Raw genomic sequence first — 55,988 nt, 5'->3', positions numbered from 1 at the left:
AGGCATCTCGCCCATTCCTCACTCGGCAGACGGCTGCCCGTCGGCATCGGCGGGCGACAACCAGCGTAGAACCTGCCGCCGACGGTGAACCTGTGAGGTCCGGATCCCTGTGGACAGCCAGGTACTCGGCACGCCCGTCATCCACAGCCCCTAGTCGCGATCTATCGCGTTTCGGTACCCTGCTGCCGTGGACCTTCAGAAGCAGACCGAACCGCGTACGGCCGCCGCCCCTGTCGCCGGACTGCGCGCCTCGGACGCCGACCGTGACCGTATCGCCGACATCCTGCGCGAGGCCCTCGCCGAGGGCCGCCTGAACGCCGACGAGCACGCCGAGCGCGTCGAGGGGGTGCTGAACGCCAAGACGGTCGGCGAGCTGGAGGTCTTCATCCAGGACCTGCCCGCCGCCCACCAGGGCCCGGCGGCCGCCGCGTACACCCCGGCGCCGAACCGGCCGGCGGCCGGCGCGATACCCCCCGTCGCCGACGAGAACGTGGTGGCGGTGTTCAGCCAGGCCAGCCGCCGCGGCCGTTGGCGCCCCGGGCGCCGGGTGCACGCGTACGCGGTCTTCGGCAGCGTGGAGATCGACCTCAGCGAGGCGGTCTTCGAGTACCAGCAGGTCGTGATCAAGGCCGTCTCGGTCTTCGGCGACGTGCAGGTCCGCGTCCCGGAGAACGTGTCGCTGCGCGGCACCGGCGGAGGCGTCCTCGGCAACTTCGAGGTGGTCACGCTGGACTCGGCCGAGTCGGAGGCGCCCGTCGTCTACGTCGACGGCTGGGCCGTGCTGGGCAACGTCGAGGCGCGGCCGAGGCGGGGCAAGCTCGTCGCGGACATCCTCGACCGGGTCCACCGCAAGGTGGACAAGCATCTGCGCAAGCACATGTGACAACAGCGGTCGTTCGCGGACGCCGGCGGTCGCGGTCGGGCGGTTGGGAACTCAGTGCATAGGCGCGCGTACAGCGGGTAGGCCTTGCTGCATCGTCTCTTGGACCCTCCCGCTCGCGAAGCCGTCGTCAGGAGAAGACCGTGCTGCAACCGCCGCATTCGTCGCTGCAGGTAGCTGCCGTTCCGGCCCAGCGGGCGCCGGCGCGTGACAGGGATCAGGACGCGCCCTGGCACACCGAGGCGGTGTGCCGGCGCGACGAGGCGGGCCTGTTCTTCGCACCCTCGAAGGAACCCACCGCCGCGCGGCTGTCCCGCGAGGAGGCGGCCAAGCGCGTCTGCGCCCGCTGCCCCGTCATGGTCGAGTGCCGCGAGCACGCGCTGCTGCAGCCCGAGCCCTACGGCGTCTGGGGCGGCCTCACCGCCGCCGAGCGCCGCGTCGTCCTGGCCCGGCGCCGCCGCCGCGACCTGGAACTGAAGAAGGCGGCCCGCGCCACCGGCCGCATAGCGGCCGCGGGGTAGGCCGTACGCCCGCAGGCCCTTTGGGGCGGTACGCGAATGGGGCGCCCCCTCCGCACGAGGAGCGCCCCATCGCCGTGATCGCCGCGAGGGATCCGCGGCCGGCTACTTCGCGCGGTCGAAGTCGATCGCGCTGTACGCCCGCAGCTTGCTCAGCCGGTGCTCGGAGTCGATGCGGCGGACCGTGCCGGACTTGGACCGCATCACGATCGAGTCGGTCGTCGCCGTCTCGGCGCGGTAGCGCACGCCGCGCATCAGCTCGCCGTCGGTGATGCCGGTGGCGACGAAGAAGACGTTCTCGCCGGAGACCAGGTCGTCCGTGGTCAGCACGCGGTCCAGGTCGTGCCCCGCGTCGAGCGCCCGCTGCCGCTCCTCGTCGTCCTTCGGCCACAGCTTGCCCTGGATCGTGCCGCCCAGGCACTTCACGGCGCAGGCCGAGATGATGCCCTCGGGCGTGCCGCCGATGCCGAGCAGCAGGTCGATGCCGGTGCCGTCGCGCAGCGCCAGGATCGAGCCGGCCACGTCGCCGTCGGAGATCAGCTTGATGCGGGCGCCCGTCTCCCGGATCTCCCTGATCATGCTCTCGTGCCGCGGCCGGTCCAGGATGACGACCGTGACGTCCTCCGGCGTGGACCGCTTGGCCTTGGCCACGCGCTTGATGTTCACGGACACCGGAGCGTTGATGTCGACGAAGTCGGCCGCCTCCGGCCCGGTGACCAGCTTGTCCATGTAGAACACGGCGGACGGGTCGAACATCGCGCCGCGCTCGGCGGCGGCGAGGACCGCGATGGCGTTCGGCATGCCCTTGGCGGTCAGGGTGGTGCCGTCGATCGGGTCGACGGCGATGTCGACCTCGGGCCCGGTGCCGTCGCCGACGTGCTCTCCGTTGAAGAGCATCGGGGCCTCGTCCTTCTCGCCCTCGCCGATGACGACGACGCCGTTCATCGACACGGTGGAGACGAGGGAGCGCATGGCGCGCACGGCGGCGCCGTCGGCGCCGTTCTTGTCACCGCGCCCGACCCAGCGGCCCGCGGCCATCGCCGCGGCCTCGGTCACCCGGACGAGTTCAAGGGCGATGTTGCGGTCGGGCGCCTCGGAGGGCACCTCGAGCTCTGAGGGCAGATGATGATGCTCGGTCATCGGAGCGCACCTTTCTGATACGACGACGGCCGGATGAGGGTGTTGGCCCCGACTCTATCTCCGGACGGACAGAATGAGCAGGGGGCCCCACGGATGAGCGGGCTGAGCACCTGCGACGATAGGGGGCGTGGCAGGTTCGAACGGCAAGCAGAAGACGGTCCGGGACATGATCCTCTCCCTGGGCCTGATCGGGATCGCGGCGGCGGTGATCTACCTCTTCGTCCCGCACGACACCAAGGCTCCCGACATCCCGCGGGTCGACTACAGCATCGAGTTGACCACCGCGCGCCGGGCGGCGTCGTACCCGGTGGCGGCCCCCGAGGGCCTGCCCGACACCTGGAAGGCCACCTCGGTGCGTTTCCGGGCCCACGAGAAGGAGCACTGGCACGTGGGTTTCCAGGATCCCGACGGTCAGTACGTGGCGGTCGAGCAGTCCGCGGAGAACCGCAAGGACTTCATCGACGCGGCCAGCGTGGGCGGGCACGCCACGAAGGTGACCGAGGAGATCGACGGCCGTACGTGGACGCGTTACACCGGCGGCCGCTACGACGCGCTCGTCCTGGAGGGCACCAAGGGCTCCACGACGGTGGTGGCGGGCACGGCGTCCTTCGACCGCCTGACGGCGATGGCCCGAGCCCTGAAGACTTCCTGACGGCCCGCCGCGGCCGCAGGGGCCCGCGAGCGGGCCCCTGGCCCGGACGTGGCTTCGGCGCCCTGACCAGCGGGTTCCGTTCCCTGCCTTGACGGCGGGTTCTGTGGGCCACCTGGACCCGAGCGCGGGCCCGGTCCGTGGGCTTCCCGGACCCGACCGCGAACCCTGCCCTATCGGGGGGAGCCTTCCTTGGGCCCCTCCCCGTCCGTCTCCTCCGCGAGGGCCGCGTCCAGCCGGGCCCGTGCGCCCTCCAGCCAGTGGCGGCACACCTTGGCCAGTTCCTCGCCGCGCTCCCACAGCGCGAGGGACTCCTCCAGACTCGTACCGCCCGCCTCCAGGCGCCGGACGACCTCGATCAGCTCGTCCCGTGCCTGCTCGTAGCCGAGCGCCTCATCCGTCTTGCTGGTCATCCGCCCACCCTATGTGTCGACACGAACCGTGAACTCGCCCTCGGCGACCCGGGCCCGCAGGGCCTCGTCCGCCGTCACCTCTCCCGGGTCGCGGACCACGTGCCCGTCCGCCTTCTGGAGCACCGCGTACCCGCGCCGGAGGGTCGCGGCGGGGGAGAGGGCCACCACGCGCGCGTGCGTGTGCGTCAGCTCCGAGTCCGCGCGGTCCAGCAGATGCCGCAGGGTGCGCCGGCCGCGGTCGAGCACCGACGCGATGTGGTCCTCACGCTCGTCGATCATGCGGTGCGGGTCCTCCATGCAGGGCCGGGCGAGCGCGTGGGCGAGCCCCCGCTCCTCCCGCTCGACGAGCGCCCGCACGCACCTGCGGGCCCGGTCCCGCAGCTGCCGTACCCGCTCGTACTCCTCGCCGACGTCCGGTACGACCTTCTTCGCGGCGTCGGTCGGGGTGGAGGCGCGCAGGTCGGCGACGTAGTCGAGCAGCGGCGTGTCCGGCTCGTGCCCGATCGCCGACACCACGGGCGTACGGCAGGAGGCGACCGCCCGTACGAGCTGCTCGTCGGAGAACGGCAGCAGATCCTCCACGCTGCCGCCGCCGCGCGCCACGATGATCACGTCCACGTCGTCGATCGAGTCCAGCTCCTTGACGGCCTGCACGACCTGCGGGACGGCGTGCACGCCCTGCACGGGGACGTTGCGCACCTCGAAACGGACCGCGGGCCAGCGGTGCCGGGCGTTCTCCAGCACGTCCCGCTCCGCGGCGGACGCCCGGCCGCAGACCAGCCCGACGAGCTGCGGCAGGAAGGGCAGGGGCTTCTTCCGCTCGGCCGCGAACAGTCCCTCGGCCGCCAGGGTCTTCTTGAGCAGCTCGAGCCGGGCCAGCAGCTCACCGACGCCCACCGGCCTTATCTCGGCGGCCCGCAGCGAGAGCTGCCCGCGCGGCGCGTACCACTCCGGTCTGGCGTGCACCACCACCCGCGCGCCCTCGCCGACCACGTCCGCGATCGCGTCGAACACCTGGCGGTAGCAGGTCACGCTGACGGAGATGTCGTGCGACGGATCGCGCAGCGTCAGGAACACCACGCCCGCACCCGGGCGCCGCGACAACTGCGTGATCTGCCCCTCGACCCACACCGCGCCGAGCCGCTCGATCCACCCCCCGATCAGCCGTGACACCTCACCGACGGGCAGGGGAGCTTCGGGGGACGTGGAAAGGGCCATGACCGCGAGAGTAACCGCCCCCACCGACAACCCCCACCCCCTCGCCCCCCGCCCATGGGCCGATCTTCGAGCCGCGGCGGCGGCCTTACGATGGGGGCATGACTGCTTCGTCTGGCCGCCGTGTCCTGCTCGCCGCCCCCCGGGGCTACTGCGCGGGTGTGGACCGCGCCGTGATCGCCGTCGAGAAAGCCCTGGAGCAGTACGGGGCTCCGATCTATGTCCGGCACGAGATCGTCCACAACAAGTACGTCGTGCAGACCCTGGAGAAGAAGGGCGCCGTCTTCGTCGAGCAGACGGAGGAGGTGCCGCCGGGGAACATCGTGATGTTCTCGGCGCACGGCGTGGCTCCGACCGTCCACGAGGAGGCCGAGCGGGGCCGCTTGGCCACCATCGACGCCACCTGCCCCCTGGTGACCAAGGTCCACAAGGAGGCGGTCCGGTTCGCCAAGGAGGACTACGACATCCTCCTGATCGGGCACGAGGGCCACGAGGAGGTCATCGGCACCACCGGCGAGGCCCCCGAGCACATCCAGCTCGTCGACGGCCCCGAGGACGTCGCGAACGTCGAGGTCCGCGACCCCTCCCGGGTCGTGTGGCTGTCGCAGACCACGCTGTCGGTCGACGAGACCATGGAGACCGTCGACGCGCTCCAGGACAAGTTCCCGCAGCTGCTCTCGCCGCCCAGCGACGACATCTGCTACGCCACGCAGAACCGTCAGCTCGCCGTGAAGCAGATGGGCGCCGACGCCGACCTGGTGATCGTCGTCGGCTCCCGCAACTCGTCCAACTCCAAGCGGCTGGTGGAGGTCGCCAAGCTCGCGGGCGCGCGCCAGGCGTACCTCGTCGACTTCGCCGACGAGATCGACGAGAGCTGGCTGGAGGGCGTCTCCACGGTCGGCCTGACCTCGGGCGCCTCCGTGCCGGAGGTCCTGGTCGAGCAGGTGCTCGAATGGCTGGGGCAGCGCGGCTTCGAGGACGTGGAGATCGTCAAGGCGGCCGAGGAGTCCATCACCTTCTCCCTGCCCAAGGAACTCCGCCGGGACCTGCGCGAGGAGGCGGCCGCGCTGGTCGCCGAGCGCCAGGGGACCGGTACGACCCGGCAGTGACGGTCCGTCGTACGCCGTAACGTGGGGCCATGCAGATCTTCGGCGTGGACATCGGCGGCTCCGGCATCAAGGGCGCCCCTGTGGACCTGGACAGGGGGGCCCTGGCCCAGGAGCGGCACAAGGTGCTGACTCCGCACCCGGCGACCCCCGGCACCGTCGCCGACGGGGTCAAGGAGGTGGTCGACCACTTCGGCTGGACCGGACCGGTCGGGCTGACGTTCCCGGGCGTCGTCACCGGCGGCGCCACGGTCCGTACGGCGGCCAACGTCGACAAGAGCTGGGTCGACACCGACGCGCGCGCGTTGTTCGGCGGCCGGCTGGGCGGTCTGCCGGTGACGGTGGTCAACGACGCGGACGCGGCGGGCGTCGCCGAGATGCACTTCGGCGCCGGCCGCGGCCGCGGGGGCACGGTGGTGCTGCTGACCTTCGGCACGGGCATCGGCAGCGCCGTCTTCGTCGACGGCGCCCTCGTCCCCAACACCGAGCTCGGGCATCTGGAGCTGAACGGCCACGAGGCGGAGAAGCGGGCGTCCAGCAAGGCCAAGGAGGACTACGACCTGAGCTGGGAGCGCTGGGCGCGCCGGGTCCGCAAGTACCTCGCGCATGTCGAGATGCTCTTCAGCCCCGAGTTGTTCATCATCGGCGGCGGCGTCAGCCGGAAGTCCGAGAAGTTCCTGCCCCTCATCGAGGGCATCAAGGCGGAGATCGTCCCCGCCCAGCTGCAGAACGACGCGGGAATCGTCGGCGCGGCGATGCACGCGGCGGAGCACGGCTGAGACGACTGGGGCCGCCGCGTCCGCCCGAGCCGCCGGGGGTGTGCCCCCGGCGGCAACCCGGCGTATCAGGGCCGAGTGCGGACGGCGGCTCCCGATGGCGACGCAGCCTCGGTGCGGGCCGACGCAGGGTCGCGCGTCCGCGCGGGGTGCCCGCGACCCCTGCCGCCGGCTGCGCCACTCCGGAGCGCGCCGGCGTCGGGTCGCGCGTCCGGGCGCAGGCCGGCGGGCGCGCCCCCGAAGGGCACCCGCCGTGCCCGTGCGGGGTACCGATACCTGCCCCGTACGGACGGCGCACCCGCCGCCTCAGCCCGCCATGCGCTTGCGCATCGCCCGTCTCCGCGCCGCCCGGACCACCCGCCGCGCCAGTGCCGTCACGCCCGCGATCAGCGTGCCCGTGTACAGCCAGGGGGCCTGGGTGGCGAGCGCGGCCACCAGGCTCATCAGCCTGCCGAGGAGCCCCGTGTCCCCGTCGATCACCGGCAGCAGGCCCACGGCGAACCCGATCGGCACCACGACGGGCGCGGTCAGCAGGTCTCCCTTGCGGACCCACAGCGCGGTCAGCACGCACACCGGCAGGAACAGCACCCCGTAGACGGTGGAGCCGCCGCCGAGGAGCAGGTCGAGACCGCCCAGCAGGAACATGACGGCCCCGCAGAACAGTCCGGCGCCCAGACCGGTCAGCCGCGGACCGGACGGGCGCCGCGGCTCGGGCGCCGGGGCCGCCGCGGGAACGGTCGGACGCCGTGCCGCGGGAGGCCGCCGTGCCGGGGGCACCGGCGGCCTGTCTCGTCGCGGTCCGTGCTGCTGGTGTCGCGTCCTGTGCTGCTCCACTGGACCAACCTAGGTCTGCTTATGTGGTGAATAGCCCGCCAGACACGCCGGGTGTCGCAGCCTGGCCAAGCGTTCGAACCGTCGCGGGGGACCGGGTACGACACGCCGTAGACTGGTGGATCGGCCGCCTGGCCGCCAGTCTCCTCACGTACGGGAAGTCGCAACGTGTCGCTCACGATCGGAATCGTCGGTCTGCCGAACGTCGGCAAGTCGACCCTGTTCAACGCCCTGACCAAGAACGACGTGCTCGCGGCCAACTACCCGTTCGCCACGATCGAGCCGAACGTCGGTGTCGTGGGCGTGCCGGACGGTCGCCTCGCCCAGCTCGCCTCGATCTTCAAGTCGGAGCGGATCCTCCCGGCCACCGTCGACTTCGTCGACATCGCCGGCATCGTGCGCGGCGCCAGCGAGGGCGAGGGGCTCGGCAACAAGTTCCTCGCGAACATCCGCGAGTCGGACGCGATCTGCCAGGTCATCCGCGCCTTCAAGGACGAGAACGTCGTCCATGTCGACGGCAAGGTGTCGCCGAAGGACGACATCGAGACGATCAACACCGAGCTGATCCTCGCCGACCTCCAGACCATCGAGAAGGTCCTGCCCCGGCTCCAGAAGGAGTCGCGGATCAAGAAGGACATCGGTCCCAAGGTCAAGGCGGTCGAGGAGGCCCAGGAGATCCTGGAGAAGGGCGACACGCTCTTCGCGCACGGCATCGTCCAGGGCAGCGAGCGCGCCGAGCTCCTGCACGACCTGCACCTGCTCACCACCAAGCCCTTCCTGTACGTCTTCAACGTCGACGAGGACGAACTGATCGACGAGGACTTCAAGAACGAGCAGCGCGCGCTGGTCGCCCCCGCCGAGGCGATCTTCCTCAACGCCAAGCTGGAGGCCGACCTCGCCGAGCTGGACGAGGACGAGGCGCTGGAACTCCTGCAGTCCGTCGGCCAGGACGAGCCCGGCCTCGCCACCCTCGCCCACGTCGGCTTCCGCACCCTCGGCCTCCAGACCTACCTGACGGCCGGTCCCAAGGAGTCCCGCGCCTGGACCATCAAGAAGGGCGCCACCGCCCCCGAGGCCGCCGGTGTCATCCACACCGACTTCCAGAAGGGCTTCATCAAGGCGGAGGTCATCTCCTTCGAGGACCTCCTGGAGTCCGGCTCGGTCACCGAGGCCCGCGCCAAGGGCAAGGCCCGCATGGAGGGCAAGGACTACGTGATGCGCGACGGGGACGTGGTGGAGTTCCGCTTCAACGTCTAGTGCCTGATTCCTTGACCTGTTGAACTGCGGGTCAGAGGCAAGAAACCCCAGGTCAGGGGCCGGATCGCAAGGTCTGGCCCCTTCCTTTTCCTCCACCTGATTCCGGCCTTTTCCGGGGAGCGTGCTGACTTGGTGCTGACCCGCTGACGGTGTCCGTATCAGCCCTGACCTGGTGTTCCGCTGGCGCTTGAGGGCGGCTGGGGGGAGGGGTGCCACCCAGGACAGCAGGACGTACCGGCACGGCTTCCCGCGGGCCGTCTTTATGCAAGAACGCGCATAGTCGTGAGAGCGCATGGACGGTTGTGCATGGCGCCCGTACGGTCGTCCTGGGTGGCTCAGCAGGGAGCCGGAGACCAGGGGGTTACGCATGTCCGAACGTGCTGGGCTGATCCGACTGACAGGCAATGAGCGTTTTCCCACCTCAGTGCCTGTGCCAGGACCTTCGGTTCCAAGGCGCCTCCGACTGGCTGTATAAGTGAGCATCGCTCACTTATACAGCCACTCTGACTACATCTGGGTCAGGGCCAGGACCCCAGCGTGTGGACTGCCAGGAAAACGCAGAGCGTCAGCTGCACCGCCCCGATAACTCGGTGCCCGATCCGCAGCAGCACGAAGGCCGTTACGCCGACCGCCAGGGCCAGAGCGCCGAAGCCCAGAACTGGCGCCCAGTCCAGGGGCGGCACGCTGGTCGCTGTCTGTCTGGAGCTGGCGTCCATCCGGCCCAGCCCTCGGACGGCAAGCGCGATGACGACCAACAGCCCGGCCGCCACGTCCGCCACCAGTACGAGAAGCAGGAGACAACCTGCGGTGAGGGCGCCCTCTCCGCTGAAGGGCTGCTTGTCGGCTAGTTCGGGCATGGCTCAACGATCGCGCGGAATCCACCCTTCCGAACGATCCGTCGCCGACTCGCAACCCAGGCGTACTCCGCTCTTCATGGGCCTACCCGGGCCCGGAGATCACTCAAATTTCGGTAACACACGATCAATGCCCGCTGTCAAAGGACGCCGTTCCATAGGGCGAGCTCACGCTCACGGGGACCGGCTGCATTCGGCAACAGCATCGGGTGAGCGCGGCCGGGCTCGCGCCGCGCGGCGGCGCCTTGTTTTCGAAGGCTCAGCGCCCACCAGGACCCATGTCAGGGGAGGTTCTGACACAGGCACTCAGCTTGTCATTTAACGTTCAGAGTCATCGTCAGATCCTTGGACGTCTCTGTGCCCATACCGCTCTGGTCCCTGCCTGCTGTTAGCCGAACAAGTGGCTGATGCCGCCTTGGCCGTCCGCTCCGTTCCACACCACAGCCCCCAACCAGAACGGGAACCAGAACACCTGCTCCGGTAGTAAGGGGGCGGCGATGAACCAGCCGACGGGCAGGACAGCGAACAGCAGGCAGCAGCACCAGCCACTCCTGCCAGAAGCGGACGATCGCCGTGTTGGATTTGTAGACACCACGCGAAGGTAGGCGGTACTCACAATGCGCGTATGAGTAACCGTACTTACGGCGTCAACTACGGTGCTGCTGGGATGCCCGCCGTAGCTGGATGGCGTCCCGCCGGACGGTGCAGCCGGTCACGTTCACGGAATGCGCGGGCCGGCGCCGCATCGGCGCCGCGGTCCGGGGCCACCGACGGGTCGTGCGGGTCGTCCACCACCGGCCCACCCAGGGGCGACCAGCGGCGGCACCGGCCGCGGACACGTACAGGCCGAATCGGGGTCCGGTCTCGTCCCGCGTGAGCCACGGCACCGCCCGGGCTCTCCCGGGAGCCCCGGTCCCGCAGGGCGCTGTGGTGTTGGCTGTGGGGCAGGTCGGCGTGACTGGGGCCGGTATTTCAGACCTTGACGACCTCTACGGAAGGGCCGGACAGGAGCGTCAGGTCCTCGGGGTCGGAAGTGAGGACGGTGACCGGCGGGGGCGCGTTGCGGGCGATGACGGCGAAGGCGGCGTCGATGGCGTACTTGTGGCCGTGGAGATGATGGGTGCGCAGGAGGGCGGCGGCCTCGTCGGTGACCTTCTTGGTGACGTCGTGAACGTCGATGCGGGAGAGGACCCACTTGATGCGGGCCGGGTGGATCCGCTCGTAATCGGCCTCAAGGGTGGTCATGGCGCTGGTGGCCACGCGGATGCCCTCCTCCGATGCCGCCTGGACCAGGGCCACGACGGTGCGGTCCTTGCGGTAGAGCTTGGAGAGTCCTTCGCTGTCGAGCAGCAGGGTGCCAGGCATCAGGCGGCGGCACCGCCGACCTGTCGGTGGTCATGGCGCAGCAGCGCGCGGGCGGCCTCGACCTCCTCGCGGGTGAGCTCGTCGTTGTCGGTCTCGAAGTCGGCGACGATCTCCCGAAGCTTGTCCATGGCGACCCGTTGTTCCAGGGCTTCGGCGACGTAGGCGGAGAAGCCGCCGGGCCCGACGTGGGCGCGTACGGCCTCGGCAAGGTCCTCGGGCAGGCTGATGGAATACTTTTTGCTACTGCTCATGGTGCCGATCCTACCGGTGGTCGTAACTCTGTGGGTGCGAATGGCCAGGGCGGCACGGGGGAGGCTGCCCGGTCCGCAGGCAGTCCGCAGTACGGTCGTAAACACTCATCGGAGGCCAACGCAACCAAGCGGTGAAAGCGCCGGTCAGCGCCCTGGGCCGGGCTCCGCCGCAGGTCAGGATCAGGTCGCAGGCATTCCGCTTCAACGTTTAGTCGCCGCCGTAGCGTGGTTCGCCGCGCGCTGGCAAACGTGCAGGTCAGTGGGGTCGGTCCAGGGCACGGAAGCGCAGCGGGTCCAGCGAGCCGGGCTCCACCTCCAGGTGGTAGCCGCCCGCTCCCCGGACCAGCCATCGCGAGGGGCTCCGGGCCGGCAGCTCAGGTTCGAGCAGGCGGCGGAGTGCTCCGATGTGCCGCTGCGCCACATTCACGGCGCCGTGCGAGATGCGGCTCATCCATGACCGCGCCTTGATATGCGAGGTCCGCGACTGCAGCAGTACCTCACCGCGTCTGCGGCGTGCCGCCAGCACCGACGAAGGGGGACGAGGGCTGTTCCTCGTCGCCCAGCTCGCCCAGCGCTGGGGGACCCGCTACACATCGACCGGAAAGGTCATCTGGACGGAACAGTCACTTCGCTGAGGGCGCCCTCCTGCCGCACATGGTCACCAACGTGCCTACGGGGACTTCAGCGCACGCCGTCCCACAGCAGGCGTTCCTGCCCGCGCGGGTCGTCCTCGCACACGGGGGCGTTCGCGAAGACCATCGTGGTGCGGGAGGTCGTGTCGTAGGCGGGCCATCCGGGGTTGCCGGTCTTCGCGAAGGAGAGCCAGGCCTCGTGCATCGCGTCCGCGAGGGGCTGGGGTGGGTGGGGGCCCACCAGGGGGGTGTACGAGGGGTCCTGGAGACGGTTGAAGACGAAGGGGAGTTCCAGGGCGTGGCAGGCGCCCAGATGGCCCCCGAACCGCGGGGAACGCCAGGCGAATTCGTAGACGTGGGAGCCCGGGACCGACTCGGCCAGCCGGACGGCGGGGATGCGGTAGAACCAGTCCGTCGCCACCGCGGAGAGGAGTTCGCCCGCGGTGGCTGCGGGGCGGGTCGCCCGGTAGACGGGGAGGGCCTTGGCCGGGTCGAGGCCGTAGGCCGTCGCCGCGGTGTGGAGACCGGCTTCGGAGATCCTCTCCAGGAGGCCCGTGGGGACCAGGAACAGGCGGTTCTCCTCGCGGTTGCTGCCGATCAGGAGGTCGACTCCGCAGTCGGGGCCGGGCAGGGTCAGGCCGTCCGTGATCGGTTCGAACGGCATCAAGTTGAGCACCGCCTCCCCCCACAGGGCCGGGTCCGGGCGGGCGCTCACCTCCGCGCGGAGCTGCGCCTGGGCGGGGAGGAGGTCGGCCAGGGGGACCCCGGCGAAGGCCTCCGGAGTCGCCTCGATGCCGAGCTTCGCGGCCAGCCGGGACGCGATCAGGGCCGCCGAGGACGGACGCAGGAAGTGGTGGCAGGCGCCGCTCTGCAGGATCGCCCGGTGGAACAGCCCGCGGGCCAGGCCGGTCGACAGCAGGACGCCGATGCCCATCGCGCCCGCCGACTCGCCGAAGACCGTCACCCGGTCGGGGTCGCCGCCGAAGGAGGCGATGTTGGCCCGGATCCAGCGCAGGGCGGCCACCTGGTCCAGCAGCCCGCGGTTGTCCGGCACGCCGGGAAGGTGGAGGAAACCGTCCGAGCCCAGGCGGTAGTTGAGGGTGACGCAGACGACACCGCCGCGGGCGAAGGCGCTGCCGTCGTACCCCGGCGCCGAGCCGGAGCCGTTGGAGAACGCCCCGCCGTGCAGCCACACCATCACCGGCAGACCGGCCCCGCGCTCCGGGGCGGGCGTCCAGATGTTGAGGTTCAGACAGTCCTCGCCGGGGATGTCGTTCTCCGGGATGAGGGCGTCGAAGGGCGGCGCGTAGGGCGCGTGCGGCGCGGTCGGGCCGTAGGCCGTGGCGTCGCGCACGCCCGCCCAGGGCTCGGGCGGGCCCGGCGCCAGGAAGCGGCGGGGGCCGAACGGCGGGGCGGCGTAAGGGATGCCCAGGAAGGACGCCACGCCGCCGTCCGCGGAAGTGGAAACACTGCCGCGGACGGCGCCCTGTTCGGTGGTGCGTACCGTGGTGCATGGTGTCATGCCGTGAGGATCCCCAGCAGGGCCGCGCCGAACTCCTCCGGGCGTTCCAGGTGCACCGCGTGCCCGGCGTCGGGGACGGCGACCTCGCGGACCGTGCCGCCGTGCGCCGCGTAGCGGTCCAGGACGTGGCGGGTCTGCGCCACCATCGGCTGGGCGGGCGTTCCGTCCCAGCCGGGCACCGCGCCGATCGCGCCCAGGTGCGCCAGGTCGAACATCGAGGTGTCCGAGACGATCACGTCGTCCTCGCCGCGGATCCACAGCACCGGCGGCCTGGGCTCGATCAGATGCAGCTCGTCGAGGCGGAAGTACAGCGGGGAAAGGCAGTTGAGGACACCCCGGGTGCCGGGGGCCACACCCGGCCAGGCCGTCGACGGCACGCTGTCGCCCGGGTAGTGGTCGTCGCCGGTGCGGGTGGTGAGCATGGAGTCGACGTAGGCGTCCTCCTGCTCGCCCTCGGGGCGCCACGGCGGCTTGACGTAGCAGTTCGCCAGGACGGAGCGGGGCGCCACCGGGGAGTCCTCGCCGCGCTCGCCCTTGGCCAGCAGAGCGACGAACTCCGGGTTGGCCGTGCCGCCGCCCGAGCCCGACCCGTCCTCGGAGTTGAGGGTTCCGTCCACCCCGTGCGTGCCGCCGAAGCCGTACGGGGAGACCGGGTTGACCAGGGTCAGGGAGCGCACCGCGGCCGGGTGGTCGCTCAGGTACTGCATGATCACGCCGCCGCCCATGGACCAGCCCACCAGGTGCGCCCGGTCGATCCCGAGGGCCGCCAGCAGCGCGGCGAGGTCGTCGGCGTGGTCGCGCAGGCCGCGCGTGGCGTCGATGGGCAGCGGGTCGGTGCCGCCGAAACCGCGCAGGTCCGGCGCGATGGGCCGGTAGCGCTCCGGCAGCAGGGCCATGGTGGGGTGCCAGAAGGCGGCGGAGGAGACGTTGCCGTGGACGAAGACGACCGGTTCGCCCTCGTCCCGGAGGTCGGTGATCCGGACGGTGAGGCGGTCGGTGGGTACCCGGCGGGTGCGGATGCTGCTGGTCATCGTCATCTGGTCCTTTGATCCTTTACGAGAGCCAAGTGGCGATCCGGTCGGCGGCCGAGCCGTTCCAGCCCAGCTCCAGGTGGTTGGCCCCGGCGACGGTGGCGGTGCCGCCGACCGTGGGGATGCCCGTGGTGTCGAGCGCGCTGGCGGTGAAGACGACACCGTCGCTCGGCCCGCGGTTCTCGTTGAAGATGCCGACGACGGTGGGGGATCCGCCGGCCAGCAGGTAGGTGGTGACGGAGGCGGGTACGCCGGCGTCGTGCAGCGGCTTGATCAGCGAGCCGGCGTCGATGGCGGCCTGGATGCCGCTGCCGGCGGTGTAGAAGCCCTGGCCGCCGTAGTACGTCGTGTACCAGTCCTGCGCGGCGCCGTCGACTCCGTACCTGCCGTCCCAGCGGGCCAGCATCTGCCGCTGGCCCGGGTAGTTGTCGTAGCCGCCGGAGGGCGTCATCGAGAACTCGGGGTGCGCGGTGTACAGGCCGTAGCAGGTCATCCGCGAGTGCGGGGAGGGCGCGTTGACCGTGCCGCCGCACTCGGGCCAGATGGAGAAGTCGTGCGCCCAGCCGTGAGCGTACGGGTAGTCGTAGCCGCCGTTGGGGCCGCCCACGGTGATCAGCCTGCGCACGTCACCGGCGTACGCCCGCCCCCAGCTCGGCTTCAGCGACGACACGTACGCGCGGGTCGACATCTCGCCCTTGCTCCAGCCGACGAGGTCGACCTTGGTGACGCCGAGCTTCGCCTTGATGGCGGCGATGGCGTCGCCGACGATCTGCGCCTGCATCAGGTTGTCGCCCTGCTTGTGCGCGAAGCCGACGGCGAAGACGCGGTGGCCGCGTGCGGACAGGTACTGCATCAGCCCGGTGGACGGGCAGGACAGGGCGCCGCAGCCGTAGCCGCCCGCCTCGCCCGGGTTGGCCCAGGCGCGGTCCGCGGTGTCGTTGGCGCCGTGCACGAGCAGGACCGGTGTGGTGCGGCTGCCGGTGTTCCAGCCGGGGGCCGAGTAGAGCAGGAAGCGGCTGGAGGACGGGCGGGAGACCCCGCCGAAGTACGTGACCCGCTTTCCGTCCTGGTCGCCGCGGCCGTCGGCCGGGTAGCCCTCGGTGCGGAATCCCGGGGTGGTGTCGAGGTAGCGCTCCACGCGCTCCCAGCCGTTGGTGACGGTGCCGGCTCCGTAGCTCGCCTCGAGGGTGAGGTACGACGGCGGCGCTTCGGCGGCCGACGCGGTGCCGGCGCCGGCCACCGGTCCGGCCGCCACGGCCATCAGCAGGGCGAGCAGCATCCGCCACCGGCCCGCACGGCTTCGTCCGTTCGGCATGTTCCCGCCCTCTCCTTCGCGCATCCACGGCTCCGTCCCGCTGCGGCGGCCCACATTAGGCACGGGAGACATTAGGCACGGGAGACAGAGGGAGGGCATGTGTGCGAGACCCATAAGGAGGGCGGTCTGTATGGGGCTTCAACCCGCGGGTCGGGGGATGCGCGGTCTCCGGCCGGGTCGGGCCACCGGCTGGAGACCACGGACTCAGGCGGCCCGCGCCACCCGCCGCCGGCCACGCACCCGGTACCCGTACGCGGCCGGCACCACCGCCAGGCTGAGGAAGCTCAGCCCCACCTGCGGCCGGGTCTCCGGCATGACGACCATGACCGCGAGAACCCCGGCCATCCACGCGATGGTCACGTAGGACAGGTCCGGGAAGAGCCACAACTTCAGCCTGATCGGCTCGCCGCCCTCGCGCTCGATCGCAGCCCGGCCGGGGCTCCGGGGTGGGGCGGGTGGGTGTCAGGGGTGGGCCAGGCCCGACTTCAGGCCTGCGCCGCAGAGGGGGACCACCGCCGACTTTCCGGCGAGGGCGCCCCCGCGGATCGCCGCCCAGCAGGCCGCGCCCGTCGACTCGACGTACAGGCCGCGGGAGGCGAGGTCCAGTTGGGCGTGGCGGATGCCGTCCTCCGTCACGGTCAGGAACGTGCCGCCCGAGTCCCGTACCGCACGCAGGATCTGGCGGGCCCGGGGCGGACGCGGGATCGCGATGCCCTCGGCGTGGGTGGGGGCCACGGGGGTCGTGCCGGTGAGTTCCTCCGCGCCCTCCGCCCAGGCGTGGGCGAGCGGGGCGACCGCCGCCGCCTGCACCGCCCACAGCGCCGGGCGCCGGTCCAGCAGGCCGGCACCGAACAGCTCGGCGATCGCCAGCGCGGCGCCCAGCAGCAGCGTGCCGTTGCCCACCGGCAGGACCAGGACCTCCGGCAGGCGCCCGCCGAGGTCCTCCCACAGCTCGTGCACGTAGGTCTTGGTGCCGTGCAGGAAGTACGGGTTGTAGACGTGCGAGGCGTAGAAGGTGTCCGGCTCGTCCGCCGCGCGCTGCGCGGCCCCGCCCGCCGCCGCGCGGTTGCCGTCGACCAGTTCCACGCGGGCCCCGTGCGCCTCGATCTGCTCCAGCTTCTTCGCGGACGTGCCGAGCGGCACGTACACCGTGCACGGCAGCCGCGCGCGGGCGCAGTACGCGGCGATCGACGTACCCGCGTTGCCGCTGCTGTCGGCGACCACCCGGCGCGGGCCGGAGAGCAGCGCCAGCTCGGCCAGCAGCACCGCGCCCCGGTCCTTGAACGACAGCGTCGGCATCAGGAAGTCCAGCTTCGCCGAGACCTCGTCCGTCAGCGGCACGAGGGGGGTACGGCCCTCGCCGAGGGACAGCGTGGGCGCCGGCATCGGCAGCGTCTCCGCGTACCGCCACAGGGAGTTCACCCGCCCGGTGAGGGACTTCAGGGGCGCCGGAGTGGGGAAGAAGTCGAGGTCGAGCGGGCCGCGGCAGGTCGGGCAGCACCAGGCGAGGGAGTCGCCGGGGACGCGGACGCCGTCGGTGGGGCAGTAGCGGTCCGGCAGAGGTGTCATGGACGCAGGTTAAGGGGCGGCGTTCGCCGACGCCCCGTCATCTCTCCCGTACGGCACGTCCGTACGACACGTCCGTTTCTCGGCCCGGCCCCACGCGCCCATCGCCTCCGCTTTCCGTCCCGCGAAGGTGTGAGGGAGGCCGCTGGGGGCAGAAAGCGCCTGGGCATGCCTTCGCGCTCCGCAAGTCATCACTTCGAGTGATTCTCTGGCCCTCGCTTGCAAGTACAACCCGCGGTTGCCACGCTGTTGCCGTCTGTACAACTCGATGGGAGCGGCCAGTGACTTTCGGTGAGCAGCCGGCGTACCTGCGCGTCGCGGATGATCTCCGCAAGAAGATCGTCGACGGTCTGCTGCCCCCGCACACACGGCTTCCCTCACAGGCCAGGATCCGCGAGGAGTACGGCGTCTCGGACACGGTCGCGCTGGAGGCCCGCAAGGTGCTGATGGCCGAGGGGCTGGTCGAGGGCCGCTCCGGTTCGGGGACGTACGTGCGCGAGCGGCCCGTGCCGCGCCGGGTCGCCCGTTCCGGCTTCCGCCTGGCCGGCGGCGCCACGCCGTTCCGGCAGGAGCAGGCCGACGCCGAGGCGCGCGGCACCTGGGAGTCCGGCAGCACGCAGGCCGAGGCGAGCGGCGCCATCGCCGAACGGCTAGGCATCAAGCCCGGCGACCGCGTGATGCGCACCAAGTACGTGTTCCGGGACGCGGGCGAGGCGATGATGCTCTCCACCTCCTGGGAGCCGCTCGCGCTCACCGGCCGCACCCCGGTCATGCTCCCCGAGGAGGGCCCGCTCGGCGGCATGGGCGTGGTCGAACGCATGCGCGCCATCGACCTCATCGTCGACAACGTCACGGAGGAGGTCGGCGCCCGCCCCGGTCTCGCCGAGGAACTGCACGCCCTCGGCGGTGTCCCCGGCCATGTCGTGGTCGTGGTCCAGCGCACCTTCTACGCCTCCGGCCGCCCCGTCGAGACGGCGGACGTCGTGATCCCCGCCGACCGGTACCGGGTGGCGTACCACCTGCCGGTGAAGTAGGAGACGCGGCACAGGGGACGGGGGCAGGGGACCACCGCGGGGCGGAGGGTTGTGCGGAAACGGTGATTCCGCGGGGGTGGTGTGCGCCCCTTGGCGCCCGGACCGTCCGCCCGTCCGCCGCGCCGCCCCGCCCGGGCGCCGCATTCCGGCCGTTCTCGCAGGTCGCCATTGCGCCTGCCGCATGCCCACGAACGGATGTCCAGGGCACCTCGCACGGCGCGTTCGCCTCCGTGCGCCCCCGGGCGGCCGATTCCCGTACTGGCCGGTTGCCTACCTCTTTGTGAAAAGCCGTATTCGCTGCGTGAAGGTTGGGCGTAGGCTCAGGCATATGCGGAGTGCGGTTTCCTCAACGGGCGGGATGCGGCGGGGGCCGGGAGCCGGACGCACAGGGGCGGGAAGGAGCACTGGGGGCGCGATGAACGACGGCACGATCACCCTTCCCTGGCTCGTCGTCCGGCAGGACGACAACGGCAACCGGTACAGCGTGGGCAGGTACGCCACCCGCGCCGAGGCGCAGAAGATCGCGGAAAGCCTCGACGGTCCGGACACCCAGCTGTACTGGGTCGAACGGATCGGGCAGAGCGCCGGCGGCGACGGCTGACGACTTCGCCGTACGCCGGCCCGCTCCCGTAGGCTCCGGCGCATGAGCGAACGGATCGTGGTGGTCGGTGCCGCCCTGCTCGACGGCGGCCGCCTGCTCGCCGCGCGCCGCAGCGCGCCGCCCGAGCTGGCCGGCCGCTGGGAGCTGCCCGGCGGCAAGGTCGAGCCCGGTGAGCGCCCCGAGGCCGCCCTCGTGCGCGAGTTGCGCGAGGAACTCGGCGTCGAGACCGAGGCCGTCGAGCGCGTGCCGGGCAGCTGGCCGCTGCGGCCGCCGTACGAACTCCAGGTGTGGGCCGCGCGGCTGCGCCCCGGCTCCGCCGGCCCCAAGCCCCTCCAGGACCACGACGACCTGCGCTGGCTCACTCCGGCGGAGATCTGGAGCGTCCCCTGGCTCGACCAGGACGTGCCCGCCGTGCGGCAGACCCTCGCCCACCTCGGCGCCGGCCCGGCGGACGGTGCCCCGGAGGAGTGAGCGCCACCGTGTGCTCCGTTGCATTCCCGGAGCGTGCGAGACGTGGGACGCGCTCCGCGTACGCCGTTCGTGCCACACCACGCCGTCGTCTGCGCTACGGCCCCGCGGATCGCGGTACTCACGCCGGATACCGGGTATGCCTCCTTCAGTCCCATGAAACCGGACATGGGCAGGCTCGCGGGCCTGCGAAATGATCGGCGTGCCCGGGAAGTGAACGGCGTGATCGACACCGATGGCGACATCGCCGAGTGGACCTTTCCCGCGGACCCCGGCGCGGTGCGCTCGGCACGCGCCGCCGTCCGCGGCAAGCTGCGCAACTGGGACCTCGACGCGCTCGGCGACACCGCGGCCCTGCTGGTGAGCGAACTGGTCACCAACTCCCTGCGGTACGCGACCGGTCCCATCGGCGTTCGGCTGCGGCGCCCCGCGGACGTGCCCGAGGTGCTCCTGGTCGAGGTCTCCGACCCGCTGCCCGAGCCGCCCCACGAGCGCCCGGCCCGCGCGGACGACGAGTCGGGCCGCGGACTGCAACTGGTCGCCTCCGCCTCCCGCCGCTGGGGCACCCGGCCGGACGACACCGGCAAGACGGTCTGGTTCGAACTCGCCGTGCCGGGGTGAGCGGAGCGGGGTTCGACCCGGTCCTGCCTGGTTAGAAGACTGTTGGTGTTGTCGCAGGCCGGACCGGAAAGCATCGGGATGGTCCTGTGATCGTGAACACCGTGTCGTGCGGCGCCGTAGTGCTGGATACTGCGGGCAGCCGCCCCCGGTGACCGGTGCCGGGCGCGGTGAGCTGGAGGGGACGGTTCGCGTGAGCGAGATACCAGCGAAGGCCACGGAGTCCGAGGACCCGTCGGACGGCGCGAGGGCGGGATCCGCGGGCGGCGGTGCCGCCGACGGGGCGCCGTACGCCGACGCGATGTGGCAGAGCAGCCCGCCCGGCTCGATGTACGACTACATCAAGGTGGCCTCCTTCTCCATCGGCCCCGACGGACACGTCGACCAGTGGAGTCTGCGCGCCGAGCGCCTCTTCGGCATCTCCGCCGAACGCGCCGTCGGGATGGACCCCATCGAGGCGTTCGTCGACCCCGACCTGCGCGAGCACGGCCAGCGCAAGATGGCCGAGATCCTCGACGGGCGGGAGTGGACCGGCGTGGTCCCCTTCCGGATCCCGGACGACGAGGACGGCCGGCGCGGTGAGGAGGGACTCGCCGAGGTCTATGTGATGCCGACGACCACGGTGGAGGGCGACAGGGCCGCCGTGTGCACCGTCGTCGACGTCCGCACCCTGCGGCGGATCGAGACCGATCTCGCCGCCTCGCAGGCGATTTTCGGTCAATCCCCGTTCGGCTTCCTCCTGATCGACGCCGACCTCAAGGTCCGCCGCGCCAACGAGCGGTTCGCCTCCGTCTTCGGCGGCACGCCGGACGACCACCGGGGCAAGGGCGTGCGCGACTACCTGCCGCGCGGCGAGGCCGAGCGGGTCACCGCCACCCTGCGCCGGGTGCTGGAGGACGGCCAGTCCATCACGGACATGCACGTCTCCGGCTTCGTGCCGGGAACCGACGGGCGTCGCCACTGGTCCATCAACCTCTACCGCGTGCACAGCGGCAGCGGCCGGCCCATCGGCATCGCCTGGCTCGGGACCGACATCACCGGCCGCCGCGACGCCGCCCGCGAGGCCGCCGCCGCGCGCCGGAACCTCGCCCTCCTCAACGAGGCCGGCGCCCGCATCGGCAACTCCCTCGACCTGGAGACCACCGCGCGCGAACTCCTCGACGTCGTGGTCCCCGGCTTCTGCGACCTGGCGACCGTCGACCTCTACCAGGGCCTGCTGGCCGGCGACGAGACCCCGCCCGGACTCGCCGACGGCAGCGCCGGACTGCGCCGCGTCGCCTTCGCCAGCGCGGTCTCCGGCGCGCCGTTCGGCGGCACCGTCGCACACGTCGAGCTCGGCGCCGTCCACCACTATCCGTTCAACTCGCCCCGCGCGGACGCCCTGCGCACCGCCCGCCCGACGACCGTGCCCGGCGAGGACGGCGGCCTCGTGCAGACCACGCTGGCCGTGCCGATGGTCGCCCACGACACGGTGGTCGGACTCGCGCAGTTCGCCCGCACCAAGGGCAGCGAGCCGTTCGGCCAGCGCGACCGCGAACTCGCCGTCGAACTCGCCGCGCGCGCCGCCGTCTGCATCGACAACGCCCGCCTGTACCGGCGCGAGCACGAACGCGCGCTGATACTGCAGCGGTCCCTGCTGCCGCCCGGCGACCCGGAGGCCTCCGGCCTCGACATCGCCTGCCGCTACCTGCCCGGCAGTGCCGCCACCGGCCGGCCGAGCGAGGTCGGCGGCGACTGGTTCGACGTCATCGAACTGCCCGGCCACCGCACGGCGTTGGTCGTCGGCGACGTCATGGGCCGCGGTCTGCGCGCCGCCGTCGCCATGGGCGAACTGCGCACAGCCGTCCGCACGCTCGCCCTTCTCGACCTGGAACCGGCGGAGGTGCTGGCCCAGTTGGACGAGATCGCCCGCGGGCTAGGCGCGCCCGGCGGTGTCCAGCAGGCCACCCGGGCCGCCCGCCGCCCCCGCGAGGCCGACCTCTCCGAGGTGTACCTGGCGACGTGCATCTACGCCGTCTACGACGCGGTCACCCGACGGTGCACCTTCGCCAACGCCGGCCACCTGCCCCCGGTGCTCGTCGAACCCGGCGAGTCCGCGCTGATGCTGGACGTGCCGCCCGGCATGCCGCTCGGCGTGGGCGGCGAGCCCTTCGAGGAGGTGGAGGTCGAACTCCCCGAGGGCGCCCTGCTGGCGCTCTACACGGACGGCCTGGTCGAATCGCGCGACCACCCCCTGGACGAGGGCCTCCAGGCCTTCGTCGGAGCCCTCACGGACCCCTCCCGCCCCCTGGAGGACGTCTGCGACCACATCCTCAACACGCTGGGCTCCCACCACGGCGAGGACGACATCGCGCTGCTGATGGCCCGCGTCCAGGGCCTGCCCGCCGAGTCCGTCGGCGACTGGGCCCTGCCACGCGAACCCCGCAGCGTCGGGCGGGCCCGTGAGTACGCCCGCGCCCAGCTGACCGCCTGGGACCTCGAACCGCTGATCGACACCACCGAACTCCTCGTCAGCGAACTGGTCACCAACGCGCTGCGCTACGGCGAGGGCGAGATCAGGCTCCGCCTGCTGCTGGACCGCACCCTGGTCTGCGAGGTGTGGGACTCCGGCCTCGTCCAGCCGCGCCGCCGCCGCGCCCGCGACACCGACGAGGGCGGCCGCGGCCTCCAGCTCGTCGGCCTGCTCAGCGCCGCCTGGGGCTCGCGCCGCACCCCCCGCGGCAAGACGGTCTGGTTCGAACTCCCGCTGCCCGACGGGGAGAACGTCCTGACCGACCCGGCGGAGGCACTGCTGAGCCTGTTCTGACCGCCCGCCCGGCCAGGCCTACGCCGGTTTCGGGCGGCGGCGCGCCCGGGTGCCCGGGCCGCCGTAGCAGGCGGGCGGACCGCCGTCGGGGTCCTCGCCCAGGAGGATGCCGCCGAGCACCGCCGCGGTGGCGCCGGCGGACGGGTCGCCGGCGATGCTCGGGTTGCCGTGCAGGCGCACGTCCTGTTCGGCGAGTTCGCGGGCCTGGCGGGCCAAGGCGTCGGCGGTCCGCGGGTCGGCCGGCAGGAGGCGCCAGGCCTCCGCCAGCCGGATGCGGGCCGTGGCGCCGACCACGCCCCGGTGCGTGCCGACGAAGTCGTCGGCGGCGGCGAGGGCGCTGCGCGCGACGAGTTCCTCGGCGGCCGACAGGACACCGGAGCGCCGGGTGCCGACCGGCGCGGTCGCCCGTACGATCCGCCGCAGCGCGTCCAGCGGGTCGTACGGCCCCGCGGCCGGCTGGGCGCGAACGCGTACGTGGGCCAGCTCCAGGTCGGCGTGCGTGACGCGGGCGCGCAGCTCACCGGCGGCGGCGTCGACGGGGACGGCGACCGAGGACGCGCCGGGCACGGGGGCGGGCGCCGCGCCGGAGGCGCCGGGCGTGTCCGCGCCCGCGCCGGGCGAGGGCCGCGACGCCGCTCCGGGGCCCGGGGTGCCGGGGGAACCGGCGGTCAGCTGTGCGGTGGCGGACTCGGCCGCGCGCCGGATCGCCTCCACGTCCGCCTCCGCGCCGCTGAGCGCCGCCGGTACGAGGCGCCCGGCGGTCGACAGCTCCTCGGCCAGCCGTTCGACGCCGTGCACGAACACCCCGATCTGGGCGACCGCGCCCTCGGCCACGCGCAGGTGACGGGCGGCCGCCGCGGCGTCTCCCGCGTCCGCCGACTGGTGCGCCCGGTTCAGCCGGGAGGTGGCCAGCAGCAGCCGGTCCTTGGCCAGCTCCACGTGTCCCGTGACGGGTGCGACGGCCGCCGGCCCGTACCGTTCGCGCAGTCCGGCGACGGTCGAAGCGGCGGCTCCCGTGCGCCCCGCCAGCTCACGGAACCGTGCCTCCGCGACCTCCAGCGCCTCGCGCGACCCCCGGTCCAGGCCACGCAGTTCGTCGAACGGGGCGGCCTCCGCGTCCAGCAGCCGTCCCGCCTCCTCGCAGCGTCCGACCACGCCGGCCAGCGCCTGCGTCCGGGCCGCCGCGTCCTCGGGGACACCGTGGTCGTAGCGCTCCCGCATCCGGCAGGCGGCGGCGAGCTCGGCGTCCGCCTCCCGCACCGCCCGCGCGAACGGCTCGACGGCCGCCGCGCCGAACCGCGCCTCGGCGAAGCCGAGTTCCTCCCGGCTGGTGCGCACCCAGTCGTCCGCGAGGGCGATCAACTCCGTTGAATGCCGGTCGAGTTCGCCGGACGGCGGCGGTGACCGCCACGGCACGGACGGCGGGGCGGGGCCGCCGCCCGGGGTCGTACGGGTCCTGGCCCGCCGGGTCCGCCGGACGTACGCGTACCCGGCGAGCACACCCGCCGTGCCCACCGCCACGAGCGGCAGGGCGAGATAGCCCGGCGACGTCTCGTCGTGCCGAGGTGCGGCGGTGGCGGTCACCGGACGGGTCTCGGGGAGCGCAACCGCGGTGCCGCTGTTGATCGTCATCCCCGGAAGCAGCAGCCACACGATGCCCGCCGCGCCGGCCAGCACGATGTGCGCCACCCGCCCCGACAGCCGGCGGGCCGCGCACCGCGGCCGGGCCGCCCGGAACACCGATGCCGTCACATTCGGGAGCGTATGACCCCCCGAGCGGGCACGCGACCGGGCCGCGGCACTGGTGGGGCAGACGGGACACGGCAACACGGGAGGGGCCCCGACATGAAGAACACCACCGGCGAGCAGGAGAGCGCCGAACCGAGGCCCACGCCCGGCGGGGGGCCCGCGTCCGACCCGGAGAACGCCGCCGGCCGGGAGAACGCCGCCGGCCGGGAGACTGCCGCCGCGGCGGACGCGTCCGGTGCGGCGGGCGGGCCCATCGGTGGAGCCGATGGCACCGGCGCGGAGAACCTGACCGTCACGGGCGGCGAAGCCGACGGTACGCGCGGCACCGCCGGCGCGGAGGGCGGGACGGGCGGGGAGGACGTCACCGCCGCGGCGAACGCGCCCGGTGCGGGCGACGTGGCCGTCCCGCAAGAGCCCACCGGTGCCCAACGCGAACCCGGCACCGCGCCCGCCGACCCCGGCCAGGGCCGAGCGGGTCCGGTCCGGCGCTCGCGGCGTGGTCTTCGCTGGGTTCGGAGGGTCGCCCTCGCGCTGGTGCTGCTGCTGGTGCTGCCGTTGGCCGGGGCCGAGGCCGCCCTTCGCGTGAACTACATGGGTGACCTCGCCGACGGGACGTACACCAGGGGGCAGGACGCGATCTGGCTCGGGCATGCCTGGGTGGACGGGCGGAAGAAGGACGCCGATGTCGCCGCCCTCGCCCGCCGGCTGCGCGGAACCGGTATCCGTGACCTGTATGTGCACGCGGGTCCGCTCGAACACGACGGCACCCTGCCGGAGTCGGCGTACTCCAGGGCCGGTTGGCTGATACCCGCCGTGCACCGCGCGCTGCCCGGCGTCCGTGTGCAGGCCTGGCTCGGGGACGAGCTGGCCACCGAGAGCCCGGACGGGATGCGGCTGGAGCGGGCCGCGACGCGCGCGGCCGTGGTCACCTCCACCCGCGAGATCCTGGCGGCCGGTTTCGACGGAGCGCACTTCGACCTGGAGCCGCTGCACTCGGGCGACCGCGACTACCTCGGCCTGCTCGACGACCTGCGCGCCGTCACCCGCGCCCACAACGTCCCCCTGTCCGTCGCCGCCCACCAGATCGACCCGCTGCCGGCCTTCCACAGCCTGTGGGGCACGCTCACCAACCACCCCAAGTGGTGGTCGCAGGCGTACTTCGCCCAGGTCGCCCGCCGCGTCGACCAGATCGCCGTGATGTCGTACGACACCATGCAGCCGCTGCCGAGCCTGTACGGCGGCTACGTCGCCCAGCAGACCTCCCTCGCCCTGGAGGTCACCCCGCCCACGACCGACCTGCTGATGGGCCTGCCGTTCTTCCACGACAACCGCTTCGGTCACCGCGCCTCCGCCGAAACCGTCCCCGCCGCCGTCCGCGGTGTCCGCCTCGGCCTCTCCCGCACGGACGCCGGCCGCGAGCGCTTCGGCGTCGCGCTGTACGTCGACTTCGCCGCCACGGAGGACGACTGGACGGCGTACCGGGAAGGCTGGGCCCGCCGGTCATGATCACGGCGTCGGTCCAGGCCCCGGTACAGGACCTACGACGACCGCCGCCCGATCTTCGACCCCAGCCACACCAGCGGGTCGTACTTGCGGTCGACGGCCCGTTCCTTCAAGGGGATCAGCGCGTTGTCGGTGATCCTGATGCCCTCGGGGCAGACCTCCGTGCAGCACTTGGTGATGTTGCAGTAGCCGAGGCCGTGCTCGTCCTGCGCCGCCCGCTTGCGGTCCAGGCCCGTGTCCGCGGCGGCGTCCAGCGGGTGCATGTCGAGTTCGGCGACGCGCATCAGGAAACGCGGGCCCGCGTACGCCCGCTTGTTGTCCTCGTGGTCGCGCACGACATGGCACACGTCCTGGCACAGGAAGCACTCGATGCACTTGCGGAACTCCTGCGACCGGTCCACGTCCTCCTGGAACATGCGGTACTCGCCCGGACCGAGACCGGCCGGCGGGACGAACGCCGGAACCTCGCGCGCCTTGGCGTAGTTGTAGCCGACGTCCGTCACCAGGTCGCGCACGACCGGGAAGGCGCGCAGCGGGGAGACGGTGATCGTCTCCTCGGGCTCGAAGACCGACATACGGGTCATGCACATCAGCCGGGGCCGCCCGTTGATCTCCGCGGAGCACGAACCGCACTTGCCCGCCTTGCAGTTCCAGCGCACGGCGAGGTCCGGCGCCTGGGTGGCCTGGATCCGGTGGATGAGGTCCAGGACCACCTCGCCCTCGTTGGCCTCGACCGTGAAGTCCTCCAGGCCCCCGCCCCCCGCGTCGCCCCGCCACACCTTGAAGCGGGCCTCGTAGCTGCTCATTCGTACAGCTCCTCTTCGGCGAGGTACTTGACCAGCTCCTCCTTCTCGAAAAGGGCGAGCAGGTCGGAGCGGATGGGTTCGGTGGTCTCCCGGGAGAGCGTGATCTGGCCGCGCACGGGGTCCGTCGCCGCCAGCCCGCCCGTCGGGTCGGTCAGCCGGCACAGCAGGTTGATCCGGCGCCAGTCGCGATCCATCGCGGGGCAGTCCTCGCGGGTGTGCCCGCCGCGGGACTCCGTGCGCTCCAGCGCGGCCCGCGCCACGCACTCGCTGACCAGCAGCATGTTCCGCAGGTCGAGCGCGAGGTGCCAGCCGGGGTTGAACTGCCGGTGCCCCTCGACCCCGGCCCGCCGCGCCCGTACCCGCAGCTCGGCGAGCTTCTTCAGGGCCTGCTCCATCTCGCCCTCGCGGCGGATGATGCCGACCAGGTCGTTCATGGTCTGCTGGAGTTCCTGGTGCAGGGTGTACGGGTTCTCCGGCGGCCCGCCCGCGGGCTCTCCGCCCTGCTCGCCCTCCGCCGAGAACGGCCGCAGCGCCTCCGCGGCCGCCGCGTCGACCTGGGCGTCGTCCACGCGCGGGCGTCCGGGCGCGGCCCCCGTCGCGTACTCGGCCGCGTGCCACCCGGCCCGGCGCCCGAACACCAGCAGGTCGGACAGCGAGTTGCCGCCGAGCCGGTTGGAGCCGTGCATGCCGCCCGCGACCTCCCCGGCCGCGAACAGTCCCGGCACCCCGCGGGCCGCCGCCGTGTCGGAGTCGACCGCGACACCGCCCATCACGTAGTGGCAGGTCGGCCCGACCTCCATCGGCTCCGCCGTGATGTCGACGTCGGCCAGCTCCTTGAACTGGTGGTACATCGAGGGCAGCCGGCGCCGCACGACCTCGGCCGGCATCCGCGTCGACACGTCCAGGAACACCCCGCCGTGCGGTGAGCCGCGGCCCGCCTTGACCTCGGAGTTGATCGCGCGGGCGACCTCGTCACGGGGCAGCAGTTCCGGCGGGCGCCGGTTGTTGTCCGGGTCCTCGTACCAGCGGTCCGCCTCGTCCTCCGACTCGGCGTACTTCTCCTTGAAGACGTCGGGGATGTAGTCGAACATGAACCGCTTGTCCTCGGAGTTGCGCAGCACCCCGCCGTCGCCGCGGACCGACTCGGTGACGAGGATGCCCTTCACCGACGGCGGCCAGACCATACCCGTCGGATGGAACTGCACGAACTCCATGTTCAGCAGCGGTGCCCCGGCGAGCAGCGCGAGCGCGTGCCCGTCGCCGGTGTACTCCCACGAGTTCGACGTCACCTTGAACGACTTGCCGATGCCGCCGGTCGCGACGACGACCGCGGGCGCCTCCAGCACGAAGAAGCGGCCGGACTCGCGCTCGTAGCCGAAGACCCCCGAGACGCCGTTGCCGTCCTTGAGGACCCTGGTCACCGTGCACTCCTGGAAGACCTTCAGACGGGACTCGTAGTCCCCGGTCTCCCTCTTGTCCTCCTGCTGCAACGAGACGATCTTCTGCTGGAGCGTGCGGATGAGCTCCAGGCCGGTGCGGTCGCCGACGTGGGCCAGGCGCGGGTACTCGTGCCCGCCGAAGTTGCGCTGCGAGATCCGGCCGTCCTTCGTACGGTCGAACAGCGCGCCCCAGGTCTCCAGCTCCCACACCCGCTGCGGGGCCTCCTGCGCGTGCAGCTCGGCCATCCGCCACTGGTTGAGGAACTTCCCGCCGCGCATCGTGTCGCGGAAGTGGACCTGCCAGGTGTCGTGCTCGTTGGCGTTGGCCATGGCCGCCGCGATGCCGCCCTCGGCCATCACGGTGTGCGCCTTGCCGAACAGCGACTTGCAGATCACCGCGGTGCGCGCCCCGCGCTCGCGGGCCTCGATCGCGGCCCGCAGCCCTGCGCCGCCCGCGCCGACCACGACGACGTCCCATTCCTGCCGGTCCACCACGGACATCACAAGGCCCCAGTCTGCGTACTCATCGGACTCATCAGAAGAACCGCGGATCGTCGAAGGCGCCGGAGGCGACCAGGTACACGTAGAAGTCGGCGAGCGCCACGCTGAACAGCGAGGCCCAGGCGAGCTGCATGTGGCGGGCGTTCAGCCGGCTCACGAACTGCCAGAGGCGGTAGCGCACCGGATGCTTCGAGAAGTGCCTGATCTTGCCGCCCACGATGTGCCGGCAGGAGTGGCAGGAGACCGTGTACGCCCAGATCAGCGCGATGTTGGCCAGGAAGACGACGGTGCCGAGCCCCATGTGTCCCCAGCGGTAGTGCTGGTCGCGGAAGGCCAGCACGGTGTCGTAGGTCAGCACGCCGGCCACCAGGATCGCCGCGTAGAAGAAGTACCGGTGGATGTTCTGCAGGATCAGCGGGAAGCGGGTCTCGCCGGTGTACGTGCGGTGCGGCTCGGCGACCGCGCAGGCCGGCGGGGACGCCCAGAAGCCCCGGTAGTAGGCCTTGCGGTAGTAGTAGCAGGTCAGCCGGAAGCCCAGCGGGAAGATCAGGATGATGATCGCCGGGGAGATCGCCCACCAGCCGCCGAACAGGTCGGCGTTGGGGCCCGCGTGCATGGTCCGGCAGTTCTGCGCCAGGCACGGCGAGTAGAACGGCGAGACGTACGGCGCCGCGTAGTAGTGCGCGTTGGCGAAGGCCCGCCAGGTCGAGTACACGACGAACGCGAGCAGTCCGGCCGCGGTGGCGGCGGGCGCCAGCCACCAGCGGTCGGTCCGCAGATGCCGGGCGGCGATCTTCGCCCGTCCGGGGGAGCGGACACCGCCGCCGAGCGTATGGGGTTGTGTGCCGGGGGGTTCGGTACCTGTGGCCAATGGGGGACGCACCTTCCTGTCAGGCTCGTCTCCGGGGCACGGGAGCCGGTGTCGAGCCCCTTCGGGTCACTCACGGTCGGTTCAGGGGGCGTGGCGGTCGCGGGCGCCGAGTCCCTCGTCGTCCGAGTCCGTCCACAGGGAGATGTCGTAGGGCGCGTCGGAGATGGTGACGAGCGCGGGCTGCTGCGGTGCGGCCCGGTCCTCGGAGGCCTCGCGCAGCAGGGCGACACTCTCCCGCAGGTGGTCGGCGTCGGTGCGCACGCGGCGTATCTCCAGCCCGCCTGTGAGCTGGTGCTCCAGTCGGCCCACCGACCGCAGCAGATCGTCGAGAGCGCGCTGGACCGACGTCAGGTCGTCGTGCACGGACATGACGTGACCTCACTTCCACGGGCCGAAAGACCCTAGGCGGCGACGTTCATGCGCCTGCGAGTGTTGCGCGTCACACCTGTCGGTGGGAAGGGATGTGCACCGATTGGCGGATTGCACACCCCACGCGCGCGCCCGCACGCGCTCCGGGGGCGCCGGAGGCTCCTGCGCCGAACGGGTGACCTTGCGCGCCCGCTCCGTCGTGTCGCCTCCGGCTGACGAACCCTTTCCTCTTCAGTGGGCCGTAGATCTGATGAACACCAAAATACCGCCAAATGCGATCAAACCCTACCCGTGCCACCGGCGGGAGCGGCTCCACGGAGGTAGCACAGATGTCCCACGACGGTGTCGGTCCGCGCGCGGTCCTGCGCTCGGTCGCCTTCCTGACCGCGGGCGCCTTGGCGGTGCCCCTGCTCGCCGGCTGCAGCTCGGACGACGAGGACAGCAAGCCGCTGGCCGCCCAGGACATCGCGCCCGCCGCCCGCAACCAGATCACCGACGGAGGCAGACTGCGCTGGGCCGTGGACGCGATGCCGCAGACGCTGAACACCTTCCAGGCGGACGCCGACGCCGGAACCACCCGCATCGCCCAGGCGGTGCTGCCCGCCATGTTCCGGCTCGACGCGAACGGCCGTCCCCAGCGCGACGCCGACTACCTGGAGTCCGCCCGGGTGGTCGAGACCGAGCCCAAGCAGGTCGTCGTCTACCGGCTCAACCAGCAGGCCGTCTGGAGCGACGGCCGCGAGATCGGCGCCGCCGACTTCGCCGCCCAGTGGCGCGCCCTGTCCGGCAAGGACTCGGCGTACTGGACCGCCCGCAACGCCGGGTACGACCGCATCGAGAAGATCGAGCGCGGCGCCGGCGACCTGGAGGTCCGCGTGACCTTCGCCCGCCCCTACGCCGACTGGCAGTCGCTGTTCTCGCCGCTGTACCCCAAGGACGTCATGGGCACCGCGAACGCCTTCAACGACGGCGCCCGCAGAAAGCTCGCGGTCAGCGCCGGACCGTTCGCCGTGCGGAAGATCGACACCAAGTCCAAGGACATCGTCCTCGGGCGCAACCCGCGCTGGTGGGGCCACCCGGCCAAGCTGTCCGAGATCGTGCTGCACGAGGTGCCGGGCGACAAGCGGGCCGCCGCCCTCGCCGAGGGTTCCGTGGACGTGGCCGACATCGAACCCGGCGACGTCCAGCGGATCACGGCCGCCGTCCAGGGCGGCAGCCCCTTCCGGGGGCCGGCCGACGGCCGCACCGCTGCCAAGGCGCTGCGCTCCTGGTCGGTGCTGCACGGCTCCGACGACAAGGCCGCCGGCCGCGAGCGCCGCGCCCTGGCGGCGGAGCGCACGTCGCTCACCGCCTATCTGCGGCAGCAGGAGTCACTGCGCGACTTCCAGGTGCGCAAGTCGCTGGAGCCCGCGTACACCCAGCTCGCCCTCAACGGCTCCGAGGGCCCCCTGGCCGACGAGCGGGTCCGCCAGGCGGTGGCGCACGCGCTGGACCGCAAGGAACTCGCCGAGATCGTCCTGAAGCCGCTCGGCCTGCCCGCGGTACCGGTCGGCAGCCACCTCGCGCTGTCCGGCCAGAACGCCTACGCCGACAGCAGCGACGCCCTCGGCGGCGAGGACGCCGCCCAGGCGCGGGACCTGCTCGCGGACGCCGGCTGGGTGCCCGGTCCGGTCAAGGAGCAGAAGGACGCCAAGAAGGCCAAGACGGCCGAAAAGGGGGACAAGGCGGCCGGCGGCGAGGGCCACGGCTCGCAGAACTCCGCCGGCGACGGGACATACGTCGTCGGCCGGAACGACGACGTGGAGGACGGCAAGGGACCCGGCCGGAGCGAGCAGGACCGGGACCACAAGGACCAGGAGCAGAGCGGGCCGGCCGACAGCGGCGCCAAGCAGCTCGCCCAGGACGGCAGGCAGTACACCCACGACCACCTCAGGCAGGGCGGCGCGCCCGGTGCCTACGCCCCCAAGGGCACCGCCGCTCCGGGACCCGCCGCCGCGGGGCCGCTGGCCAAGGACGGCAAGCCGCTCACGCTGCGCTTCGTGGTTCCCTCGGGCCCCGGCTCGGACACGCTGCGCAAGGTGGCCGACCGGGTGACGGCCATGCTCAAGAACGTCGGCATCGGCACGGAGATCACCAAGGTCCCGGACGAGAGCTACTTCCGGGACCACATCGCCTCCGGCCAGTTCGACCTCGCGCTGTACTCCTGGCCCGCCTCCGCGTGGCCGGCCACCGACGCCCGGCCCATCTACGCCAAGCCGGTGCCGGCCGCCGACGGCTCCCTGAACGTCCAGCAGAACTACAGCCGCGTCGGCACCGACCAGGTCGACCAGCTCTTCGACCAGGCCCTCACCACCCTGGACGAGGGCGAGCAGGCGGGCCTGCTGCGCAAGGCCGACGCCCGCATCTGGGCGGCGGCCGGGTCGATCCCCCTCTATCAGCGCCCCCAGCTCACGGCCGTCCGCAGGAACCTCGCGAACGTCGGGGCCTTCGGCTTCCAGACCCCCGTCTACGAGGACATGGGCTTCCTGAAGAAGGGCGCGCAGCCGTCGGGCGGCGCCTCACCAAAGGGCTGACAGGCCCGGACACGCCGGCAGGCGCCGCTCCGGAGAGCGGCGCCTGCCGATTGGTGTGCGCGAGGGTCAGGAGTGCTTGGCGCGGCTCGCGGCGCGGGCGCGGTCGCGCTGGTCGAGGACGACCTTGCGGATGCGGACCGCTTCCGGGGTCACCTCGACGCACTCGTCGTCGCGGCAGAACTCCAGCGACTGCTCCAGGGAGAGCTTGCGCGGCGGGACGATCGCCTCGAACGAGTCGGCCGACGACGACCGCATGTTCGTGAGCTTCTTCTCCTTGGTGATGTTGACGTCCATGTCGTCGGAGCGGGAGTTCTCACCGACGATCATGCCCTCGTACACCTCGGTGCCCGGGTCCGTGAACAGCACGCCGCGCTCCTGGAGGTTGGTCATCGCGAACGCGGTGACGGCGCCGGAGCGGTCGGCGACCAGGGAGCCGTTGTTACGGGTCTGCAGCGGGCCGAACCAGGGCTCGAAGCCCTCGTGGATGGAGTGGCCGATGCCCGTGCCGCGGGTCTGGGTCAGGAACTCGGTGCGGAAGCCGATCAGGCCGCGGGAGGGCACGACGAACTCCATGCGGACCCAGCCGGAGCCGTGGTTGGACATGTTGTCCATCCGGCCCTTGCGCACGCCCATGAGCTGGGTGACGGCACCCATGTGCTCCTCGGGCACGTCGATCGTCATGCGCTCGACCGGCTCGTAGGTCTTGCCGTCGACCTCCTTGGTGACCACCTGCGGCTTGCCGATGGTCAGCTCGAAGCCCTCGCGGCGCATCTGCTCGACCAGGATGGCCAGCGCCAGCTCGCCGCGGCCCTGCACCTCCCAGGCGTCCGGGCGCTCGGTGTCCAGGACGCGCAGCGAGACGTTACCGATCAGCTCGCGGTCCAGACGGTCCTTGACCTGGCGGGCGGTGACCTTGCGGTCCTTGACGGCCGCCTTCGCGTCGGCGCCCTTGCCGGTGCCGCCGCGGCCGACCAGCGGGGAGGTGTTGGTGCCGATGGTCATCGAGATCGCGGGCTCGTCGACCGTGATCAGCGGCAGCGCGATCGGGTTCTCGGTGTCCGCGAGGGTCTCGCCGATCATGATGTCCGGGATACCGGCGACGGCGCAGATGTCACCGGGGCCGGCCTTCTCGGCGGGCTTGCGGGTGAGCGCCTCGGTCATCATCAGCTCGGAGATCCGCACGTTCTGCACGGAGCCGTCGCGCTTGATCCACGCGACCGTCTGGCCCTTGCGCAGCTCGCCCTGCTCCACGCGCAGCAGCGCGATACGGCCGAGGAAGTTGTCCGCGTCCAGGTTGGTCACGTGTGCCTGGAGCGGGGCGGCCTCGTCGTAGGTGGGGGCCGGGATGTGCTGGAGGATCGTGGAGAAGAACGGCTCCAGGCTGGTGGAGTCGGCGGGGACCGTGCCGTCCTCGGGCTTGGTCAGCGAGGCGATGCCGTCCCGGCCGCAGGCGTAGACGATCGGGAACTCGATCTGGTCCTCGTCGGCGTCCAGGTCCAGGAACAGGTCGTAGGCCTCGTTGACGACCTCGTCGATCCGGGCGTCGGGCCGGTCCGTCTTGTTGATGCAGAGGATGACGGGCAGCCGGGCCTGAAGGGCCTTGCGCAGCACGAAGCGGGTCTGCGGCAGCGGGCCCTCGGAGGCGTCGACGAGCAGGACGACGCCGTCGACCATCGACAGGCCGCGCTCGACCTCGCCGCCGAAGTCGGCGTGGCCGGGGGTGTCGATGATGTTGATCGTGATGGGCTCCCCGCCGTCCTTGGGGTGGTACTTCACCGCCGTGTTCTTGGCGAGGATCGTGATGCCCTTCTCACGTTCCAGGTCGTTCGAGTCCATCATGCGCTCGTCGACCTGGTCGAGCTGGTGCGCGGCGAAGGCGCCGGCCTGCTTCAGCATGCCGTCGACGATGGTGGTCTTGCCGTGGTCGACGTGGGCGACGATGGCGACGTTGCGGATGTCGTGGCGCGTGGCCATAGTGAGGCGTACTCCCGAAGTGTGCGGACGACCTGCGCGTACGTCGGTGTTACGCGGGCCCTGCCGGGCGGGGACCCGCCACGGCCTCACCCCATCGTACGGGGTGCTGTCACCCTGTCGTCGTCCGCGACCGACGCGAAGGCCGCAACCGACCGCAAGCTCACGTTCCCCTCAAGTCGCCGGTATCCCTTTGGATCACGACTGTCTACTTTGACCTGACCTCGTCATTCGGCGAGGCAGGCCGGGTCACCCGGCCGGCTGGGTCGTCTCCAGCATGGACGCCCATGTCTCCGGGACCCTGACCAGGGCGGGGGAGAAGAGCAAGGGTCCCCGGGCCCTGCCGGGCCCGCTGACCGGGGCGCGCCGCCGGGTCGGTGCGCGTCGGACGCGGCCGGGGTTCCGTCGGGAGCCCCGGCCGCGCTCCGTTCGCAGGTGGGATCGGCCGATCGAGGGTTTTCCCTAGGGAACGGCCCGGGGCGGCTCAGGGATCGCGTCGGCGACCTGGCGACGCTAAGGTGGCGCAAATGTGCGCACCCCCCGGTGGGTGTGTCCTGGTTCCTCCCGCTTGTGGTGTCGAGAGCATGACTCCGCCGACGAGCGCAACTGATTTCCCGTCAGATCGTCCGCTATCCGGACGTGCGATTCCGATAGTCGTGTAACAAGTCCGTTTCGCAGGGATCTTTCGCGAAACGGTTTGTCCGGATTTTGGAAGATGTAGCTGTCAGGTGTGATCGAACCGAGACCGAATGGCAGTGGTCCGAGCGGTGAGCGATGGCAGATAGTTAGGCGCGTAGAGCTCGGGTCGACGGGTCATGCGCTGCAGGAGGCGCCGACTCACGAGCGTTGCGGGTGTACCTGACCTTCCCCGTTCTTCATGACCGTGGGATGTCGCGTGCTCCGCCTTGCGGTGAACACAGGACTCAGAGGAGGAACCCATGCGTGGTGCCAGGAGCGCCAAGTGGGTCGCTGGTGCAATCGTCATAGCTCTGGCTGCGACCGCCTGTGGAGGCGGCGACGACAGCAGCAGCGGCAGCAAGGGCTCCGGCAAGGGCGGTGGCTCCTTCCGGATGGGTATCACCGAACCGGTGGCCATTGACCCTTACAACGCGCAGGAGTCCGAGGGCATCCTCGTCACGACCAACCTGTTCACCGGCCTGTACCTGCCGACCGCCGACGGTCAGGTCCTTCCGGCGCTGGCCACCTCGAAGAAGGTCAGCAAGGACGGCAAGACCTGGACCTTCGGCATCAAGAAGGACACCAAGTTCACCAACGGTGAGGCGGTGGACGCCGAGTCCTTCATCCGCGGCTGGAACCGCGTGGCGCAGAAGTCGGCCGCGTCCGACGTCGCCTACCACATGGCCGGCGTCGATGGCTTCGGCGACGTGCAGTCGGGCAAGGCCAAGACCCTGTCCGGTCTGAGCGCCCCGGACCCGTACACCCTCCAGGTGAAGCTGTCCGAGCCGGACTTCGAGTTCTACGTCAAGCTCACGCACACGGTCTTCAGCCCCGTCCCGAAGGTCGCGGGCGACGCCAAGAACAAGGCGTACAACGACGCCCCCATCGGCAACGGCCCCTTCAAGATGTCGGGCAAGTGGGAGCACAACAAGTCGATCACGCTCGTCCGCAACGACGACTACGGCCTGACGAAGGCGCACCTGGACAAGGTGCAGATCGACATCCTGAACTCCAACAACGGCGTGACGCTGGAGTACCAGGGCTTCGAGTCGGGCCAGTACGACTGGGCCCGTATGCCCACCCCGCAGCTGCCGGCCGCCAAGGCCAAGTACGACCCGCAGGGTGAGTGGCTCGAGCAGGACACCAACGGTATGAACTACCTCCTGCCGATCACGGACAACGGTCCGCTGAAGAACCCGAAGGCGCGCGAGGCCGTCTCCTACGCGATCGACCGGGACGCCATCATCAAGGGCGTCTTCCAGAACATGCAGAGCAAGTCGACGACGATCCTGCCGCCGGCGTTCAAGGACGTGTACCAGAAGGACCTGTGCACCTCCTGTGTCGCGCAGGACACGGCCAAGGCCAAGCAGCTCGCCAAGGAAGGCGGCCTGAAGCCGGGCACCACCATCGAGCTCGGCTACAACACCGGTGCGGGCCACGAGGAGTGGATCCAGGCCGTCAAGGCGCAGCTCGAGGAAGTCCTGGGCGTCAAGGTGAAGGCGACCGGCAAGCCGTTCGCCGAGCTCCTCGGCGACCAGCAGAAGCCGAACGCGACCGGCCTGTACCGCTTCGCCTGGGGCGCGGACTACCCGACGCCGGACAACTTCCTGTACCCGCTGCTGGACACCGCGTCGATCAACAAGGACGCCTCCGGCAAGGTCACCGGTGACAACCGCGGCCGCTACAGCAACAAGAAGTTCGACGACCTGCTCGCCAAGGCCCGTGCCACCGAGGACCAGGCCGGCCGCAACGCGATCTACAAGGAGGCGGAGAAGGTCGCCATGGACGACATGGCCCTGATCCCGCTCTGGAACCGTCACCAGCTGCGTCTCGCCAACACCAAGAAGTTCGACAACATGGCGATGGACTTCCACGAGGACCCGAACCTCGCTGAGATCAAGCTGAAGTAACGGGTCGCCGCGCACGGCGCGGAATCCGGAAACCGGGGGTCGTGGGGTTCGAGCTGGGGCTCGGACACCACGACCCCCGCCGACCGTCCGGGAGGGGTGTGATCCACCTCTCCCGCCCCCACCCCACCCCCCACATTCCGGGGCGCGAGGGAGCTGCTGAGGAAGTGGCAGCGAGGTAGAGAGGCAGTTATGGGAAGGTACGTGGTCCGCAGGCTGGGCCAGCTCGTCGTGGTCGTGCTCGGCGCGACGATGATTCTGTTCGCCTGCCTGTTCGTGATCCCCGGTGACCCGGTGGGTCAGATCGCCGGCAGCGACAAGGCGCGGGACCCGGCCGTCATCGCGGAGATGCACAAGCAGTACGGACTCGACAAGCCGCTGGTCGTCCAGTACGGGACGTACGTCGGCAAGCTTGTCACCGGTGACCTGGGCACGGACTACACGCAGAGCCGGCCGGTGACCGAGATCCTGGTCCCGAAGCTCGGGAACACCGCGAAGCTGGCTGTCGCGGCCATCCTGATCGACATCGTCATCGGCATCTCGGTCGGCGTGCTCGCCGCCATGCGCAGATACTCCGTCTGGGACGTGTCGGCGACCTTCCTCACGACCCTGGCCATCGGCGTGCCGTCCATCGTGCTCGGCATGATCATGCAGCGCGTCTTCGTCATCGAGCTGGGCTGGTTCCCGCTGATCGCCGGCGACAGTCTCGACGCCATCGTCCTTCCCGCCGTGACCCTCGCCATCATCGACGCGGCCCTCGTGGCCCAGCTCGCGCGCAGCACGATGCTGGAGGTACTGCGCGCCGACTACGTCAAGACGGCCATCGCCAAGGGCCTGCCCCGCCGGACGGTGCTCGCCCGGCACATCATGCGCAACTCGGTCATCCCGGTGATCACCTACCTGGGCATCTCCTTCGGCTCGCTGCTCGGCGGCGCCATCATCACGGAGACGATCTTCAACTGGAACGGCATCGGCCTCGCGCTGATCCAGGCGATCCAGCAGAACAACAACCCCATCATCGTGGGGGTGGTGACGATCAGCGTGGCGGTCTTCGTCGTGCTGAACCTGATCGTCGACCTGCTGTACGCCGCTCTCGACCCGCGCATCCGCCTTGCCTGACCCGCAGGGTCGTTTTCCTCTAGGAGTCACACAATGACCGAACTCGTCTCGGGCACGGGAGAGCCGACGACGGCCGGCCCTGCCCCTGCGGGCCCGAGCGCCGAACCCAGCGTCGCCAGGGTCAGTCAGTGGTCCGACATCCGGCACCGCTTCTTCGCCAACAAGCTGGCCGTGGTGGGCCTGGCGATCATCGCCGTCCTCATCCTGGTCGCGATCTTCGCCCCGCTGCTCGCGCCGTACGACCCGCTCAAGCAGAACCTGATGAACACGCTGCAGGCCCCGGGCGGCGATCACCTGCTGGGCACCGACGCCCTCGGGCGCGACCAGCTCTCCCGCCTCATCTACGGCAGCCGCATCGCCATCGTCGTGGGTCTCGCCTCGATCCTCGTGGCCCTCACCATCGGCATCCTGCTGGGCTCCCTGGCCGGTTACTACGGCCGCTGGGTCGACACGGTGATCATGCGTGTCGCCGACATCTTCTTCGCCTTCCCGCTGCTGATCGGCGCCATCGTCATCATCCTGCTGATGGGCCGCGGCGTGCTGCCCGTCGTGCTCTCGCTCGGCATCTTCACCTGGGCGACCTTCGCCCGCCTGCTGCGCAGCCAGATCCTCTCGGTGCGCGAGATGGACTACGTGCACGCGGCCAAGGCGCTGGGCGCGAGCCAGGGCCGGATCATCCGCAGGCACATCCTGCCCAACTCGCTGACGTCGGTGCTGGTGTACGGCACCAGCAACGTCGGTATCGCGATCGTGGCGGAGGCGTCGCTGTCGTACCTCGGCGTCGGCGTCGACCCCGAGGTCGCCGAGTGGGGCAACATGATCGCCGCGGGCCGCGGCTTCATGGGCGTCAAGGACTTCATGTGGACGTACCCGAGCCTCGCCATCGTCATCACCGCGCTGGGCTTCATCCTGCTGGGCAACGGCCTGCGCGACGCGCTCGACCCGAAGCTGCGGTGAGGTACCGCCATGAGTCGAACCCCTGTGACCAAGCACGATGAAGGTGACGGCATGACCAGCCTGGAGATGGCACCCAGCAACGCCGGGGCGGACGGGACCGCGCCGCTCCTCGAAGTCCGCGACCTGCACGTGGAGTTCAAGGTCCGTGACACCGTGACCAAGGCGGTCAACGGCGTCAACTACAGCGTCAGGGCGGGCGAGACGCTCGCCGTGCTCGGTGAGTCGGGCTCCGGCAAGTCCGTCACCGCGCAGGCGATCATGGGCATTCTGGACAGCCCGCCCGGACGGATCGCCAAGGGCGAGATCTTCTTCCAGGGCCAGGACATCCTGCGCCTGCCGGAGAACGAGCGGCGCAAGCTGCGCGGCGCCAAGATGGCGATGATCTTCCAGGACGCGCTGTCCTCGCTCAACCCGGTGCTGTCGGTGGGCTACCAGCTCGGCGAGATGTTCCGGGCCCACCAGGGCATGTCCAAGAAGGACGCCAAGGCCAAGGCCATCGAGCTGATGGACCGCGTGCGCATCCCGGCCGCCGCCCAGCGCGTCGGCGACTACCCGCACCAGTTCTCCGGCGGTATGCGCCAGCGCATCATGATCGCCATGGCCCTCGCCCTGGAGCCGGACCTGATCATCGCCGACGAGCCGACCACGGCTCTCGACGTGACCGTCCAGGCCCAGGTGATGGACCTGCTCGCGGAGCTTCAGCGCGAGTACAACATGGGCCTGATCCTGATCACCCACGACCTGGGTGTGGTCGCGGACGTCGCCGACAAGATCGCGGTGATGTACGCGGGCCGGATCGTCGAGACCGCCCCGGTGCACGAGCTGTACAAGCGCCCCGCGCACCCGTACACCAAGGGTCTGCTGGACTCGATCCCGCGCCTGGACCACAAGGGCCAGGAGCTGTACGCCATCAAGGGCCTGCCGCCCAACCTCCAGGCGATCCCGCCGGGCTGCGCGTTCAACCCGCGCTGCAGCATGGCTCAGGACATCTGCCGCACCGACGCACCGCCGCTGGTGCCGGTGACCGAGCGCGACGGCACGGAGCTGCCGGGCCGCCGCTCCGCATGCCACTTCTGGAAGGAGACGATCCATGGCTGAGCCCACGAAGCTCGCGAAGGACAACGAGCCGCAGGACGACGCCACGCCGAACGTCTCCGAGGTGGACACCGTCGACGCGGCCTCCGAGGAGGAGGCGGTCGCGGCGATCGACGCGCCCGTCGAGCGCGGCGAGCCGATCCTCCAGGTCCGCAACCTGGTCAAGCACTTCCCGCTGACCCAGGGCATCCTGTTCAAGAAGCAGATCGGCGCGGTCAAGGCCGTCGACGGCATCTCCTTCGACCTGTACCAGGGCGAGACCCTGGGCATCGTGGGCGAGTCCGGCTGCGGCAAGTCCACCGTCGCCAAGCTCCTGATGAACCTGGAGCAGGCGACCGCCGGCGAGATCTTCTACAAGGGCCAGGACATCACCCGGCTGTCGGGGCGCGCGCTCAAGGCGGTGCGCCGCAACATCCAGATGGTGTTCCAGGACCCGTACACGTCGCTCAACCCCCGTATGACGGTGGGCGACATCATCGGCGAGCCCTTCGACATCCACCCCGAGGTGGCCCCCAAGGGCGACCGGCGCCGCAAGGTGCAGGAGCTGCTGGACGTCGTCGGTCTCAACCCGGAGTACATCAACCGCTACCCGCACCAGTTCTCCGGCGGTCAGCGCCAGCGCATCGGCATCGCCCGCGGCCTCGCGCTCAACCCCGAGGTCATCATCTGCGACGAGCCGGTCTCGGCCCTGGACGTGTCCGTCCAGGCGCAGGTCATCAACCTGATGGAGCGCCTCCAGGACGAGTTCAACCTCTCCTACGTCTTCATCGCGCACGACCTGTCGATCGTCCGGCACATCTCGGACCGCGTGGGCGTGATGTACCTCGGCAAGATGGCCGAGATCGGCAGCGACGAGCAGATCTACGACCACCCGACGCACCCCTACACCCAGGCGCTGCTGTCGGCGGTTCCGGTGCCGGACCCGGAGGCCCGCGAGCACCGGGAGCGGATCATCCTGGCCGGCGACGTGCCGTCCCCGGCCAACCCGCCCTCGGGCTGCCGCTTCCGCACCCGCTGCTGGAAGGCGCAGGACAAGTGCGCCGAGGAGATCCCGCTGCTCGCCGTGCCCGAGCGCTTCAAGGGCTCGGACTCCCCGGCGGCCCACGAGTCGGCCTGCCACTTCGCCGAGGATAAGGACGTCGTCGGCGCGGCGTGACCCGCTGAGCGGAACAGCCTGATCTCCGACTGGTTCCCGGTACCGCAGGACGGTGCCGGGAACCGGCCGTATCAGCAGGCCGTTTCCTGATCGGCGGGCGACGTCACGGGGCGACGTCACGGGGCGGCGGAGGAGGGGAGCGGCTGGGTGACACTGCATCACATCGAACTCTGGGTGGCAGACCTGGAGCGCGCCCGCACCTGCTGGGGCTGGCTCCTGGAACGGCTCGGCTGGTCGCCGTACCAGGACTGGCCGGCGGGGGTGAGCTGGCGGTCCGGCGACACCTACCTCGTGATCGAGCGGTCCCCGGCCCTGCGCGGCGACCGGCACGACCGGCTCCGCCCCGGCCTCAACCACCTGGCGTTCCACGTGCCCACCCGGCGCGGGCTCGACGCCCTGGTCGCCGAGGCGCCCGGGCACGGCTGGACGCTGATGTTCGCCGACCGCCACCCGTACGCGGGCGGCCCCGGGCACTACGCCGCCTACCTGGAGAACACCGACGGCTTCGAGGTCGAGCTGGTGGCCCGCCCCGAGGCGGCGGGTGAGCCCGCCGACGCCCCACCGGACGCAGCGGACCCCGGGCCGCCCGGCGAACACCCGTGACACCGAGCGACGTCCGCCTGCCGAGCGACCCCGCGCCGGGCGGACCGGCGCCCTACTGCCCCCAAGGAGCACCCATGACGGAGACCACGGCGGCGAACGCCCTGCCGTACACGGAACTCGACGGCTTCGGCCTGCGCCTGCGGGCCTGGCGCGAGGACGACGTGCCCGCCGTGCTGAAGGGCCTGAACGATCCCGAGTCGCTGCGTTGGTCGTCCATGCAGGCCGGCCCCATGGACGAGGCCGGAGCACTGGACTACGTCGCCACACGTGCCGAGCACTGGAGACAGGGCAGGCACGCGCCGTACTGCGTCACCGACGCCGTCACCGCGGAGGTGCTCGGCAGCGTGGAACTCCACAAGATAGAGCCCCGCATGGGCCACGCCGGCGTCGGATACTGGCTCCTGCCCGAGGCGCGCGGCCGCGGCACGGTGACCCGGGCCGTCGAGCTGTGCGTCCGCTGGGGCTTCGAACAGCTCGGCCTGCACCGTATCGATCTGGGGCACGCCGTCGGCAACACGGCCTCCTGCCGGGTCGCCGACCGCTGCGGCTTCGCCTACGAGGGGGTGCTGCGCGGCTTCCTGCCCGCCGCCGGTGAGCCGGGCACGTACTACGACACCCACCTCCACGCGCGACTCGCGACGGACCCGTACCCGGCCGTCGGCTGACCGCCCGTCCTCCGCGGATCCCTGCCACCCGTCCGGCGGGGGTGCCCGGTGCGGCGACCGTGTGATGTGCGGCTCATGTGCTGATATGTCTCAGGTCACCGCGTACCGAGGAGGCACCCATGCGTGGAGTCGCGCGCACCAGGGCCTTTCGAGGCCCCAGGTGGGCCGCCGCGGGTGCGATGGGGGCCGTGCTCGTCCTCGCGGCCTGCGGGGGCGGGGGAGCAGGCGTCGGCGCCAAGGCGCTGACCGCGTCCTGGGGCGACCCGCAGAACCCGCTGGAGCCGTCCAACACCAACGAGGTGCAGGGCGGCAAGGTGCTCGACATGATCTTCCGCGGGCTGAAGCGGTACAACCCGAGGACCGCCAAGGCCGAGAACATGCTCGCCGAGCGCATCGACACCACCGATTCGCAGCACTTCACCATCACCGTCAAGAACGGCTGGAAGTTCAGCAACGGCGAACCCGTCACCGCCCGTTCCTTCGTCGACGCCTGGAACTACGGCGCGAGCCTGCGGAACAACCAGAAGAACGCCTACTTCTTCGGTTACATCGAGGGCTACGACAAGGTCCACCCCGAGAGCGGCAGGCAGAGCGCCGACACCCTCTCCGGACTGAAGGTCACCGGCCCGCGCACCTTCACCGTCACCCTCGGCCAGAAGTTCTCCACCTTCCCCGACACCCTCGGCTACGCCGCCTTCGCCCCGCTGCCCCGCACCTTCTTCACCCACCACGCCGCCTGGCTGGACACGCCCGTCGGCAACGGCCCGTACACCATCGAGTCGTACACCAGGGGCGCGCAGATGACGCTCAGGAAGTGGGACGGCTACCCGGGTCCGGACAAGGCGCGCAACGACGGCGTGACCCTGGTGGTGTACACCGACAGCAACACCGCGTACACCGACGTGCTGGGCGGCAATCTCGACCTGGTCGACGACATCCCCGCCGGGCAGCTCAAGAACGTGCGGACCGACCTGGCCGGCCGCTACATCAACAGCCCGGCCGGCATCCTGCAGACGATCGCCTTCCCGTTCTACGACCCGAAGTGGAACACCGGCGGGGCGCGCAAGGTCCGCACCGGCCTGTCCATGGCGATCAACCGCAAGCAGATCACCGAGACCATCTTCCGGCGCACCCGCACCCCGGCAACCGACTGGACCTCACCCGTCCTCGGCACGGACGGCGGCTTCAAGCCGGGCCTGTGCGGTCACGCCTGCGACTACGACCCCGCCGGGGCCAGGAAGCTGGTCCGGGAGGGCGGCGGACTCCCCGGCGGCCAGGTGAGGATCACGTACAACGCGGACACGGGCTCGCACAAGCAGTGGGTGGACGCCGTGTGCAACTCCATCAACAACGTGCTCGGCAACGACCGCGCGTGCGTGGGCAACCCGGTCGGCACCTTCGCCGACTTCCGCAACCAGATCAGCGGGCACCGGATGACCGGACCCTTCCGGGCCGGCTGGCAGATGGACTATCCGCTGATCCAGAACTTCCTCCAGCCGCTGTACTACACGGGCGCGTCCTCCAACGACGGCAAGTGGTCCAACCAGCGATTCGACCACCTCGTCGACCAGGCGAACGCCGAGACCGACCGGCCCCGGGCGATCCGGCTCTTCCAGCAGGCCGAGGGCGTCGTACGGGACAACATGGCCGCCATCCCGCTGTGGTACCAGAACGGCAGCGCCGGCTACTCCGACCGGCTGCACGAGGTGACGCTCAACCCGTTCAGCGTCCCCGTCTACGACGAGATCAGGGTCGGCTGATCCGCATGGGACGCTATGTCGCCAGACGGCTGCTCCAGATGATCCCGGTGTTCTTCGGGGCCACCCTGCTGATCTTCCTGATGGTGAACGTGATGGGCGACCCCATCGCCGGACTGTGCGGGGAACGCGCCTGCGACACCGCGACCGCCGCCCAGCTCAGACGGGAGTTCGGCCTCGACAAGCCGGTGTGGCAGCAGTACGCGACCTACATGGGTAACGTCTTCACCGGCGACTTCGGCACCGCCTTCAACGGACAGCCCGTCACCCAGCTGATGGCGTCGGCGTTCCCCGTCACCATCCGGCTGACCATCGTCGCGATCCTCTTCGAGATCGTCGTCGGCATCACCCTGGGCGTGCTGACCGGGCTGCGCCGCGGCCGGCCCGTCGACACCTCGGTCCTGGTCCTCACCCTGGTCGTCATCTCCGTCCCCACCTTCGTCACCGGCCTGCTGCTGCAACTGCTGTTCGGCGTCAAGTGGGGCTGGATCAGGCCCTCGGTGTCCCCGGCGGCGGCCTTCGGCGAGCTGATCGTGCCCGGCCTGGTCCTCGCCTCCGTCTCCCTCGCCTACGTCACCCGCCTGACCCGTACCTCCATCGCCGAGAACCGGCGCGCGGACTATGTGCGCACGGCCGTCGCCAAGGGGGTGCCCCGGCACCGGGTCGTCGTCCGGCACCTGCTGCGCAACTCCCTGATCCCCGTGGTCACCTTCATCGGCACCGACATCGGCGCGCTGATGGGCGGCGCCATCGTCACCGAGCGGATCTTCAACATCCACGGCGTCGGCTACCAGCTCTACCAGGGCATCCTGCGGCAGAACACCCAGACCGTCGTCGGCTTCGTGACCGTCCTCGTCCTGGTCTTCCTGGTCGCCAACCTGCTCGTGGACCTGCTCTACGCCGTACTCGACCCGAGGATCCGCTATGCCTGAGCAGCCGCGGGAGCCGGAGCGCGCCATCGCCGGGACCGGCATGGGCGGCGCGATGGACCTCGCGGCGAGCGAGGCGACGACACTGGAGCAGGCACCGGGCGGGCCCGCGGCCAAGCCCCGCTCCCTGTGGTCCGACGCCTGGCGCGACCTGCGCCGCAACCCGGTCTTCCTGCTCTCCGCGCTGGTGATCTGCTTCCTGGTCCTCATCGCGATCCGGCCGTCCCTGATCACCTCCGGCAATCCGCTCACCTGCGATCTGGCCCGCGCCCAGGACGGGGCCGCGCCCGGCCACCCCTTCGGCTTCGACGGCCAGGGCTGCGACGTCTACACGCGCACCGTCTACGGGGCCCGCGCGTCCGTCACGGTCGGCGTGTGCGCCACGCTCGGGGTGGCGCTCCTCGGCTCGGTGCTGGGCGCGCTCGCCGGGTTCTTCGGCGGCGCCGGGGACGCCGTGCTGTCGCGGGCCACCGACGTCTTCTTCGCCATCCCCGTCGTCCTCGGCGGTCTCGTCCTGCTGTCCGTCGTCCCGAGCAGCACCGTCTGGCCGGTCGTCGGGTTCATCGTGCTGCTCGGCTGGCCGCAGATCGCCCGGATCGCGCGCGGCACCGTCATCACCGCCAAACAGCTCGACTACGTCCAGGCGGCCCGCGCCCTGGGCGCCTCCAACTCCCGCATCCTGCTGCGGCACATCGCGCCCAACGCCGTCGCCCCGGTGATCGTCGTCGCCACCATCGCGCTCGGCACGTACATCGCCCTGGAGGCCACCCTGTCCTACCTCGGGGTCGGGCTGAAGCCGCCCAGCGTCTCCTGGGGCATCGACATCTCCGCCGCCTCGCCCTACGTCCGCAACGCCCCGCACGCGCTGCTGTGGCCCGCCGGGGCGCTGGCGATCACGGTCCTGGCCTTCATCATGCTCGGCGACGCGGTGCGCGACGCCCTCGACCCGAAGCTGAGGTGACGGCGCCGTGCTGCTCGAAGTCCGCGATCTGCACGTGGAGTTCCGGACCCGGGACGGAATCGTCCACGCGGTCAACGGAGTCGGCTACGAGGTGGAGGCGGGCGAGACGCTCGCCGTGCTCGGGGAGTCCGGCTCCGGCAAGTCCGTGACCGCGCAGGCGGTCATGGGCATCCTCGACGTGCCGCCCGGCCGGATCACCGGCGGGCGGATCCTCTTCCGCGGCAGGGACCTGCTGGAGCTGAAGGAGGACGAACGGCGGCGGATCCGGGGCGCCGAGATGGCGATGATCTTCCAGGACGCGCTGTCCGCGCTGAACCCGGTGCTGACCGTCGGCGACCAGCTCGGTGAGATGTTCGTCGTGCACCGGGGCATGTCCCGCAAGGACGCCCGCGCCAGGGCCGTGGAGCTGATGGACCGGGTGCGCATCCCGGCCGCCCGGCAGCGCGTCGGCGACTACCCGCACCAGTTCTCCGGCGGCATGCGCCAGCGCATCATGATCGCGATGGCGCTGGCCCTGGAACCGGCGCTCATCATCGCCGACGAGCCGACCACGGCTCTCGACGTGACCGTCCAGGCCCAGGTGATGGACCTGCTCGCCGAGCTACGGCGCGAGTACCGCATGGGGCTCGTGCTCATCACCCACGACCTGGGTGTGGTCGCGGACGTCGCCGACCGGATCGCGGTGATGTACGCGGGCCGGATCGTGGAGTCCGCGCCGGTGCACGACATCTACAAGGCGCCCGCCCACCCGTACACCAGGGGTCTGCTGGATTCGATCCCGCGCCTGGACCACAAGGGCCGGGAGCTCTACGCCATCAAGGGCCTGCCGCCCAACCTTTCGGCGATCCCGTCCGGTTGCGCCTTCCACCCGCGCTGCCCCATGGCCCGGGACGTGTGCCGCACGGACGTACCGCCCTTGTACGAGGTCTCCGAAAGCCGCGTCAGCGCCTGCCACTTCTGGAGGGAGTGCCTGGATGGCAGAGCAGACGGCTGAGCGGGCCGCCGAGCCGATCCTGGAGGTCAGCGGGCTCGTCAAGCACTACCCGCTCACCCGGGGCGTGCTGTTCAGGAAGCAGATCGGGGCGGTCAAGGCGGTCGACGGCGTCGACTTCACCCTGGGCCGGGGCGAGACGCTCGGCATCGTGGGCGAGTCCGGCTGCGGCAAGTCGACGGTCGCGAGGCTGCTGTGCAACCTGGAGCGGCCCACGGCGGGCGAGATCCGCTACCGGGGCGAGGACATCACCCGGCTGTCCGGCCGGGCGCTGAAGGCGGTGCGCCGCAACATCCAGATGGTGTTCCAGGACCCGTACACCTCCCTCAACCCCCGTATGACGGTGGGTGACATCATCGGGGAGCCGTACGAGATCCACCCCGAGGCGGTGCCCAAGGGCGACCGGAGAAGGAGGGTCCAGGAGCTGCTGGACGTCGTCGGCCTCAACCCGGAGTACGTCAACCGCTATCCGCACCAGTTCTCCGGCGGTCAGCGCCAGCGCATCGGCATCGCACGGGGGTTGGCGCTGCGGCCCGAGATCATCGTCGCCGACGAGCCGGTCTCCGCGCTCGACGTCTCGGTGCAGGCCCAGGTGATCAACCTGATGGAGCGGCTTCAGAGCGAGTTCGACCTGTCGTACGTCTTCATCGCGCACGACCTGTCGATCGTGCGGCACATCTCCGACCGGGTGGGGGTCATGTACCTCGGGCGGATCGTCGAGATCGGCACCGACGAGCAGATCTACGACCACCCCACGCACCCCTACACCCAGGCGCTGCTGTCCGCCGTGCCCGTGCCCGACCCGGGGGCACGGGAGCGCCGGGAGCGGATCATCCTCTCGGGGGACGTGCCGTCGCCGACGGACATCCCCTCCGGCTGCCGCTTCCGCACCCGCTGCTGGAAGGCGCGGGAACGCTGCACGCTGGAGGTGCCGGAGCTGGCGGTGCCCGAGGAGTTCCGGCACGACACCGGGCCGGCCGTGCACGACTCGGCGTGCCACTACGCGGCGGAGCTCCAGGTGGTGCCGCCGGAGGAGCGGGACAACGACGGACGGGGCAGCGGCACCAGGGCGCCGTGACCGTGTCGGCGGCCCGGCGCCCTCATGGCCCCTGGAAGGGCGCCGTGAGGGCGCCGGGCCGGGATCCTCAGACGAGTCCCAGGGAGCGCTTGAGGAAGTCCACCTGGAGCAGCAGCAGGTTCTCGGCGACCTGCTCCTGCGGAGTCATGTGGGTGACCCCGGACAGCGGCAGCACCTCGTGCGGGCGCCCCGCGGCGAGCAGGGCCGAGGACAGCCGCAGGGCGTGGGCGACCACCACGTTGTCGTCGGCCAGGCCGTGCACGATCATCAGCGGCCGGTGCGGCTCGGCGGGCGAGGACAGCCCGTCGTCGGTGACCAGGGAGCTGTGGGCGTATACCTGCGGAGCCTGGTCCGGGTGGCCCAGGTACCGCTCGGTGTAGTGGGTGTCGTACAGACGCCAGTCGGTGACCGGGGCACCCGCGATGCCCGCGTGGAAGACGTCCGGGCGGCGCAGCACGGCCAGGGCGGCCAGGTAGCCGCCGTAGGACCAACCGCGGATCGCGACCCGGCCGAGGTCGAGCGGATACGTCCCGGCGAGGTCCCGCAGGGCCTCGATCTGGTCGTCGAGGGTGACCGTGAAGTCGTGGTGGACGGCCTTCTCCCAGGCGGGGGAGCGGCCCGGGGTGCCGCGGCCGTCGGCGACGACCACCGCGAAGCCCTGGTCGGCGAACCACTGGGAGGTGAGGTGCGCGTTGTGCGCGGCCACCACGCGGGAGCCGTGCGGTCCGCCGTAAGGGTCGAGGAGGACGGGCAGGGGAGCGGAGCCGGCAGTGTCACGGGGGTAGTCCGTAGGCATAAGCACGGCGCACGGGATTCGGCGTGCGCCCCCCGGGGTGAGGGTCACGCGCGGGGACAAACCGGGGTCTTCGGCGTGGGAGCGGATGGTGGCCACCGTCCGGCCCTCGCGCACCACCCGTACCCGGGCGCCCGGCCGGTCGAGCGTGGCGGAGACGAGGACGGCCACGTCCCCGGCGCGCACCGCGGTGTGCACACCGGGCTCCTGGCTCACGCGCTCCACGCCGAGTTCGTTGACGCGGTAGACGTGCGTCTCGCCGGTCTCCGGCCCGGCCGCCTCCTCGCCCGCCGAGGCGGAGACCAGCACGTCGCCGTCCGACACGTCCAGTACCGCCCGCACCTGCAACTGTGCCCCGGTGAGCGGGCGTTCGCCGACCGCCAGCACCCGCGCGCCGCCCTCGTCGGCGACACGCACGAGCTGCCCCGAGGGGGACCAGCACGGCACCCCAGGGAAAAGATCAAGCCAATCTTGATCTTCGTCGGCGTGCACCATGCGGGTCGCCCCGGACTCCGGGTCCACCGCCAGGTACAGCTGGCCTCGCTGGTCGCGCGCCTGTACGAGGAGCAGTGGCGCCCCCGCCGCTGACCAGTGCACATGAGCCAGATACGGGTAGCGGGACCGGTCCCAGAGGACCTCCGTGCGGGTCCCGTCCAGACCGAACACGAACAACTGTACGTCCGCGTTGGGGGTGCCGGCGGCCGGGTAGGCGACGCGACTGGGCTCCCGTTCGGGGTGCGCCGGGTCGGAGATCCACCACCGCCGCACCGGCGTGTCGTCCACGCGTGCCACGAGCAGCCGGTCCGACTCCGGCGCCCACCAGAAGCCGCGCGAACGCTGCATCTCCTCGGCCGCGATGAACTCCGCGAGGCCGTAGACGACACCCTCGGACTCCGGTTCGGCGAGCGCCCGGTCACCGTCGCCCTCGGCGCCGACCACCCGCAGGGACCCGGCGGTGACGTAGGCGACGTGCCGTCCGTCGGGAGAGGGGCGGGGGTCGATCACCGGTCCGGGGACGGGCAGTTCACGAGCCGTACCGGCCCGCAACTCGGCGGTGAAAAGCCGCCCTGACAAGGCGAAAGACGCCAACTCCGCGGCGGTGTCGGTGGCGTAGCCGACGATGCCGGCACCACCCTCGCGACTGCGTTCACGGCGTGCCCGTTCCTCGGCCGAGAGGTCCTCGGAGGCGCCGGCGAGGAGGGCGCGCGGGTCGGCGGCCACGCGCTCCGCGCCGTCGCCAAGGTCGAGCACCCAGAGGGAGTTGGCCCGGTCTGTGCCGGATCCGGAGCGCAGGAACACGACACGGGAGGCGTCGGGAGCCACGGTGAACGCGCGCGGCGCGCCGAGCGTGAACCGCTGGGTGCGCGCGTGCCGTCGGGGGAAGGAGACAGGCTCGGTCGTCATGCCATGACCATATTGGCCATGCGCCCCCTTGTGCGGCCGTGCGCCGACCGATGCGCGCGTGCGGATAGTTATGATCGTTAGCGCATAGTGGGTATGAACCTGCTGCCCGCTGTGTGGATTTATCTGCCCCCATCGTCCGACGACCCCCGATACCCCCGACACCCCCCGCGTCCCGGGAACTTTGGAGGTGAGCCGCCGTGGCACTTTCGATTTCGGCGGTGCTGCTGCTGGTGATCATCGTCTTCTTGTTGATCAAGAAGTCGGGCCTCAAGGCGGGTCACGCGATCGTGTGCATGCTCCTGGGCTTCTACCTGGCGTCGTCCACGGTAGCGCCCACGATCAGCGAACTCACCACGAACATCGCGGGGATGATCGGCAGTTTCAAGTTCTAGCCCCCGCGGGCTGTGCTCTCGGTGGTGGGGCGGCACCTGCCCCACCACACGCGGGCGTTCGCCTCAGCAGCGGACGGCGCTCGCCGGCAGGGCGGAGCGGAAGTCGCCGCCGAGCTTCATGAGTCCCTCAGGTGAGCACCTTCCACACGCAGGTGGCGGGCGGCGCGGAAGCGATGCCGTGCGTGTGGAACCCGCCCACCTAGGAGCGTGGGTCAGTGAACAACTCCGGGAATGCCGCGCCTCGTGGTGAAGTGCGGCTGCCGAGCGCTGCTCTTGAAAAGGCGTGGCTGCCGGGCAGTCGTGATGCGAAAATCAGTCCGCAACTTGATCCACATCCGCGTCCCGGAGGTCCGCATGGACGTCGCCTCGCTGCTGCCGTTGACCACAACCCGGTTGTCGCTGCGTCTGTTCACTCCCGGCGACGCCGACGACCTGTACGCCTACCAGAGCCTGCCGAGCGTGGCGCGCTACTTGTACCGGCCGGCGCACACGCGTGAGCGCAGCGAGCAGGTTGCCGCCGAGCGCGCGGCGCAGACGGCTTGGCGCGCCGACGGGGACAAGCTGGCGCTCGCTGTCTGCCGACGCGATGAGCCCGGCGTCCTTGGCGAGGTGAGCCTCACCCTGGCCGATGCCCGCGCCGCCCAGGCCGAGATCGGCTGGACTCTCGACCCGGGTCACGAGGGGCACGGCTACGCGACCGAGGCGGCCGCGGCGCTGGCCGGGTTTGCCTTCGGCACGCTGGGCGTGCACCGGCTCTACGCACGGCTGGATGTGGAGAACACCGGGTCTGTGCGGGTCTGTGAGCGCCTCGGGATGCGCCGGGAGGCGCACCTGGTCGAGAACGACCTCGACGGGGATCGCTGGGGCAGCGAGTACATCTACGCGGCGCTGTCCGCGGATCTTGGCAGTCGATCAGGCGATTGAGCCCGACACCGCCGACAACCCCAGACCGCCGGAGAGCCGACCACCAACCCTCGACGGCTTGCTCGTTACCGGCCCACGCTCCTAGCCTCCGGCTCACCGTCTTGGGGTCCACCTCGCAGACTTCGGCGAGTGTCCGCGACCTCCAGTCCGCCCTCAACGAGTTCACCGCCATCGCCCGGTCCCTGGGCGGCGAGGTGGACGTACCGGAGGCCGAGGTCGAGTAACCGTCCGCCGTCAGTCTTCGAAGGCGTACGAAACGAAGTGAGCCCAAGCCCCCGGCGTCAGCATGAGCCGGGGGCCTTCGATGTGCTTCGAGTCGCGGACGTGGACTGTGTTGGACGCGGTGGCGATCTCGACGCAGGAGTCACCCTCGCTGCCACTGCTGTAGCTGCTCTTGAACCACGCCAGGTTGGAGGCGTCCCCGGACGAGGTGGTGCGCATCATGTCTCCCCCAGCAGTTGCTCGATGAACGCAGCCGACTCACGAGGCGTGAGGGCCTGCGCCCGGATGATGCCATACCGGAGTTCCAGAATACGGAGCTGCCTCGGCTCCGAGACCGGTCGGCCGTTGGCCACCACTGGAGAACGACCAATTGCTGAGCCGTCCTCGAACTTCAGCACCTCGATCCCGCCGTCCACTCCAGCATGCTCTTCGCGTCCCACCGGCATGACCTGGAGTTCGACATTCGGCAACTGCCCCGCCTCAAGCAAGTGCTCAAGTTGTCCGCGCAGGACAGCCCTCCCGCCTAGTGGGCGCCGAAGGGTCCACTCCTCCAGTACGAAGCTGAGTTCAGGTGCCGGCTCGCGCTCGTAGATCGCTTTGCGGGCCACGCGCGCGGCGATGAACCGCTCGACCTCTTCCGCTGAGTACGCGGGACGCCGCATCGTAAGCAGGGCGCGCGCACTCTCGCGCGTTTGCAACAAGCCGTGGACGTGGAGTGGGTCATAGAGCTGAAGCTCAACCGCCCGCGCCTCCAACTGCGCGAGATCCCGTACTTTCTTCGGGTACCGGACCTTCTTCAGGTCCTCCTGCATGGCCGAGACGAGTCCGCCGGCGCTCAGTGCTACGTCCGCCGCGTCCAGATACTCGGGCCGGGGAATCCGCTTGCCGCTCTCGATCTTGTAGACCAGGTCGTCGCCGTACCCGACCGCCGCGGCGAACTCGGCGACCCGCATCCCGGCCGCTTCCCGTCGCAGTCTCAACTGCCGTCCCACCGTGGCCACTACGGCGAGCGCCCAGTCGTCGTCCGGGTCCACCTCCCACCCCGGCTCGTCCGCCGCCTCGGAGTCGACCCGAGTCCGTACCGCCTCGCCGTCCACCGACATGTGCGCGCCCTTCCGTAGTGCCGTGCCGTACTCGTAAGAACGCCACCGACAGCTTGGACAGCACCGGACAAACAGTGGACGGTGACCCTACGCAACAGCTTGATTACTCGGCACGGTAAGCCTGCGCGGCCACGCTGAGTGATGTGAATCAGGAAATTGCCGAGCCCACGACCCAACTCGACACCGGCGCCCAAAGCTTCAGCGTCCTCCTGTCGTCCACCCCACGGGGCGCCCGCCTGGCCCGCCTGCTCGCCGCCGACCAGCTCCGCACGTGGGAGCTCCCGGTCGAGGCGGCGAGCCACATCGTGGCCGAGCTGGCGACGAACGCGGCCACGCACGGCCGGCTTCCCGGCCGCAGCTTCCGCCTGACGCTCTACGTGGTGGGCAGCACGCTCCGTATCGAAGTCACCGACACGCGCGGTGACCGCCACCCGAAGCTCCAGGATCCGGACGCGGACGCCGAGTCCGGCCGGGGCCTTCTGCTCGTGGACGCCCTCGCCGACCGCTGGGGTGTGACCGAGGACCGCTTCCCGCGCAAGATCACCTGGGCCGAACTGCGCCTGCCGCCACCGGAACGCGCCCCCACGAGTTCCGGTGGCGACGACGACTGAAAGCAAAGGAACGAGGGGGAAATAACCCCTACCAAGCCCCACCCCCTCCCGCCCGTGGCCCGCGCTCACTCGGGAGGGTGAACATCCCCGGCTCGGCTGGATTTGGCAGCCCCCGACGGCTCTACGCTCGGCGCAACGCAGCACAACAACCGCAGACATGCGACGGCCCCCGCCGGGACGGCAATCCCAGTGCGAGGGCCTGACCACCGAGGAAGAAAAGGCCTTCCCGATGGGTACCCAGCACCCTAGCGTGCCCCCGCACGCCCAGTCCCGTATTGCGGGCGACAAGCACCCGAACCGAGGCCACCACACAGGCGGCCTGGTCCACGACAACACCCGCCACACCACCCGCTTCACGGTGATCGGCAACCACCTCGCCCAGCACCGCGAGTTGTCGCTCCTCGCGATCGGCCTCGGCGTGCACCTCCAGTCGCTGCCGAAGGGCGCCCGCGTCGACATCAAGACCCTCACGGTGCGCTTCCCCGAGGGGGCCACCCGTATCGCCGCCGCCCTACGGGAGTTGGAGGCCCACGGCTACCTCCGCCGCCCCCGCCAACGCGCCCCCGGCGGCCGTATCGTCACCCGCACGATCTCCTGCAACCAGCCGGCCGCGGGCCGCCGTCACCACGACGAATCGCCCCACACCGCCCCCGACGCACCGGACCGCCCGGCGGCGGCAGCGCCGAAGCAGGAGCAGTGCGAGAAGCAGGCTGCGCGTGAGACGGGCGGGGCGCACGAGAAGCGCGCTCCCCGCAAGCCGCTCCCCGCCGTCCCCCGCCCCGCGTATCCCGCCCCCGCACTCCTCAAGGCGGCCACCGACCTCCTCGCGGACCTCCGCCGCCACGACTCCCGTCTCCTGCTCTCCGCCTGCGACACGGCCGACCTGGCCCCGGGCGTCGCCGCCTGGCTGGAACGTGAGCTGTCCCCCGCCGCCGTACGCCACGCCCTGACCGCCGATCTCCCCCCGGAGGGACTACGGCGGCCCGCCGCCGTCCTGGCCCACCGCCTCAGCGCCCAGCTACCCCCGCCGCTCCCGTTCCGCGCCCCGGCCGCCCCTCCGCCCATGCGTCACCCGCTCCAGACCTGCGAGGGCTGCGACCGCGCCTTCCGCGCCCCCGCCCCCGGCCGCTGCCGCGACTGCCGAACCGATATCCAGGAGGACGCCTAGCATGAACGTGACGATCCTTGCCCCTGGGCACAGACGACGAGGAGCGAGCGCCATGGCCGTCGTACCGGACCACGCGAAGCAGGGCGGCTCCCACCTGTATCGCGCCATGCGCGACTTCGTTCAGTCCGCGGACGACACGCTGCCGGGCAAATTCGAGATCACCAGGGAAGGGATCGTCCTCGACATGATGTCGCCCAGCGGCCGCCACGAGCTGACCGCACTGCGGCTCCGGAAGCGCCTGGAAAGGGTGATGCCGGAAGAGATCGTCGCCCATACCGGCGAGCCCGACGTGGAGAACGAGCCCGAAGGCGTCATGCGCCGCCCGGACGTGATGGTGATCGCCGAAGAGGACATGGACACCGAAGGGTCCATCGATCCCCGAACGATCGTCGCCGCCATCGAGATCGTCTCCCGTTCGAACCCGGGCAACGACTGGGTGGGCAAAGTGCGGGACTATCCGCTGCTTGGCATCCCCGTCTACGCCGTCTTCGACCCGCGCACCGGCGAAGGCGCGGTCTTCACCGACATCCACCCCACCCCGGACGGTCCGCGCTACGCGACCCGCAAGGACTTCGTCTACGGCGAGGACGTCACCATCGGCGAGTGGACGATCGCGACGGACGGGCTGCCGCGTTACCAGGACGGCGAACTGACTTGAGCACATCCTGAACGATCAGGCTGATCGCGCTCACGCCACGTGTGGCCACAGCCCGAGCGGGCGTATCAGCCCGTTCCAGCGGCCCGCTGCTGTCAGTGGGCGGTTCGTAAGGTGATGCCCGTTTCCGGCTGAGGTTGGGGCAAGGCCGCTGGTGGCGGTTCCGTCGGCTATTGCTTCCTGGTGAAGT

Annotated in this window: 54 protein-coding genes and 1 pseudogene (1 of these 55 running past the window's edge); 32 read left to right on the top strand and 23 right to left on the bottom strand. The window is 71.0% G+C overall.

All coding sequences use genetic code 11. The annotated features are described in order from the left end of the window. A protein-coding gene (locus ACIOWN_RS28510; RefSeq protein ID WP_362346187.1) for a fumarate hydratase crosses the window boundary here: on the bottom strand, positions 1–15 show its start. The gene continues 1,662 nt to the left of window position 1, outside the view; only the first 15 of its 1,677 coding nucleotides appear in the window; it begins with the start codon at positions 13–15; its stop codon lies off the left edge, out of view. A gap of 172 nt (positions 16–187) precedes the next feature. On the opposite strand from ACIOWN_RS28510, the gene ACIOWN_RS28505 reads away from it, so the two are divergent. Continuing rightward, positions 188–883 carry a DUF1707 domain-containing protein gene (locus ACIOWN_RS28505; protein WP_362346185.1) on the top strand — a complete coding sequence of 232 codons (696 nt, stop codon included), beginning with the start codon at positions 188–190 and terminating at the stop codon, positions 881–883. 140 nt (positions 884–1,023) lie between these two features. Next, positions 1,024–1,401, top strand: a complete 378-nt coding sequence (locus ACIOWN_RS28500; RefSeq protein WP_141358846.1) for a WhiB family transcriptional regulator — start codon at positions 1,024–1,026, stop codon at positions 1,399–1,401. Positions 1,402–1,503: 102 nt separating this feature from the next. Here ACIOWN_RS28500 and glpX read toward each other — a convergent pair whose 3' ends face one another. Beyond that, positions 1,504–2,538 carry a class II fructose-bisphosphatase gene (gene glpX, locus ACIOWN_RS28495; RefSeq protein ID WP_326803908.1) on the bottom strand — a complete coding sequence of 345 codons (1,035 nt, stop codon included), beginning with the start codon at positions 2,536–2,538 and terminating at the stop codon, positions 1,504–1,506. Between the two features lie 127 nt (positions 2,539–2,665). Here glpX and ACIOWN_RS28490 point away from each other — a divergent pair, with 127 nt between their 5' ends. After that, positions 2,666–3,190 carry a DUF4245 domain-containing protein gene (locus ACIOWN_RS28490; RefSeq protein WP_401983692.1) on the top strand — a complete coding sequence of 175 codons (525 nt, stop codon included), beginning with the start codon at positions 2,666–2,668 and terminating at the stop codon, positions 3,188–3,190. A 170-nt stretch (positions 3,191–3,360) separates the two neighbouring features. Here the strand turns inward: ACIOWN_RS28490 and ACIOWN_RS28485 are convergent, their stop codons facing one another. After that, the gene (locus ACIOWN_RS28485; protein WP_362346180.1) at positions 3,361–3,600 is read right to left on the bottom strand and encodes an exodeoxyribonuclease VII small subunit; all 240 of its coding nucleotides are present in this window, start codon (positions 3,598–3,600) and stop codon (positions 3,361–3,363) included. Between the two features lie 9 nt (positions 3,601–3,609). Then, positions 3,610–4,818, bottom strand: a complete 1,209-nt coding sequence (xseA, locus tag ACIOWN_RS28480) for an exodeoxyribonuclease VII large subunit (RefSeq protein WP_362346178.1) — start codon at positions 4,816–4,818, stop codon at positions 3,610–3,612. Positions 4,819–4,916: 98 nt separating this feature from the next. On the opposite strand from xseA, the gene ACIOWN_RS28475 reads away from it, so the two are divergent. Together ACIOWN_RS28475 and ppgK are read left to right on the top strand one after the other, a co-directional pair. Next, positions 4,917–5,924, top strand: a complete 1,008-nt coding sequence (locus ACIOWN_RS28475) for a 4-hydroxy-3-methylbut-2-enyl diphosphate reductase (RefSeq protein WP_401983690.1) — start codon at positions 4,917–4,919, stop codon at positions 5,922–5,924. Positions 5,925–5,953: 29 nt separating this feature from the next. Then, positions 5,954–6,700, top strand: coding sequence for a polyphosphate--glucose phosphotransferase (ppgK, locus tag ACIOWN_RS28470; RefSeq protein WP_362346174.1), 747 nt, complete (start codon positions 5,954–5,956; stop codon positions 6,698–6,700). A 303-nt stretch (positions 6,701–7,003) separates the two neighbouring features. Here the strand turns inward: ppgK and ACIOWN_RS28465 are convergent, their stop codons facing one another. Continuing rightward, positions 7,004–7,531, bottom strand: a complete 528-nt coding sequence (locus ACIOWN_RS28465) for a DUF6542 domain-containing protein (protein WP_401983688.1) — start codon at positions 7,529–7,531, stop codon at positions 7,004–7,006. A gap of 165 nt (positions 7,532–7,696) precedes the next feature. Here ACIOWN_RS28465 and ychF point away from each other — a divergent pair, with 165 nt between their 5' ends. Then, the gene (ychF, locus tag ACIOWN_RS28460; RefSeq protein ID WP_362346171.1) at positions 7,697–8,785 is read left to right on the top strand and encodes a redox-regulated ATPase YchF; all 1,089 of its coding nucleotides are present in this window, start codon (positions 7,697–7,699) and stop codon (positions 8,783–8,785) included. Positions 8,786–9,303: 518 nt separating this feature from the next. Here the strand turns inward: ychF and ACIOWN_RS28455 are convergent. The 4 genes from ACIOWN_RS28455 to ACIOWN_RS28440 form a co-directional block, all read right to left on the bottom strand. Continuing rightward, complete coding sequence (locus tag ACIOWN_RS28455) at positions 9,304–9,642, bottom strand: inner-membrane translocator (RefSeq protein ID WP_362346169.1); 339 nt, start codon at positions 9,640–9,642, stop codon at positions 9,304–9,306. Positions 9,643–10,611: 969 nt separating this feature from the next. After that, a complete protein-coding gene (locus ACIOWN_RS28450; protein ID WP_362346167.1) occupies positions 10,612–11,004 on the bottom strand; it encodes a DNA-binding protein in 393 nt (130 codons plus the stop codon). Continuing rightward, the gene (locus tag ACIOWN_RS28445; protein WP_355758762.1) at positions 11,004–11,255 is read right to left on the bottom strand and encodes a hypothetical protein; all 252 of its coding nucleotides are present in this window, start codon (positions 11,253–11,255) and stop codon (positions 11,004–11,006) included. The genes ACIOWN_RS28450 and ACIOWN_RS28445 overlap by 1 nt, the downstream gene beginning before the upstream one ends. A 256-nt stretch (positions 11,256–11,511) precedes the next feature. Continuing rightward, a complete protein-coding gene (locus ACIOWN_RS28440) occupies positions 11,512–11,706 on the bottom strand; it encodes a hypothetical protein (RefSeq protein WP_362346682.1) in 195 nt (64 codons plus the stop codon). Between ACIOWN_RS28440 and ACIOWN_RS28435 the strand changes: the two are divergent. Beyond that, a pseudogene (locus tag ACIOWN_RS28435) lies at positions 11,687–11,890 on the top strand (ATP-binding protein); the annotation flags it as partial. The gene ACIOWN_RS28440 and the pseudogene ACIOWN_RS28435 sit on opposite strands and share 20 nt — an antisense overlap. Before the next feature lie 46 nt (positions 11,891–11,936). On the opposite strand, the gene ACIOWN_RS28430 reads toward ACIOWN_RS28435, so the two are convergent. The 5 genes from ACIOWN_RS28430 to ACIOWN_RS28410 form a co-directional block, all read right to left on the bottom strand. After that, the gene (locus ACIOWN_RS28430) at positions 11,937–13,409 is read right to left on the bottom strand and encodes a carboxylesterase/lipase family protein (protein ID WP_401983686.1); all 1,473 of its coding nucleotides are present in this window, start codon (positions 13,407–13,409) and stop codon (positions 11,937–11,939) included. After that, complete coding sequence (locus tag ACIOWN_RS28425) at positions 13,406–14,440, bottom strand: alpha/beta hydrolase (RefSeq protein ID WP_362346163.1); 1,035 nt, start codon at positions 14,438–14,440, stop codon at positions 13,406–13,408. Before ACIOWN_RS28425 ends, ACIOWN_RS28430 begins: the two co-directional genes overlap by 4 nt. A 22-nt stretch (positions 14,441–14,462) precedes the next feature. Next, positions 14,463–15,755 carry a lipase gene (locus tag ACIOWN_RS28420; protein WP_362346161.1) on the bottom strand — a complete coding sequence of 431 codons (1,293 nt, stop codon included), beginning with the start codon at positions 15,753–15,755 and terminating at the stop codon, positions 14,463–14,465. Positions 15,756–15,959: 204 nt separating this feature from the next. Continuing rightward, the gene (locus tag ACIOWN_RS28415) at positions 15,960–16,100 is read right to left on the bottom strand and encodes a hypothetical protein (RefSeq protein ID WP_362346159.1); all 141 of its coding nucleotides are present in this window, start codon (positions 16,098–16,100) and stop codon (positions 15,960–15,962) included. A 117-nt stretch (positions 16,101–16,217) separates the two neighbouring features. Continuing rightward, positions 16,218–17,324, bottom strand: coding sequence for a pyridoxal-phosphate dependent enzyme (locus ACIOWN_RS28410; RefSeq protein ID WP_362346157.1), 1,107 nt, complete (start codon positions 17,322–17,324; stop codon positions 16,218–16,220). A 278-nt stretch (positions 17,325–17,602) separates the two neighbouring features. On the opposite strand from ACIOWN_RS28410, the gene ACIOWN_RS28405 reads away from it, so the two are divergent. The 5 genes from ACIOWN_RS28405 (at position 17,603) to ACIOWN_RS28385 (ending at position 22,848) form a co-directional block, all read left to right on the top strand. Continuing rightward, positions 17,603–18,355: a GntR family transcriptional regulator gene (locus ACIOWN_RS28405; RefSeq protein ID WP_100572008.1), complete on the top strand. Its 753-nt coding sequence runs from the start codon at positions 17,603–17,605 to the stop codon at positions 18,353–18,355. A 415-nt stretch (positions 18,356–18,770) separates the two neighbouring features. Further along, on the top strand, positions 18,771–18,956 hold the full coding sequence (locus ACIOWN_RS28400) for an SPOR domain-containing protein (RefSeq protein WP_326803938.1): 186 nt from the start codon (positions 18,771–18,773) through the stop codon (positions 18,954–18,956). Between the two features lie 42 nt (positions 18,957–18,998). After that, complete coding sequence (locus tag ACIOWN_RS28395) at positions 18,999–19,427, top strand: (deoxy)nucleoside triphosphate pyrophosphohydrolase (protein WP_362346154.1); 429 nt, start codon at positions 18,999–19,001, stop codon at positions 19,425–19,427. Between the two features lie 153 nt (positions 19,428–19,580). After that, on the top strand, positions 19,581–20,045 hold the full coding sequence (locus ACIOWN_RS28390; protein WP_401983684.1) for an ATP-binding protein: 465 nt from the start codon (positions 19,581–19,583) through the stop codon (positions 20,043–20,045). Between the two features lie 190 nt (positions 20,046–20,235). After that, the gene (locus ACIOWN_RS28385) at positions 20,236–22,848 is read left to right on the top strand and encodes a SpoIIE family protein phosphatase (RefSeq protein WP_362346150.1); all 2,613 of its coding nucleotides are present in this window, start codon (positions 20,236–20,238) and stop codon (positions 22,846–22,848) included. An 18-nt stretch (positions 22,849–22,866) separates the two neighbouring features. Here ACIOWN_RS28385 and ACIOWN_RS28380 read toward each other — a convergent pair whose 3' ends face one another. Continuing rightward, positions 22,867–24,600: a hypothetical protein gene (locus ACIOWN_RS28380; RefSeq protein WP_362346148.1), complete on the bottom strand. Its 1,734-nt coding sequence runs from the start codon at positions 24,598–24,600 to the stop codon at positions 22,867–22,869. Between the two features lie 93 nt (positions 24,601–24,693). On the opposite strand from ACIOWN_RS28380, the gene ACIOWN_RS28375 reads away from it, so the two are divergent. Next, positions 24,694–26,103: a hypothetical protein gene (locus ACIOWN_RS28375; RefSeq protein ID WP_362346146.1), complete on the top strand. Its 1,410-nt coding sequence runs from the start codon at positions 24,694–24,696 to the stop codon at positions 26,101–26,103. Between the two features lie 32 nt (positions 26,104–26,135). Here the strand turns inward: ACIOWN_RS28375 and ACIOWN_RS28370 are convergent, their stop codons facing one another. From ACIOWN_RS28370 to ACIOWN_RS28355, 4 genes are all read right to left on the bottom strand, one after another. Then, a complete protein-coding gene (locus ACIOWN_RS28370) occupies positions 26,136–26,906 on the bottom strand; it encodes a succinate dehydrogenase/fumarate reductase iron-sulfur subunit (protein ID WP_362346144.1) in 771 nt (256 codons plus the stop codon). Beyond that, entirely contained in the window at positions 26,903–28,846 is a 1,944-nt protein-coding gene (locus ACIOWN_RS28365) for a fumarate reductase/succinate dehydrogenase flavoprotein subunit (RefSeq protein ID WP_362346142.1), read from the bottom strand. The genes ACIOWN_RS28370 and ACIOWN_RS28365 overlap by 4 nt, the downstream gene beginning before the upstream one ends. Before the next feature lie 34 nt (positions 28,847–28,880). Next, complete coding sequence (locus ACIOWN_RS28360) at positions 28,881–29,717, bottom strand: hypothetical protein (RefSeq protein WP_362346140.1); 837 nt, start codon at positions 29,715–29,717, stop codon at positions 28,881–28,883. A gap of 81 nt (positions 29,718–29,798) precedes the next feature. Then, positions 29,799–30,086: a hypothetical protein gene (locus ACIOWN_RS28355; protein WP_362346138.1), complete on the bottom strand. Its 288-nt coding sequence runs from the start codon at positions 30,084–30,086 to the stop codon at positions 29,799–29,801. A gap of 329 nt (positions 30,087–30,415) precedes the next feature. Between ACIOWN_RS28355 and ACIOWN_RS28350 the strand changes: the two genes are divergently transcribed. Beyond that, positions 30,416–32,659: an ABC transporter family substrate-binding protein gene (locus ACIOWN_RS28350; protein WP_401983683.1), complete on the top strand. Its 2,244-nt coding sequence runs from the start codon at positions 30,416–30,418 to the stop codon at positions 32,657–32,659. Between the two features lie 66 nt (positions 32,660–32,725). On the opposite strand, the gene typA is transcribed toward ACIOWN_RS28350, so the two are convergent. Beyond that, a complete protein-coding gene (typA, locus tag ACIOWN_RS28345; RefSeq protein ID WP_362346134.1) occupies positions 32,726–34,633 on the bottom strand; it encodes a translational GTPase TypA in 1,908 nt (635 codons plus the stop codon). A 935-nt stretch (positions 34,634–35,568) separates the two neighbouring features. On the opposite strand from typA, the gene ACIOWN_RS28340 reads away from it, so the two are divergent. The 12 genes from ACIOWN_RS28340 to ACIOWN_RS28285 all read left to right on the top strand — a co-directional run bounded on the left by ACIOWN_RS28340 (position 35,569) and on the right by ACIOWN_RS28285 (position 48,526). Further along, positions 35,569–37,218, top strand: a complete 1,650-nt coding sequence (locus ACIOWN_RS28340; RefSeq protein ID WP_362346132.1) for an ABC transporter substrate-binding protein — start codon at positions 35,569–35,571, stop codon at positions 37,216–37,218. Between the two features lie 189 nt (positions 37,219–37,407). Next, entirely contained in the window at positions 37,408–38,334 is a 927-nt protein-coding gene (locus ACIOWN_RS28335) for an ABC transporter permease (RefSeq protein WP_362346130.1), read from the top strand. A gap of 33 nt (positions 38,335–38,367) precedes the next feature. Then, positions 38,368–39,291, top strand: coding sequence for an ABC transporter permease (locus ACIOWN_RS28330; RefSeq protein ID WP_362346128.1), 924 nt, complete (start codon positions 38,368–38,370; stop codon positions 39,289–39,291). Between the two features lie 51 nt (positions 39,292–39,342). Beyond that, the gene (locus ACIOWN_RS28325; protein ID WP_362346126.1) at positions 39,343–40,389 is read left to right on the top strand and encodes an ABC transporter ATP-binding protein; all 1,047 of its coding nucleotides are present in this window, start codon (positions 39,343–39,345) and stop codon (positions 40,387–40,389) included. Next, the gene (locus ACIOWN_RS28320; protein WP_401983681.1) at positions 40,382–41,542 is read left to right on the top strand and encodes an ABC transporter ATP-binding protein; all 1,161 of its coding nucleotides are present in this window, start codon (positions 40,382–40,384) and stop codon (positions 41,540–41,542) included. Before ACIOWN_RS28325 ends, ACIOWN_RS28320 begins: the two co-directional genes overlap by 8 nt. 147 nt (positions 41,543–41,689) lie before the next feature. Further along, a complete protein-coding gene (locus ACIOWN_RS28315) occupies positions 41,690–42,145 on the top strand; it encodes a VOC family protein (protein ID WP_362346122.1) in 456 nt (151 codons plus the stop codon). A gap of 74 nt (positions 42,146–42,219) precedes the next feature. Beyond that, positions 42,220–42,810 (top strand): GNAT family protein, encoded by a 591-nt coding sequence (locus ACIOWN_RS28310; RefSeq protein ID WP_362346120.1) that lies wholly within the window; start codon positions 42,220–42,222, stop codon positions 42,808–42,810. 119 nt (positions 42,811–42,929) lie between these two features. Continuing rightward, positions 42,930–44,570: an ABC transporter substrate-binding protein gene (locus ACIOWN_RS28305; protein ID WP_401983679.1), complete on the top strand. Its 1,641-nt coding sequence runs from the start codon at positions 42,930–42,932 to the stop codon at positions 44,568–44,570. Positions 44,571–44,575: 5 nt separating this feature from the next. Beyond that, positions 44,576–45,499 (top strand): ABC transporter permease, encoded by a 924-nt coding sequence (locus ACIOWN_RS28300; RefSeq protein WP_362346118.1) that lies wholly within the window; start codon positions 44,576–44,578, stop codon positions 45,497–45,499. Then, positions 45,492–46,457 (top strand): ABC transporter permease, encoded by a 966-nt coding sequence (locus ACIOWN_RS28295; protein WP_362346116.1) that lies wholly within the window; start codon positions 45,492–45,494, stop codon positions 46,455–46,457. The genes ACIOWN_RS28300 and ACIOWN_RS28295 overlap by 8 nt, the downstream gene beginning before the upstream one ends. 7 nt (positions 46,458–46,464) lie before the next feature. Beyond that, positions 46,465–47,451, top strand: a complete 987-nt coding sequence (locus ACIOWN_RS28290) for an ABC transporter ATP-binding protein (protein WP_362346114.1) — start codon at positions 46,465–46,467, stop codon at positions 47,449–47,451. Then, positions 47,432–48,526, top strand: a complete 1,095-nt coding sequence (locus ACIOWN_RS28285) for a dipeptide ABC transporter ATP-binding protein (RefSeq protein WP_362346112.1) — start codon at positions 47,432–47,434, stop codon at positions 48,524–48,526. Before ACIOWN_RS28290 ends, ACIOWN_RS28285 begins: the two co-directional genes overlap by 20 nt. Positions 48,527–48,593: 67 nt before the next feature. On the opposite strand, the gene ACIOWN_RS28280 is transcribed toward ACIOWN_RS28285, so the two are convergent. Next, positions 48,594–50,723, bottom strand: coding sequence for a prolyl oligopeptidase family serine peptidase (locus ACIOWN_RS28280; RefSeq protein WP_362346110.1), 2,130 nt, complete (start codon positions 50,721–50,723; stop codon positions 48,594–48,596). Positions 50,724–50,920: 197 nt separating this feature from the next. Here ACIOWN_RS28280 and ACIOWN_RS28275 point away from each other — a divergent pair, with 197 nt between their 5' ends. The 3 genes from ACIOWN_RS28275 (at position 50,921) to ACIOWN_RS28265 (ending at position 52,263) form a co-directional block, all read left to right on the top strand. Continuing rightward, a complete protein-coding gene (locus ACIOWN_RS28275) occupies positions 50,921–51,115 on the top strand; it encodes a hypothetical protein (RefSeq protein WP_358728925.1) in 195 nt (64 codons plus the stop codon). 354 nt (positions 51,116–51,469) lie between these two features. After that, positions 51,470–52,039, top strand: coding sequence for a GNAT family N-acetyltransferase (locus ACIOWN_RS28270; RefSeq protein WP_362346108.1), 570 nt, complete (start codon positions 51,470–51,472; stop codon positions 52,037–52,039). A gap of 101 nt (positions 52,040–52,140) precedes the next feature. Beyond that, positions 52,141–52,263: a hypothetical protein gene (locus ACIOWN_RS28265; protein ID WP_362346106.1), complete on the top strand. Its 123-nt coding sequence runs from the start codon at positions 52,141–52,143 to the stop codon at positions 52,261–52,263. A 10-nt stretch (positions 52,264–52,273) separates the two neighbouring features. Here ACIOWN_RS28265 and ACIOWN_RS28260 read toward each other — a convergent pair whose 3' ends face one another. Next, positions 52,274–52,483 (bottom strand): DUF397 domain-containing protein, encoded by a 210-nt coding sequence (locus ACIOWN_RS28260; protein ID WP_362346104.1) that lies wholly within the window; start codon positions 52,481–52,483, stop codon positions 52,274–52,276. Then, complete coding sequence (locus ACIOWN_RS28255) at positions 52,480–53,364, bottom strand: helix-turn-helix transcriptional regulator (RefSeq protein WP_362346102.1); 885 nt, start codon at positions 53,362–53,364, stop codon at positions 52,480–52,482. Before ACIOWN_RS28255 ends, ACIOWN_RS28260 begins: the two co-directional genes overlap by 4 nt. Before the next feature lie 134 nt (positions 53,365–53,498). Here ACIOWN_RS28255 and ACIOWN_RS28250 point away from each other — a divergent pair, with 134 nt between their 5' ends. The 3 genes from ACIOWN_RS28250 to ACIOWN_RS28240 all read left to right on the top strand — a co-directional run bounded on the left by ACIOWN_RS28250 (position 53,499) and on the right by ACIOWN_RS28240 (position 55,801). Next, positions 53,499–53,975: an ATP-binding protein gene (locus tag ACIOWN_RS28250; RefSeq protein ID WP_401983717.1), complete on the top strand. Its 477-nt coding sequence runs from the start codon at positions 53,499–53,501 to the stop codon at positions 53,973–53,975. Positions 53,976–54,204: 229 nt separating this feature from the next. After that, the gene (locus ACIOWN_RS28245; RefSeq protein WP_401983715.1) at positions 54,205–55,143 is read left to right on the top strand and encodes a helix-turn-helix domain-containing protein; all 939 of its coding nucleotides are present in this window, start codon (positions 54,205–54,207) and stop codon (positions 55,141–55,143) included. 52 nt (positions 55,144–55,195) lie between these two features. Next, positions 55,196–55,801 (top strand): Uma2 family endonuclease, encoded by a 606-nt coding sequence (locus ACIOWN_RS28240; RefSeq protein WP_362346096.1) that lies wholly within the window; start codon positions 55,196–55,198, stop codon positions 55,799–55,801. The last annotated feature ends 187 nt before the right edge of the window (positions 55,802–55,988 follow it).

This window comes from Streptomyces sp. NPDC087787 (assembly GCF_044743035.1).
In the GTDB taxonomy this organism is placed as follows: domain Bacteria; phylum Actinomycetota; class Actinomycetes; order Streptomycetales; family Streptomycetaceae; genus Streptomyces.
This window is presented reverse-complemented; position numbering and strand designations above follow the sequence as displayed.

Coding starts and splice junctions, on each gene's coding strand:
- glpX (WP_326803908.1), bottom strand. CDS start 2,538: ATGACCGAGCATCATCATCTGCCCTCAGAGCTCGAGGTGCCCTCCGAG.
- ACIOWN_RS28485 (WP_362346180.1), bottom strand. CDS start 3,600: ATGACCAGCAAGACGGATGAGGCGCTCGGCTACGAGCAGGCACGGGAC.
- xseA (WP_362346178.1), bottom strand. CDS start 4,818: ATGGCCCTTTCCACGTCCCCCGAAGCTCCCCTGCCCGTCGGTGAGGTG.
- ACIOWN_RS28475 (WP_401983690.1), top strand. CDS start 4,917: ATGACTGCTTCGTCTGGCCGCCGTGTCCTGCTCGCCGCCCCCCGGGGC.
- ppgK (WP_362346174.1), top strand. CDS start 5,954: ATGCAGATCTTCGGCGTGGACATCGGCGGCTCCGGCATCAAGGGCGCC.
- ACIOWN_RS28455 (WP_362346169.1), bottom strand. CDS start 9,642: ATGCCCGAACTAGCCGACAAGCAGCCCTTCAGCGGAGAGGGCGCCCTC.
- ACIOWN_RS28450 (WP_362346167.1), bottom strand. CDS start 11,004: ATGCCTGGCACCCTGCTGCTCGACAGCGAAGGACTCTCCAAGCTCTAC.
- ACIOWN_RS28445 (WP_355758762.1), bottom strand. CDS start 11,255: ATGAGCAGTAGCAAAAAGTATTCCATCAGCCTGCCCGAGGACCTTGCC.
- ACIOWN_RS28440 (WP_362346682.1), bottom strand. CDS start 11,706: ATGAGCCGCATCTCGCACGGCGCCGTGAATGTGGCGCAGCGGCACATC.
- ACIOWN_RS28430 (WP_401983686.1), bottom strand. CDS start 13,409: ATGACACCATGCACCACGGTACGCACCACCGAACAGGGCGCCGTCCGC.
- ACIOWN_RS28425 (WP_362346163.1), bottom strand. CDS start 14,440: ATGACCAGCAGCATCCGCACCCGCCGGGTACCCACCGACCGCCTCACC.
- ACIOWN_RS28420 (WP_362346161.1), bottom strand. CDS start 15,755: ATGCCGAACGGACGAAGCCGTGCGGGCCGGTGGCGGATGCTGCTCGCC.
- ACIOWN_RS28415 (WP_362346159.1), bottom strand. CDS start 16,100: ATGGCCGGGGTTCTCGCGGTCATGGTCGTCATGCCGGAGACCCGGCCG.
- ACIOWN_RS28410 (WP_362346157.1), bottom strand. CDS start 17,324: ATGACACCTCTGCCGGACCGCTACTGCCCCACCGACGGCGTCCGCGTC.
- ACIOWN_RS28400 (WP_326803938.1), top strand. CDS start 18,771: ATGAACGACGGCACGATCACCCTTCCCTGGCTCGTCGTCCGGCAGGAC.
- ACIOWN_RS28395 (WP_362346154.1), top strand. CDS start 18,999: ATGAGCGAACGGATCGTGGTGGTCGGTGCCGCCCTGCTCGACGGCGGC.
- ACIOWN_RS28390 (WP_401983684.1), top strand. CDS start 19,581: ATGAAACCGGACATGGGCAGGCTCGCGGGCCTGCGAAATGATCGGCGT.
- ACIOWN_RS28375 (WP_362346146.1), top strand. CDS start 24,694: ATGAAGAACACCACCGGCGAGCAGGAGAGCGCCGAACCGAGGCCCACG.
- ACIOWN_RS28370 (WP_362346144.1), bottom strand. CDS start 26,906: ATGAGCAGCTACGAGGCCCGCTTCAAGGTGTGGCGGGGCGACGCGGGG.
- ACIOWN_RS28365 (WP_362346142.1), bottom strand. CDS start 28,846: ATGTCCGTGGTGGACCGGCAGGAATGGGACGTCGTCGTGGTCGGCGCG.
- ACIOWN_RS28355 (WP_362346138.1), bottom strand. CDS start 30,086: ATGTCCGTGCACGACGACCTGACGTCGGTCCAGCGCGCTCTCGACGAT.
- ACIOWN_RS28350 (WP_401983683.1), top strand. CDS start 30,416: ATGTCCCACGACGGTGTCGGTCCGCGCGCGGTCCTGCGCTCGGTCGCC.
- typA (WP_362346134.1), bottom strand. CDS start 34,633: ATGGCCACGCGCCACGACATCCGCAACGTCGCCATCGTCGCCCACGTC.
- ACIOWN_RS28340 (WP_362346132.1), top strand. CDS start 35,569: ATGCGTGGTGCCAGGAGCGCCAAGTGGGTCGCTGGTGCAATCGTCATA.
- ACIOWN_RS28335 (WP_362346130.1), top strand. CDS start 37,408: ATGGGAAGGTACGTGGTCCGCAGGCTGGGCCAGCTCGTCGTGGTCGTG.
- ACIOWN_RS28330 (WP_362346128.1), top strand. CDS start 38,368: ATGACCGAACTCGTCTCGGGCACGGGAGAGCCGACGACGGCCGGCCCT.
- ACIOWN_RS28325 (WP_362346126.1), top strand. CDS start 39,343: ATGACCAGCCTGGAGATGGCACCCAGCAACGCCGGGGCGGACGGGACC.
- ACIOWN_RS28320 (WP_401983681.1), top strand. CDS start 40,382: ATGGCTGAGCCCACGAAGCTCGCGAAGGACAACGAGCCGCAGGACGAC.
- ACIOWN_RS28310 (WP_362346120.1), top strand. CDS start 42,220: ATGACGGAGACCACGGCGGCGAACGCCCTGCCGTACACGGAACTCGAC.
- ACIOWN_RS28305 (WP_401983679.1), top strand. CDS start 42,930: ATGCGTGGAGTCGCGCGCACCAGGGCCTTTCGAGGCCCCAGGTGGGCC.
- ACIOWN_RS28300 (WP_362346118.1), top strand. CDS start 44,576: ATGGGACGCTATGTCGCCAGACGGCTGCTCCAGATGATCCCGGTGTTC.
- ACIOWN_RS28295 (WP_362346116.1), top strand. CDS start 45,492: ATGCCTGAGCAGCCGCGGGAGCCGGAGCGCGCCATCGCCGGGACCGGC.
- ACIOWN_RS28285 (WP_362346112.1), top strand. CDS start 47,432: ATGGCAGAGCAGACGGCTGAGCGGGCCGCCGAGCCGATCCTGGAGGTC.
- ACIOWN_RS28280 (WP_362346110.1), bottom strand. CDS start 50,723: ATGACGACCGAGCCTGTCTCCTTCCCCCGACGGCACGCGCGCACCCAG.
- ACIOWN_RS28270 (WP_362346108.1), top strand. CDS start 51,470: ATGGACGTCGCCTCGCTGCTGCCGTTGACCACAACCCGGTTGTCGCTG.
- ACIOWN_RS28260 (WP_362346104.1), bottom strand. CDS start 52,483: ATGATGCGCACCACCTCGTCCGGGGACGCCTCCAACCTGGCGTGGTTC.
- ACIOWN_RS28255 (WP_362346102.1), bottom strand. CDS start 53,364: ATGTCGGTGGACGGCGAGGCGGTACGGACTCGGGTCGACTCCGAGGCG.
- ACIOWN_RS28245 (WP_401983715.1), top strand. CDS start 54,205: ATGGGTACCCAGCACCCTAGCGTGCCCCCGCACGCCCAGTCCCGTATT.
- ACIOWN_RS28240 (WP_362346096.1), top strand. CDS start 55,196: ATGGCCGTCGTACCGGACCACGCGAAGCAGGGCGGCTCCCACCTGTAT.